The 57,671-nt window shown below is 57.8% G+C and carries 51 protein-coding genes, 1 tRNA gene and 1 riboswitch (1 of these 53 running past the window's edge); of the genes, 34 read left to right on the top strand and 18 right to left on the bottom strand.

All coding sequences use genetic code 11. The features are described from left to right. The 6 genes from GO988_RS06055 to GO988_RS06030 form a co-directional block, all read left to right on the top strand. Positions 1–325, top strand: the end of a protein-coding gene (locus GO988_RS06055) for a TolC family protein (RefSeq protein WP_198172542.1). Its footprint begins 1,043 nt before the window's first position; 325 of the gene's 1,368 nt are visible here — the last part of the coding sequence; its start codon lies beyond the left edge, outside the window; the stop codon is at positions 323–325. 83 nt (positions 326–408) lie between these two features. Beyond that, positions 409–798 (top strand): universal stress protein, encoded by a 390-nt coding sequence (locus GO988_RS06050; RefSeq protein ID WP_157563028.1) that lies wholly within the window; start codon positions 409–411, stop codon positions 796–798. Between the two features lie 85 nt (positions 799–883). Beyond that, positions 884–1,969 carry an HlyD family secretion protein gene (locus tag GO988_RS06045; protein WP_157563025.1) on the top strand — a complete coding sequence of 362 codons (1,086 nt, stop codon included), beginning with the start codon at positions 884–886 and terminating at the stop codon, positions 1,967–1,969. Between the two features lie 96 nt (positions 1,970–2,065). Next, positions 2,066–3,637 (top strand): DHA2 family efflux MFS transporter permease subunit, encoded by a 1,572-nt coding sequence (locus GO988_RS06040; protein ID WP_157563022.1) that lies wholly within the window; start codon positions 2,066–2,068, stop codon positions 3,635–3,637. A 373-nt stretch (positions 3,638–4,010) separates the two neighbouring features. Then, positions 4,011–5,339: an OmpA family protein gene (locus GO988_RS06035; RefSeq protein WP_198172540.1), complete on the top strand. Its 1,329-nt coding sequence runs from the start codon at positions 4,011–4,013 to the stop codon at positions 5,337–5,339. Between the two features lie 87 nt (positions 5,340–5,426). After that, positions 5,427–5,960: a hypothetical protein gene (locus GO988_RS06030; RefSeq protein WP_157563016.1), complete on the top strand. Its 534-nt coding sequence runs from the start codon at positions 5,427–5,429 to the stop codon at positions 5,958–5,960. Between the two features lie 105 nt (positions 5,961–6,065). Here GO988_RS06030 and GO988_RS06025 read toward each other — a convergent pair whose 3' ends face one another. Beyond that, on the bottom strand, positions 6,066–7,094 hold the full coding sequence (locus tag GO988_RS06025; protein ID WP_317164805.1) for a hypothetical protein: 1,029 nt from the start codon (positions 7,092–7,094) through the stop codon (positions 6,066–6,068). 237 nt (positions 7,095–7,331) lie between these two features. Here GO988_RS06025 and GO988_RS06020 point away from each other — a divergent pair, with 237 nt between their 5' ends. Beyond that, positions 7,332–8,168, top strand: a complete 837-nt coding sequence (locus GO988_RS06020) for a class I SAM-dependent methyltransferase (RefSeq protein ID WP_157563013.1) — start codon at positions 7,332–7,334, stop codon at positions 8,166–8,168. Here the strand turns inward: GO988_RS06020 and GO988_RS06015 are convergent. Beyond that, on the bottom strand, positions 8,165–8,887 hold the full coding sequence (locus GO988_RS06015) for a pyridoxine 5'-phosphate synthase (protein WP_317164804.1): 723 nt from the start codon (positions 8,885–8,887) through the stop codon (positions 8,165–8,167). The genes GO988_RS06020 and GO988_RS06015 overlap by 4 nt on opposite strands. A 161-nt stretch (positions 8,888–9,048) precedes the next feature. Here GO988_RS06015 and GO988_RS06010 point away from each other — a divergent pair, with 161 nt between their 5' ends. The 15 genes from GO988_RS06010 (at position 9,049) to GO988_RS05940 (ending at position 24,277) form a co-directional block, all read left to right on the top strand. Further along, positions 9,049–10,068: a hypothetical protein gene (locus GO988_RS06010; protein WP_157563010.1), complete on the top strand. Its 1,020-nt coding sequence runs from the start codon at positions 9,049–9,051 to the stop codon at positions 10,066–10,068. Positions 10,069–10,107: 39 nt separating this feature from the next. Beyond that, entirely contained in the window at positions 10,108–10,572 is a 465-nt protein-coding gene (locus GO988_RS06005; protein ID WP_157563007.1) for a GatB/YqeY domain-containing protein, read from the top strand. 102 nt (positions 10,573–10,674) lie between these two features. Further along, the gene (locus GO988_RS06000; RefSeq protein WP_157563004.1) at positions 10,675–11,196 is read left to right on the top strand and encodes a CvpA family protein; all 522 of its coding nucleotides are present in this window, start codon (positions 10,675–10,677) and stop codon (positions 11,194–11,196) included. A 73-nt stretch (positions 11,197–11,269) separates the two neighbouring features. Further along, on the top strand, positions 11,270–11,866 hold the full coding sequence (locus tag GO988_RS05995; protein ID WP_157563000.1) for an anthranilate synthase component II: 597 nt from the start codon (positions 11,270–11,272) through the stop codon (positions 11,864–11,866). Between the two features lie 99 nt (positions 11,867–11,965). Next, positions 11,966–12,748 (top strand): alpha/beta fold hydrolase, encoded by a 783-nt coding sequence (locus tag GO988_RS05990; protein ID WP_157562997.1) that lies wholly within the window; start codon positions 11,966–11,968, stop codon positions 12,746–12,748. 225 nt (positions 12,749–12,973) lie between these two features. After that, entirely contained in the window at positions 12,974–13,651 is a 678-nt protein-coding gene (locus GO988_RS05985; RefSeq protein WP_157562994.1) for a CBS domain-containing protein, read from the top strand. 9 nt (positions 13,652–13,660) lie between these two features. Continuing rightward, on the top strand, positions 13,661–15,232 hold the full coding sequence (locus tag GO988_RS05980) for a BamA/TamA family outer membrane protein (RefSeq protein ID WP_157562991.1): 1,572 nt from the start codon (positions 13,661–13,663) through the stop codon (positions 15,230–15,232). A 27-nt stretch (positions 15,233–15,259) separates the two neighbouring features. Continuing rightward, a complete protein-coding gene (locus tag GO988_RS05975; protein WP_157562988.1) occupies positions 15,260–16,159 on the top strand; it encodes an NAD kinase in 900 nt (299 codons plus the stop codon). 135 nt (positions 16,160–16,294) lie between these two features. Beyond that, positions 16,295–17,188, top strand: a complete 894-nt coding sequence (locus GO988_RS05970; RefSeq protein WP_157562986.1) for a DUF6089 family protein — start codon at positions 16,295–16,297, stop codon at positions 17,186–17,188. 43 nt (positions 17,189–17,231) lie between these two features. Next, positions 17,232–17,996, top strand: coding sequence for a type IX secretion system protein PorG (gene porG, locus GO988_RS05965; protein ID WP_157562981.1), 765 nt, complete (start codon positions 17,232–17,234; stop codon positions 17,994–17,996). A gap of 177 nt (positions 17,997–18,173) precedes the next feature. Next, positions 18,174–18,920, top strand: a complete 747-nt coding sequence (locus GO988_RS05960) for an isoprenyl transferase (protein WP_157562978.1) — start codon at positions 18,174–18,176, stop codon at positions 18,918–18,920. A gap of 18 nt (positions 18,921–18,938) precedes the next feature. Further along, a complete protein-coding gene (gene bamA / locus GO988_RS05955; protein ID WP_232341429.1) occupies positions 18,939–21,458 on the top strand; it encodes an outer membrane protein assembly factor BamA in 2,520 nt (839 codons plus the stop codon). 139 nt (positions 21,459–21,597) lie between these two features. After that, complete coding sequence (locus GO988_RS05950; RefSeq protein WP_157562972.1) at positions 21,598–22,299, top strand: OmpH family outer membrane protein; 702 nt, start codon at positions 21,598–21,600, stop codon at positions 22,297–22,299. Positions 22,300–22,358: 59 nt separating this feature from the next. Next, positions 22,359–22,988 (top strand): OmpH family outer membrane protein, encoded by a 630-nt coding sequence (locus tag GO988_RS05945; protein ID WP_317164803.1) that lies wholly within the window; start codon positions 22,359–22,361, stop codon positions 22,986–22,988. A 242-nt stretch (positions 22,989–23,230) separates the two neighbouring features. Next, the gene (locus GO988_RS05940; protein ID WP_157562969.1) at positions 23,231–24,277 is read left to right on the top strand and encodes an RluA family pseudouridine synthase; all 1,047 of its coding nucleotides are present in this window, start codon (positions 23,231–23,233) and stop codon (positions 24,275–24,277) included. An 83-nt stretch (positions 24,278–24,360) separates the two neighbouring features. Here GO988_RS05940 and GO988_RS05935 read toward each other — a convergent pair whose 3' ends face one another. From GO988_RS05935 to mazG, 9 genes are all read right to left on the bottom strand, one after another. Then, on the bottom strand, positions 24,361–25,980 hold the full coding sequence (locus tag GO988_RS05935) for a tetratricopeptide repeat protein (protein ID WP_157562966.1): 1,620 nt from the start codon (positions 25,978–25,980) through the stop codon (positions 24,361–24,363). A gap of 71 nt (positions 25,981–26,051) precedes the next feature. Continuing rightward, positions 26,052–27,077 carry a PstS family phosphate ABC transporter substrate-binding protein gene (locus GO988_RS05930; protein WP_157562963.1) on the bottom strand — a complete coding sequence of 342 codons (1,026 nt, stop codon included), beginning with the start codon at positions 27,075–27,077 and terminating at the stop codon, positions 26,052–26,054. Next, a complete protein-coding gene (locus tag GO988_RS05925) occupies positions 27,061–27,333 on the bottom strand; it encodes a hypothetical protein (protein ID WP_157562960.1) in 273 nt (90 codons plus the stop codon). Before GO988_RS05925 ends, GO988_RS05930 begins: the two co-directional genes overlap by 17 nt. 140 nt (positions 27,334–27,473) lie before the next feature. Further along, positions 27,474–28,283: an energy transducer TonB gene (locus tag GO988_RS05920; protein WP_157562958.1), complete on the bottom strand. Its 810-nt coding sequence runs from the start codon at positions 28,281–28,283 to the stop codon at positions 27,474–27,476. Positions 28,284–28,442: 159 nt separating this feature from the next. Continuing rightward, positions 28,443–29,267: an energy transducer TonB gene (locus GO988_RS05915; RefSeq protein ID WP_232341427.1), complete on the bottom strand. Its 825-nt coding sequence runs from the start codon at positions 29,265–29,267 to the stop codon at positions 28,443–28,445. Next, on the bottom strand, positions 29,264–29,758 hold the full coding sequence (locus GO988_RS05910) for an ExbD/TolR family protein (RefSeq protein WP_232341426.1): 495 nt from the start codon (positions 29,756–29,758) through the stop codon (positions 29,264–29,266). The genes GO988_RS05915 and GO988_RS05910 overlap by 4 nt, the downstream gene beginning before the upstream one ends. A gap of 75 nt (positions 29,759–29,833) precedes the next feature. After that, entirely contained in the window at positions 29,834–30,469 is a 636-nt protein-coding gene (locus GO988_RS05905) for an ExbD/TolR family protein (RefSeq protein WP_157562952.1), read from the bottom strand. 197 nt (positions 30,470–30,666) lie between these two features. Continuing rightward, positions 30,667–31,548: a MotA/TolQ/ExbB proton channel family protein gene (locus tag GO988_RS05900; protein WP_157562949.1), complete on the bottom strand. Its 882-nt coding sequence runs from the start codon at positions 31,546–31,548 to the stop codon at positions 30,667–30,669. A gap of 296 nt (positions 31,549–31,844) precedes the next feature. Next, positions 31,845–32,681: a nucleoside triphosphate pyrophosphohydrolase gene (gene mazG / locus GO988_RS05895; protein ID WP_157562946.1), complete on the bottom strand. Its 837-nt coding sequence runs from the start codon at positions 32,679–32,681 to the stop codon at positions 31,845–31,847. A 183-nt stretch (positions 32,682–32,864) separates the two neighbouring features. Here mazG and glmM point away from each other — a divergent pair, with 183 nt between their 5' ends. The 4 genes from glmM to GO988_RS05875 all read left to right on the top strand — a co-directional run bounded on the left by glmM (position 32,865) and on the right by GO988_RS05875 (position 38,058). Further along, positions 32,865–34,259 (top strand): phosphoglucosamine mutase, encoded by a 1,395-nt coding sequence (glmM, locus tag GO988_RS05890; protein ID WP_317164802.1) that lies wholly within the window; start codon positions 32,865–32,867, stop codon positions 34,257–34,259. A gap of 79 nt (positions 34,260–34,338) precedes the next feature. After that, entirely contained in the window at positions 34,339–35,487 is a 1,149-nt protein-coding gene (locus GO988_RS05885; protein WP_157562943.1) for a cysteine desulfurase family protein, read from the top strand. A 98-nt stretch (positions 35,488–35,585) separates the two neighbouring features. Further along, positions 35,586–36,632: a ComEA family DNA-binding protein gene (locus GO988_RS05880; protein ID WP_157562940.1), complete on the top strand. Its 1,047-nt coding sequence runs from the start codon at positions 35,586–35,588 to the stop codon at positions 36,630–36,632. 160 nt (positions 36,633–36,792) lie between these two features. After that, entirely contained in the window at positions 36,793–38,058 is a 1,266-nt protein-coding gene (locus GO988_RS05875; protein WP_157562939.1) for a PepSY-associated TM helix domain-containing protein, read from the top strand. Positions 38,059–38,159: 101 nt separating this feature from the next. Here GO988_RS05875 and GO988_RS05870 read toward each other — a convergent pair whose 3' ends face one another. After that, positions 38,160–38,732: a helix-turn-helix domain-containing protein gene (locus GO988_RS05870; RefSeq protein WP_157562936.1), complete on the bottom strand. Its 573-nt coding sequence runs from the start codon at positions 38,730–38,732 to the stop codon at positions 38,160–38,162. Positions 38,733–38,742: 10 nt separating this feature from the next. Beyond that, positions 38,743–39,108, bottom strand: coding sequence for a hypothetical protein (locus GO988_RS05865; RefSeq protein ID WP_157562933.1), 366 nt, complete (start codon positions 39,106–39,108; stop codon positions 38,743–38,745). Between the two features lie 187 nt (positions 39,109–39,295). On the opposite strand from GO988_RS05865, the gene GO988_RS05860 reads away from it, so the two are divergent. After that, the gene (locus tag GO988_RS05860; RefSeq protein ID WP_157562930.1) at positions 39,296–39,604 is read left to right on the top strand and encodes a hypothetical protein; all 309 of its coding nucleotides are present in this window, start codon (positions 39,296–39,298) and stop codon (positions 39,602–39,604) included. Between the two features lie 93 nt (positions 39,605–39,697). On the opposite strand, the gene GO988_RS05855 is transcribed toward GO988_RS05860, so the two are convergent. Together GO988_RS05855 and GO988_RS05850 are read right to left on the bottom strand one after the other, a co-directional pair. Further along, on the bottom strand, positions 39,698–40,768 hold the full coding sequence (locus GO988_RS05855) for a YncE family protein (RefSeq protein ID WP_157562927.1): 1,071 nt from the start codon (positions 40,766–40,768) through the stop codon (positions 39,698–39,700). 58 nt (positions 40,769–40,826) lie between these two features. After that, a complete protein-coding gene (locus GO988_RS05850; protein WP_198172536.1) occupies positions 40,827–42,770 on the bottom strand; it encodes a TonB-dependent receptor in 1,944 nt (647 codons plus the stop codon). A 263-nt stretch (positions 42,771–43,033) separates the two neighbouring features. Continuing rightward, positions 43,034–43,256: riboswitch (cobalamin riboswitch) on the bottom strand. 52 nt (positions 43,257–43,308) lie between these two features. Here GO988_RS05850 and GO988_RS05845 point away from each other — a divergent pair. Continuing rightward, entirely contained in the window at positions 43,309–43,911 is a 603-nt protein-coding gene (locus tag GO988_RS05845) for a DNA-3-methyladenine glycosylase (RefSeq protein WP_317164801.1), read from the top strand. 43 nt (positions 43,912–43,954) lie between these two features. Here GO988_RS05845 and GO988_RS05840 read toward each other — a convergent pair whose 3' ends face one another. Further along, positions 43,955–44,950 (bottom strand): cation diffusion facilitator family transporter, encoded by a 996-nt coding sequence (locus GO988_RS05840; RefSeq protein WP_157562918.1) that lies wholly within the window; start codon positions 44,948–44,950, stop codon positions 43,955–43,957. A gap of 294 nt (positions 44,951–45,244) precedes the next feature. Between GO988_RS05840 and GO988_RS05835 the strand changes: the two genes are divergently transcribed. The 5 genes from GO988_RS05835 to GO988_RS05815 all read left to right on the top strand — a co-directional run bounded on the left by GO988_RS05835 (position 45,245) and on the right by GO988_RS05815 (position 56,476). Further along, positions 45,245–46,573, top strand: coding sequence for an Nramp family divalent metal transporter (locus tag GO988_RS05835; protein ID WP_157562915.1), 1,329 nt, complete (start codon positions 45,245–45,247; stop codon positions 46,571–46,573). A gap of 211 nt (positions 46,574–46,784) precedes the next feature. After that, positions 46,785–49,235, top strand: coding sequence for a TonB-dependent receptor (locus GO988_RS05830; protein ID WP_157562912.1), 2,451 nt, complete (start codon positions 46,785–46,787; stop codon positions 49,233–49,235). Between the two features lie 221 nt (positions 49,236–49,456). Then, positions 49,457–52,651, top strand: coding sequence for a SusC/RagA family TonB-linked outer membrane protein (locus tag GO988_RS05825; RefSeq protein ID WP_157562910.1), 3,195 nt, complete (start codon positions 49,457–49,459; stop codon positions 52,649–52,651). Between the two features lie 20 nt (positions 52,652–52,671). Next, positions 52,672–53,970 (top strand): RagB/SusD family nutrient uptake outer membrane protein, encoded by a 1,299-nt coding sequence (locus GO988_RS05820; protein ID WP_157562907.1) that lies wholly within the window; start codon positions 52,672–52,674, stop codon positions 53,968–53,970. Positions 53,971–54,118: 148 nt separating this feature from the next. Further along, positions 54,119–56,476 (top strand): B12-binding domain-containing radical SAM protein, encoded by a 2,358-nt coding sequence (locus GO988_RS05815; protein ID WP_317164800.1) that lies wholly within the window; start codon positions 54,119–54,121, stop codon positions 56,474–56,476. A 23-nt stretch (positions 56,477–56,499) separates the two neighbouring features. Here GO988_RS05815 and GO988_RS05810 read toward each other — a convergent pair whose 3' ends face one another. Then, positions 56,500–57,045: a GNAT family N-acetyltransferase gene (locus GO988_RS05810; protein ID WP_157562905.1), complete on the bottom strand. Its 546-nt coding sequence runs from the start codon at positions 57,043–57,045 to the stop codon at positions 56,500–56,502. 48 nt (positions 57,046–57,093) lie between these two features. Then, positions 57,094–57,285, bottom strand: a complete 192-nt coding sequence (locus GO988_RS05805) for a hypothetical protein (protein WP_157562902.1) — start codon at positions 57,283–57,285, stop codon at positions 57,094–57,096. 148 nt (positions 57,286–57,433) lie between these two features. Between GO988_RS05805 and GO988_RS05800 the strand changes: the two genes are divergently transcribed. After that, positions 57,434–57,506 (top strand) — tRNA-Gly (locus GO988_RS05800). Positions 57,507–57,671: the final 165 nt, after the last annotated feature.

Below are 57,671 nucleotides of genomic sequence, written 5' to 3'. Positions count from 1 at the left end.
AGAAGCCGCCGCCAACTACCGCGCTACCCAGGCCCGTACTCAGGATACCCAGGAGCAGATTCGGGCCGATGTGCGCCAGGCGGCCAACAATATGGAGTTTAGCCAAGCGCGCTACAACAACGCAGTGCAGCAAGTAACGCAGGCTACCGACGCCCTCACCCGCGCCCAGGGCCGCTACCGCTACGGCGTAGGCCAAAACCTGGACGTGCTCGACGCCGAAACCCAGCTGGCCCAGGCTCGCTTGGCCCGCGCCCAAGCCATGTACAACTACACCCTTGGCCAGTATCAACTGCGCCGCGCCACCGGCGAGCAAATTTGGCAATAGCTAATGATAAGTGGTTAAGGAGGATAGGTTGAACAACCCTCCTATTAAATAACCAAGCATCATTAACCAGTAACCAGTAAGAAATGACTCTCACCACCATCCTCTGTCCGCTCGACTTCTCGGCTGCTTCGGTGGCGCTGGTGGCGTATGCCGCCGCGCTGGCCGTAGGCACCGGCGCCGAGCTGCGCCTGCTTTACGTGCAGGAGCCTGCCATGCCGCTCGCGGTGGGGGTAGAGGCCGAACTGAGCGTGCACCGCGCCGCGGCCCAGGCCGCCGGCGCCAATCGCGTGAGCACCAATATGCTGAAAGGCGAGGCTGCCCCCGAAATAGTGGCCGAAGCCCGCCGCCAGCACGCCGACCTCATCGTGATTGGGGCGCACGGCCAAACGGGCCTCAGCCGCTTTCTGATGGGCAATACGGCCGAAGTGGTAGTACGCACCGCACCTTGCCCTACCCTCCTCGTGAGAGAATAAATTTAAATTGATTGTTATGGGCTAGCTACCTCGGTGCTGCCCGCCCCTCCTCTAGCAAGTAAAACCAGCAATTTCCTGTTAACAAATGGCTACCACAACCCAAACCCACGAAGAGGTTCCTACCGCCGTTGCCGAGCCGCTCGAAGAACCCAAGAAGCGTAACCCGTTGGTATTTATCATTCTAGCCATCGTGTTGCTGGCTGGCGGTTACTACGGCTGGACGCGCCTCCAGTTTGCTAAAGCCCACGAAAGCACCGATGATGCTTCGGTAGAAGGCGACGTATACCCGATTTTGCCGCGCGTGTCGGGCCCAGTTCTGAAGGTATTTGTTAACGACAACCAAGTTGTTAAAAAAGGCGATACCCTCGTTACCATCGACAAGTCGGACTACCAGCAGCGCGTAAACGCTGCTGAAGCAGCCCTTGTAGCCGCCCAGGCGCAGGTAACGGCGGCCCGCGCCGGCGTCGGCACTGCCCAGGCCAATGTGCGCACCGCTCAAACTACCATCGGTGTGAGCTCGGCCAACCGTGCCCGCCTCCAGCAAGACTTGGCGCGTAGCACCAAGCTTCGCAAAGACGACATCATTCCGCAAAGCGACTACGACGCCGTGCAGGCCAACCTAAAGGCTACCACTGCGCAGCAAAGCACTGCCCAAGACCAAGTAACGGTAGCTCGCCAGCAAGTAGTGGCCGCTCAGCAGCAAATTGCCGTGGCCCAGGCCGTAGTAAAACAGCGCCAGTCGGACCTGGACAATGCCAAATTGCAGCTGAGCTATACCACGCTGCTGGCCCCCGCCAATGGCATCGTGAGCAAGAAAAGCGTGCAGCCTGGCCAGGTGGTATCGCCCGGCCAGCAGCTTATCGGGCTCGTAAGCAGCGGCAAAACTTGGGTTATCGCCAACTTCAAGGAAACCCAGCTCGAAGAAATGAAAGTGGGCCAGAAAGCCAAGCTGGAAGTAGACGCCTACCCCAGCGAAGATTTTGAAGGCCACATCGAATCGCTGTCGGCTGCTACGGGTGCTCGCTTTGCCCTGCTACCCCCCGACAACGCCAGCGGCAACTTTGTGAAAGTGACCCAGCGCGTGCCCGTTAAAATCGTGTTGGACAAGGAAGACCCCCAGCACCCCCTGCGGGCCGGCATGAGCGTGAACGCCATCGTGGCCGTAAAATAGAGTTATGCAGTATGCAGGAGGAGGTATAAATTGGTCGCCCACGTCGGCCTTTTATACCTCCTGCTTCATACCGCATAATTCATAACTCAAAAAGTTATGGAAACCGGATTTAGAAAGTGGATTATCGTTATAACGGTGGTTCTCTGCTGTTTGCTTGAGCTGATTGACACCAGCATCGTGAACGTGGCCCTGACCCAGATGATGGGTAACCTCTCGGCTACGCAGCAGGAAGTAAGCTGGGTAATTGCGAGCTACGGCATTGCCAACGTGATTGTGATTCCGATGACCGGCTTCTTGGCCGAGCAGTTTGGGCGCAAAAACTACTACCTGGTATCGGTGATACTTTTTACGCTGGCCTCCATGGCCTGCGGCCAGAGCACCAACCTGTGGGAGTTAGTGGCTTTCCGCTTTATCCAGGGCATTGGGGGCGGGGCGCTGATGGCTACCTCGCAAGCTATCCTCATTGATACGTTCCCGCCCAAGCAATTACCGCTGGGTCAGGCGCTGTTTGGCATGGGCGTGATTATCGGCCCCACCATCGGCCCAACCCTTGGTGGCTACATCGTGGAGAACTACGACTGGCCCTGGATTTTCTACGTGAACGTGCCAGTAGGCATCTTGGCTAGCATTTTTACCATCCTCTTTATTCGCGACCCCGAGCGCATCAAAAATGCCATTCCAAAGCCGTTGCGCGAAATCGACTGGGCTGGCGTTGGCCTGCTCATCTTGGGGGTAGGCTCGATGCAGCTGGTTCTGGAGCAGGGTGAAACGGAAGATTGGTTCGACAGCACCTACATTCTCAGCTTCACGGCGCTGGCTGTGATTGGCATCGTCGGCTTTATCTGGCGCGAACTCACGGCTAAAGCGCCAATTGTGGATTTGCGCATTCTCACGAAAAGCCGCAACTTGGCAGTGGGCGCCTTCCTATCGTTTGTGCTGGGCTTCGGGCTGTTTGCCTCGGTGTTCGTGTTCCCGATTTTCACGCAGCGCATCCTGGGCTTCACCGCCGAGCAAACGGGCTACTTGTTGCTACCAGGCGCCCTGGCCTCGGGCTTCATGATGCCTATTATTGGGCGGATGCTACAAGCCGGCGTTCCCCAGAAGCTGATGATTCCGATTGGTTTCACCATCTTCTTCTTCTTCACCTTCTGGATGGCGGCTAAGATTTCGCCTACCGCGGGCGAGAGTGACTTCTTCTGGCCGCTCATTGTGCGGGGGGTAGGGCTGGGCCTTATCTTCTTGCCCATCACTACCATGAGCCTCGCGGGCTTGCAGGGCAAAGATGCCGGCCAGGCCGCCGGCCTCACCGGCATGATTCGCCAGCTTGGGGGTTCGTTTGGAGTAGCCATTGTGGGCACGTACCTCGAGCGCACCATCCAGGCCAACCGCATAGCGTTGCTGCCGAACATTTCGCTCTACAACCCCGAGACGGCCCAGCGCATCCAGGCTTTCACGCAGGGCTTCATGGCCAAAGGCTTTCCTGCCAACCAAGCCTCGCAGCAAGCCTACGCTGCCCTCGAAGGTGTACTGATGAAGCAAGTTTCGCTCATTACTTACTCGCAGGTTTTCACCTCGTTGGGTTTGTTTTTCCTGGCTTGCCTACCCCTCATCTTGCTCGTGAAGCGTGCCAAGCGTGGCGAGGCCATCGACCTCAACGCCGCACACTAACTAGGGCTCGGCCGTTGCTGGTAGCTAGCGGCTAGCCAGCCTAAATCCCTGATTGCTTTTTTAGCAGTCAGGGATTTTTTTGTTCAATGACGACCAAGAATAATACCCTTGCTTCATTCAGCAACGAATTGCCATCATTCAACGCTACCCCTGCCAGTTTGACCTAAACGCAGCCAACGCTCGCTGGGCGGGCTGGTAATTTTGTGGGGTAAGAACAAGGGCATTGAACTCCTTGTGGCGCAATACCTACTGGGGCCTAGTTGATAGCCGCTTGCTTAAGGCAGTGGCTTTCCCAACTGCTGTCTTAGGCAGCGCAACGCCTGGCCCAGGTGGTCGGCACTCTATCTTCTGCCTAGCACAGATTATGCAATTTATGAGCTTGTTTGCTACCATCAACCAGCAATTATCGGACGCATTGCTGGCCCAATTGGCTAGCGTTTCGGGGGCAACGCCGCCACTAGTGCGTAGTTTTTGGGCGGCCGCGGTGCCTGTGTTAGTGTGGCGGCTCAGCGAGCCAACTACCGTTGACGAAGTGAATGCGCGCTGGGATATGTGCCGGCAACTGTTCGAAAGCCAAGTGCTTACTGACTCGGAAGAATTGCTGCGTACCGACTTAGGCTGGCCCGCTCGCCGACATTACCTAGCCGAAAAAATTCTCGGAGCGCCCCAAGTAGATGCTTTGGTTCGGGAAAGCAGCTCGCCCGCAGCGGCGGCGACGCTGCTGGGCTACCTAACTATTATTGCCCTAGCAGTGCTGGGTGAAAAAGCCTATACCGATGACTTAGAGCCAGTAGCCCTCGGCAACTGGCTACAGCAGCAGTCGGTGCCAGCTGCGTCCGCAACGCAGGACATAACCGCTGAGCCAGCTCTAGCGGCAGCTGGCCGCAGCAAGGCCACGGTGCTATCGGTGGTGGGAGCTGTGGGATTGGTAGGTGCCGCAGGCCTGTACTTCTTGCTAGGAACGCCCGCCAATGCTACCCAGCAACAACCAAGCGCACTGGCCGCTACAAAAACTGCCCGCGTTCCTCAACCTACCGAAATCGAAGCACCCCTTACCAAGGCGCCTGTAGCCGCCGCGCCGGCGCCAATGGTGGCGGCTGCCAAAGAGGCTAGCTCGGCTACAGTTGCCAAAGCCCTACCCCCTCACTCGGCGGCTATGGGGGCCTCACTGCCTGACACGGTAGGGAATAACCTGCTAGCCACCCAAATTGGGGGTAAATTCAGTGTGGAGCTAGGCAAATACCTGCGCGGTGAAGGCCAGCCACTTTTGCTGAAGCTTGCCGACCGTGCTACCCTTACGGTGGGCATCAACTCTACCGAAAGCCTGCTCTATAAACGGCTGGCTAACCCCCGGCTGCCCCGCCCGGCCGACATTGCCATCGACCGCCTAAGCTTCGACTCAGGCAAGGCCCGGCTTGGAGCAGAGGGCGCGCAGCAACTCGGTAATGTGGCCAGCTTGCTGAAAACCTTCCCCAAAGCTCGTTTGCTGGTGGTGGGCCACGCCACTAATATGGAGCCGCAAGCCATGGTGCTGGGGTTGCAGCGCGCCACGGCCGCTGTGGATGAGCTTGTAAAGCAGGGCGTCAGTGCCAGCCGGTTGCAGGCGCAGGGCGGGCTGGCTACCGGCCAGTCTAGCCCCCACGATTCGGCCGAGCGGCAAGCGCTGCTGCACGGCATTACCTTGAAGATAAGTACGCTGTAGGAAGGTAGGTAATGCCCCGTTGGAGAGCTTATTTTGTGGTTATTGCCGCATCCGGTTACGTAATCAGGTAGAAAAAATTAGTGTTTTATGGGACTCTTATCCTCTCTATTTCCGAAGCGCAACCGGCCCGAACCTAGCCCAGCGCCCGAGGCCCCAGCAGTGGCCGTTGCTCTTCAGGCCGATATACCGGAAGTAGCTGCTGAGGAAACAGCATCCCTGCCTACTTCCGCACCCGCAGAGCCAGACGTAACTGCGCAAACGCGCGCTCAAGCTGAAGAGCTGATTCGCAGCGTGGTGCAGGAATTGCCAGACTACCTCACGGTTGCTGTGGTAGAGCAAGTGTCGGGGCGCATTTTGGCTGGGCGCTGGGCGGGGCACAGTGGCGGAGCGGTGGAAGTGGCGCTCGCCAATGCCGAAATAGTGCGCCAAACCCAGCTAGGCATCGAGGCCCTGCAACTAGGCCTAACCGAGCAGCTGCAGGATATTCTTATCACGCTGCAACACCAGGTGCACCTGCTGCAAGTATTGCCGCAGCAGCAGTGGCTGCTGTACTTAGCTGTGCACACCCAGGATACCAATCTGGGGCTGGCGCGCGCCGTGCTGCGCAGCCACGCCGCGTAGGCACAGGTGCCCTACGGCAAGGTTTTATTGATACTAACCAGCCAAAAAAAGAAGTCTCCCCACGGTAGGGAGACTTCTTTGGGGGTTGTTAGCTAAGGAGTTCGGCTACTGGTACTGCACGTACAGCGGCTTGGGATTTAGCTCGGTTAGCACTTCTTGGGGCGTCATCAGGTGCGAACCCTTGGGCTTGATGTCGTACTCGTAAAACAGCTTGAACCCCGTGTACTGCACGGGCTGCTTCTCTACGTAGGCTTTGTACGAGTCCTTTTTGAGGGTCGGGTTGCCCCAGCCGTCCATGTCCATGATGACCTGCACGCGCGGGTCGAGCTTGATATTCTTATAATTGGTGAGCATGCCCTGCGTGAAGCGGTGCACCATCAAAATTTTGGGGGGTAGGTGGTTTTCACTCACGATGCGCGCCAAGAAATTGATGGCGTAGTTGACATCCTTGGCATCGTAGGTGCCAATTTTTTTGCCGGGCCGCACGCCCTTGGTTTGCATGGCAAACTCGGGGTCGATGCCTAGGTGAATGGTTGGGTCTTTTAAATACTCCGTCAGCTTGGGTAGCTCATGCTCTAGGTCGCTTAAGCCCACTTGCACATCCAAAAACAAGATGGCATTCTTCTGCTTAGCCCAAGCACGGGTTTCCTCAATTGTGCTTTTCGAGTTCATGAGGCGGTACTTGCCGTCGGCCCCGGCCGCGCCCTGCGCCGTAATAGTGACGCTGTGCAGCGCCGGCATCACGGGCAAGCTAGGGTCAGCGGCCTGCCACTCGGCCAGCACTTTATCAAACTTGCGCATCATCTGGTCTTTGGGCTCGCGGCCCAAAATACCCATGCCCTTCGAGCGGATATTGCCATAAAACGCCACAATGCGGTGGCCCGGCAACAGGGCGCCCGGCAGCTGACCATTTTTGCGCGCAATGCTATCGGCTTTCAGCGAATCGCGCTGCAAGGCCAGGCGCTTGATTTTTACGGTGTCGAGGGGCGCGGGCTTGGCCGCATTGCTGAGGGTGTCGCCCTGGCCAGCGCTGGTTTCGCCCTGCCCAGAACGGTTGCAGGCCATCAGGCCCAGGCCTGCTAGCAAGCTAAAGCCCAGCGCGCCGCGCCAAGCCGAAAAAATACGTGAACGCACTACGGTTGAGGTAAGTAAATGAGGGCGCAAGTTACGGCCAGGTAAGGGCCGAACAAGCTGCCTGGCTGAAGGCCACGTGAAGCTCGCTGCCGATTGGCCAACCAAGCCAGTAATTTGAAGTCAAGTACTCCCTACCCCCTGTTTCGGGAGCGGCGGCTGGCACGTAGAGCCCAATGTGGCCTTCCGTATGAGTGCGTTGTTACTTGGCTACTTTAACTTTTTTCTTTCCTACCCCTCTTGTCCTCTCGCCTCACCATTGCCCTGCGGGCTCTCGCTGCCCTGGCCCGTACGCCCGCCCTGCTTACTGAGGTGCTGGCTGCCGATGTGCCCGCATGGCGTGCCCGCGCCCTAGCCCACGCCGCCAACTGGCCGGGCCTGGGACCAAATGGGCTGCCGCTGGTGCCCTTTGCGCATTTTGTGCCGGCTACTGCGCCGGCTACAGCGCGCACGGTAGCGCCCTTTGCTTTTGGCGATGGCGGCTCGCTGCCCACCGACTTGCTGCTGCTGCGCGCCCTGGCCCGGCGGCAGCCCCATTGCCGCTACTTTGAGATTGGTACTTGGCGCGGCGAAAGCGCCGCCAACGTGGCTGCCGAAGCCGCCACCGTGCACACCCTCAACCTGAGCCCCGCCGAAATGCGCGCCCTGCATTTGCCCGAGCGCTACATTGAATTGCATGGTCATTTTTCGCGGCCACTGCCCAACGTGACGCACTTGCACGGCGATTCGGCCACGTTCGACCTAGCGGGCTTGCAAGCCAGCGCCGGGCCTTTCGACGTGGTGTTTATCGACGGTGACCACCGCTACGTGGCCGTGCGCCGCGACACGGCCCGCGTGTTTGAACACCTAGTGGGGCCCCGCACGGTAGTAGTGTGGCACGATGCTAACCGCCAGCCTGGCCACCCGCGCTGGGAAGTGCTGGCCGGGCTGCTCGACGGCCTGCCGCACGGCTTGCCCGGCCAGCTGGTGCAAGTCGGCAATACGCTGTGCGCGCTCTATGCACCCCAGCTCCTGCCGGCCCTACCCCCTAATCCGCTGGCCGACCCCGGCCACTTCGAAGTAGAAGTGCGGTTCTAGCTGTTTTTCAGCTGCCGCTTATACAGCTGCACCACGTTTTCGAGGCCCAGATACAAGGCATCGGCCACCAGCGCGTGGCCAATGCTTACTTCCTGCAAGCCCGGCAGCTCCTGCGCCAAGTAGGCGAGGTTTCCGAGGTCAAGGTCGTGGCCGGCATTAAGGCCGAGGCCTGCGGCTACGGCTGCCTTGGCAGTGTCGCGATAGGGCAGCACCGCCGCGGCCCGGTCGGTGGGGTAGTAGCGGGCGTAGGCTTCGGTGTATAGCTCGATGCGGTCGGTGCCGGTGTGGGCGGCGGCATCAATCAGGGTCGGGTTGGGGTCAAGAAAAATGCTGACGCGGGCGCCGTAGCTCTTCAATTCGGCCACCACATCGCGCAAGTAGCCTTGGTGCTTCACTACGTTCCAGCCGGCGTTGGAAGTGATGGCATTGGGCGCATCGGGCACCAGCGTTACCTGCTCGGGGCGCACCTCCCGGCACAAGGCCAGAAAATCGGGGGTAGGGTTGCCCTCCACGTTCAGCTCGGTGGTGACAATGCTCTTCAGATTGCGCACGTCGTCGTAGCGAATGTGGCGTTCGTCGGGGCGCGGGTGCACCGTAATGCCTTCAGCACCAAAGCGCTCGATGTCGCGGGCGGCTTGCAGCAGGTCGGGGCGGGCATGCAGGCCGCGCGCATTGCGCAGCGTGGCAATTTTGTTGATGTTAACGCTTAGCTTGACCACGGATTAACGGGGATTTTAACGGATTTCACGGATTTTGTAGGCGGCGCTGGCTGGTGCTAGTGCTACCGCAACGCGGCTCGACGGTGCAAGGTACCTTTGCCAGGCTGCCCCCTGTGGGCAGCCATTGCACGTGTATTTGCCCATTTATAACCACCTTCGCCATGACTAGTTCGCTGCGCTTGCCTGGGCGCCTAGGGCCGCTGTTGCTTTTTGGGTTGCTGGCTGCCTTGGTGGTAGGAGTAGAACACGTTATTGTGCACCGGGCCGAGTTTGGCCAATACCCAGCGCTGCCGCTGGGCGTGGCCGTGGACTTGCTGGTGGTCGTGCCCACGTTGTTTTATTTTTCGGTAGCACGGCCTTACCGCTTACCCCTCAGTAGTTTGGTGGGGGTAGGGGGCGCTTGTTTAGCGTTGGCTAGTTGGCTGATTCCAGCCCCGCAGCTGCAGTCGTTGCGCGTCTTGCACTTGCTGCCGCCGCTCCTCGAAGCCGTTACCCTGTGCCTGACGGCCGCCAAAGGCCGCCGGCTCGTGCGGGCCTACCGGGCGGCCTACGCCCACGAGCCACATTTCTGGCCCAGCGTGCGCGCCGCCGTGCAGTCGCTGGGAGCGGTAGGCCAACTTTTGCTCACCGAACTCAACCTACTGCGCTACGCCGGCCTGGGCTGGTGGGCCACGCCCGAAACGCCTACCCACGCCACGGCGTTCAGCGGCCACCGCGAGTCGGGCTTTGCGGCGCTGGTGGCCACGGCCACCCTTGTGCTAACGGTTGAAACGGCCTGCGTGCACCTGCTGGCCCAGCACTGGTGCCCCAGCTTGGCGCCCTGGCTGCTGTTTTTAGATATCTATGGGGTAGTGCTGCTCGTGGCGCACCTGCACGCCGTGCGGCTGCGGCCGGCGTTGCTCACGCCCACCGAGCTGCACCTCCGCATCGGGTTTGTGTGGGAGTTGGCCGTGCCCCGCACCGAGCTGGTGGCCGCCCGCATACTGCCCGAAGCGCCAGCCGCCGGCTCCGGCGTGCTCAACTTAGCGAAACTGCTGTTCGCTACCCCCAATTTACTGCTGACCTTTGCCGAGCCAGTTGTCGTAGCTGGCCCGTACGGTATGCGCCGCACGGCGCGGCACGTAGCCGTATACCTCGACCAGCCCCGGCAGTTTATTGCCGCCGTTGGGCTGTCTTCTTAACTTCTTTCACGCGCTAACCCGCCCATTTTTCCCTTCCCAATGCCGCTCAAAGAAACCATCGACGCCAATATCAAGCAGGCCATGCTGGCTAAAGACAAAGTGCGCCTCACGGCCTTGCGCTCGATTAAATCGCAAATCTTGCTGGCCGAAACCGCCGAAGGCGTCAGCGCCACTGGCCTCACCGCCGACCAGGAGCAGAAGCTCCTCATCAAGGCTGCTAAGCAGCGCCGCGACTCGGCCGCGACCTATAAAGAGCAGTTTCGCTCCGACCTCGAAGAAACCGAGTTGGCTGAGCTGGCCATCATCGAAGAGTTTTTGCCCCAGCAGTTGTCCGAAGCCGATTTGGTGGAGAAGCTTGTGGGCATCATTCAGCGCGTAGGCGCCACCGGCCCTTCCGACCTGGGCAAAGTGATGGGGGTAGCCGCCCGCGAGCTAGCCGGCCAAGCCGATGGCAAGCGTATTTCGGAGGTGGTAGGGCACTTGCTGAATAACACGAACTTCTAGTAGAATCCGTGTCAAAACGAACGTCAGGCTGAGCTGCTTCGACCAGCTCAGCCCGACGTTCTTTTATTAATCATGAATCACTAGCCAATTAACCCTTAGAGAATGACTGCCCTCGACCTGCTACTTCTGCTGCCGCTGGCCGTGGGCACCGTGAAGGGCTACCGACACGGGCTGGTGCTGGAAGTGGTGTCGCTGCTGGCCTTCGCCATCGGCGTGGTGGGTGGACTAAGCTTGCTAAGCGCCGCCATTCCGGTGGTGCGTTCTTACCTGGGCGAGTTGTTTGGGCTGCTGCCACTGGTGGCTTTTCTGCTGGTGCTGGTAGGTATTATGTGGGGCGTGCACCTGCTGGGCGGGCTGGTGAAAACGGCCGTGCACTTTACCCCCCTCGGCGTGCTCGACCACCTGCTTGGGGCTGCCGCGGGGGCCCTCAAATGGTTATTGGGCTTGAGCCTGCTGCTACACGGCACGGCCCTGGCGGGGTTGCCGCTGTTGGCGCCCAAGCTTACTGCCGGCTCGGTGGTGCTGCCCTGGGTAGTAAAAGCCACGCCTCTGGCGTTACAGCTGATGGGCTACGTGCTGCCCTTCGCCAAGCACTTGCTGGCCAGGCTAAAAGCAGCCATGTGAAGGAATAGGTAGTGCGCAATGGGTAATAGTTATTGCTCATTACCTGTTACGCACTGTTATCACTGACTGCCCCTTGAGACTTCTGCTGCTCGACAATTTCGATTCCTTCACCCACACGCTGGCTGACTACCTGCACCAACTGGGTGCCGAGGTACTGGTGCGCCGCAACGACGTGCCCTTGGCCGAACTGCGCGCCCTGGATGTGGCGGGCATCGTGCTCTCGCCGGGGCCAGGCTCGCCGGCTACTGCCGGCACACTGCTGGCCGTGATTGCCGAATATCACCAGCGCCTGCCCATGCTGGGCGTGTGCTTGGGCCAGCAGGCCCTAGGCGAGTTTTTTGGGGCGCGCCTGCGCCGCGCCGCGCGCCCCATGCACGGCAAAGTATCGGAGATAGAGTTGCTCGGCGACGACCCCTGGCTGGCCGGCCTACCTCGCCGCCAGCCCGTAACGCGCTACCACTCGTTGGCCTTGGAAACCAGCTCCCTACCCCCCACTTTGCGCCCACTGGCCCGCACCACCGACGCCGACCACGAACTAATGGCCCTGCGCCACGCCACGCTGCCGCTCTTTGGGGTGCAGTTTCACCCCGAGGCGCTCTGCACGCCGCACGGCCGGCAGTGGTTGGCAAATTGGTTGCGCTGTTGTAACATTGCGCACCCTCGTTTGTAAGTTTAATAGCAAGCTGCGGCTGGGTTTGCGGGCCACTTAATGGCCTCGCTACCCCGTCAGCCGCTAACAAACTAGTTACAAGCACTTAGTTCCCTCCTGATGATTCGCCAGCAGCAACACGGCTTTGACTACGTAGACGAAGGCCAGGGGCCCGTGCTGCTGTTGCTGCACGGCCTGTTTGGCGCCCTTAGCAATTGGGAAGAAGTCGTGGCCGAGTTCGCGCCGCATTACCGCGTCGTCATTCCGGTGCTGCCCGTCTACGACATGCCGCTGCTGCAAGCTACGGTGCCCGGCTTGGTCGCGTATGTGGAAAACTTTGTGGATAAGTTGCAGTTGCCCACCACGTTTACTTTATTAGGCAACTCGCTCGGCGGTCATATTGCCTTGGTGTACACCTTGCATAACCCCAGCCGGGTTACACAATTGATTCTCACGGGCAGCAGCGGCTTGTTTGAGGACGGCATGGGGGGCTCCTTCCCCAAGCGAGGCGATTATAATTTTGTGCGCGAGCGCGTGGGCTACACGTTTTACGACCCGGCCATTGCAACCAAGGAGCTGGTAGACGAAGTATTTGCCGTCACCAATTCCAACGCCAAGTGCCTGCGCATGATTAGCATTGCCCGCTCGGCGCAACACCACAACTTGGCCGGCGACCTGCACCGCATCAAGGTGCCGGTGCTGCTTGTCTGGGGCCTCAACGATACCATTACCCCCCCGCCAGTTGCGCACGATTTTGAGCGCCTGCTGCCCCAGGCCGAGCTGCGGTTTCTGGACCACTGCGGCCACGCGCCCATGATGGAGCGGCCAGCAGCTTTCAATTGTTGGCTGGGGCAATTTTTGCAGCGCACCGTTTCAGCGAACGCCGTAGCCACTCTAGCCTGACAGCGCGCTGGCTGGTCGAGTACCGGCTTAGTTTTTGCCTTACCTAGGCAACCTTCCTATCTTAATTCCGCTCCTACCCGTAAAGCACTAAAACGGGCATTGGGCCGGGTCGCTAATCAGTTCAGCAAAAAAACAGGTACCGTTCTTAGCTTCGCTATCAACTGGTTTTTTTGTTGTAAAATCGCTTGGTATCCTTTCATTATCTGTTAGTTAATCTGTGTCGCTATGCCAGCTCTACTTGCCGAAGATTTACTCAATCAGATGATTCCGTCCCTCAAGGGCAGCGACACCACGGCCAAAGCGGCCCGGTGGCTGGAGGAATTTCACGTCAGCCAGCTGCCCGTGCTGGCCGGCCGTCGCTACCGGGGCCTCATCACCGAAAACGACCTCGCCGACTACGAAAACCCCGATACCCAGCTCGCCGAGCTGCCGTTGCGCTATGCCGATGCGCACGTGCAGCACGACCAGCACTTCTACCGCATTATGGAGCTGGCTATCGAGAATAAAATTCAACTGGTACCCGTGCTTGATGAGCACCAGGACTATGCCGGGGTAGTAACGGTGAATGATGCCCTGGCCGCTTTTGGCCCGGTGCCCGGCCCCATCGGGCAGGGTAGCATCTTGGTATTGACGATGGAGGAGCGCGACTATTCGCTGTCGCAAATCAGCCGCTACGTGGAGGAGAACAATGCCAAAATTCTCTCGGCCCACGTTGTGGCCGACGAGCACGACCCGTATCGTATTCGCCTCACGCTGCGCCTCAACACTGACAATCTGGCTCGCATCACGGCCACGCTCGAGCGGTTTGGCTATATGGTGTCGGCGCAATTTAGCGGCACCGCCGCCGTGAGTGAGGATGAGCAAGAACGTTTCGACGGCTTACTGCGCTACCTGAGTGTCTAACTTTGCCCGGTGAAGCACCGTGTTTGGCCATCTTTCCTTCCGGCAATAAGTTGGCTGCTCTTTAGTGCGCTGCTTGGGCCGGTGGGGTTGGTGCGCGCCCAAACCACCCTACCCCCTCCTTCGGCCGATAGCCTGCGCGAGCTAAGCCAGGAGCGGCATCCACCACCGCTGGTACCCGTGGTGGCCCCCACCGATACATTGGTGCGCGTAGCTCCCTGCCCCGCCGCTGGGCCCAGGGTGCGGGTAAGTGCCGTGCTATTTGTGGGCAATAGCACCACCAAAGAACGGACCCTGCTGGCCGAGCTAGACTTTCGGGAGGGCGACTCGCTGGCCGTGGCCGAGTTGCCCGCGCGCCTCGAAGCCAACCGCCGCCGGGTCTATAATCTGCAACTGTTCCACACGGTGCTGGTGCAGGCCAGCTGCGGCGGCACGGGGCAGCTCATCGTGCTGTTTAGTTTGCAGGAGCGCTGGTATATCCTGCCTACGCCCATTTTTTCGCTCGCCGACCCTAATTTCAACCGCTGGTGGGCGCGCCCATCGTCCGAGCGCTGGCAGCGGATTGATTACGGCCTGCACCTCACCCATACCAACTTTCGGGGCCGCGCCGAGCAGGTAACGGCCAACGTCCAGCTGGGATTCAACCGTAAGTACGAGCTGTTCTATGAAGCGCCGGGCTTTGGTCGCCGGCGCCGGGTAGGGCTGGGTTTCGGCATATCGTACTACCAAAGCCGCAACCTCGACTACGTGACGTTGAGCGACCGCCCTACCCCCCTTGCCACTCCCGAGGAAGATGCTTTTCCGATTCAGCGCTTCTACGTATCGGGCGGCATCCGGCTGCGGCACACCGTACAGCTTGTGTCGGCCATCGATGTTTCATACCACCGCGAGCTTATCAGCGACCTTATCTACCAGCTAAACCCCAATTATTACCTGGGCTTGCAGCAACGCCAATACCTAGAGCTAAGCGGATTAATCACGAATAACAAGCGCAATACGTTTGCCTACCCCCTCACTGGGCAGTTTATGCAGGCCGCGCTTAGCTTCCGTCAGTTTGTGGGGGTAGGGGCACTGCCGGCCTATGCCACGGCGCGCTTGCGCTACGCCCGCTACCTCAGTCTGGGGCACAATTTTTACTACGCGCTTGGCCTGTGGGCGCAGGCCCGCCTGCTCACCGACCGCTTGGCCTACGCCGATGCCCGCTCGCTGGGCTACGAGGCTCTCGTGCGCGGCTACGATAATTACGTAGTGGAGGGGCGCCACTATGGCTTGGTGCAGCAAGGCCTCAGTTTTCGGGCGTGGGCGCCGCCACCGCTCCGCATCCCCTTCATCAACAACCCTAAAATCAACACGTTGCCGCTGGCCGTTTACCTCAATGCCTTCGCCGATGCCGGCGTGGCGAGCGGCCGCCTTGGCTACTTACCCTCCGATACCAACCAGCTGCCCGGCCAAGTGCTGGCTTCCGTGGGCCTTGGGCTGCACCTCGTCACGTACTACGACCGGGTATTCTGCTTCGAGCTAACGCGAACCACTACTGGCTATGCGCGCACTGGCTTTTTTCTGCGTTCGAGTTTCCCCATCTGATAAGCTGGAGTATATTATCTTTTTGTTATGAAATTCGCGATTTTAGGCAAGCCTTTCGACGAGGCAGTGGCGCCTTTTCTGCAAACGCTGCTCGACGAGCTGGCCGCCCGCCAGGCCGAAGTGATTATTGTCGAGTCCTTTCGGGCGTTTATGGACCAGCACCTGCGCCTACCCCCCAACACAGGCAGCTTCCAGCGCGGCGACTCACTGCGCGGTGTGCAGTATGTGCTCAGCATTGGCGGCGACGGCACCTTGCTCGATACCGTCACCTACGTAGGCGCACTGCAAATTCCAATTCTGGGCATCAATACCGGGCGGTTGGGGTTTTTGGCGCCCATCACGCCTGCCTATATCCCGCAGGCCATCGAGGCGCTTTTCAAAGGGCACTTCACTATTGAGGAGCGAAGTTTGCTACGTGTCGAAACCGACCCTGACGTTTTTGGAGAATTGAACTTTGGCCTGAATGAATTTAGTATTCTCAAGCGCGATACTTCTTCGATGATTGCGGTGCACACCTATATCGATGGCGAATATTTAAATTCTTATTGGGCCGATGGGCTAGTGGTTTCTACACCCACGGGCTCTACGGGCTACTCGCTCAGTTGCGGCGGCCCTGTAATGCTGCCGCAAACCAACAATTTCATCATTGCCCCCGTATGCCCCCACAATTTGAACGTACGCCCACTAGTTGTATCTGACCAAAGTGTAATATCCTTCGAAATTGAGGGCCGTGCTACCAGTTACCTGCTCGCGCTCGACTCACGCTCGACCCCCGTGGAGGCTACCGTCCAGATTGCCGTACGTCGCGAAACCTTCACCGCCCGCTTGGTTAAGCTCAACCATGTGAACTTTTTGAGCACCCTGCGTAATAAACTAAATTGGGGCCTTGACCGCCGCAATCCAGCAACTGTTTTAGCGTTGAAATAGGACTTAACAGGTGAAATAATTCGGCCTTAAATTTTTTTAGTTCCCTTTGCCTCTTACTTTTGTATTCGCTGAGAACCACGCTCATTAGCTTTGAGCTTCCTCCCTTTGACTTGTAAATACTCTATTCTGCACTTTATGACCAAGTTTTTCACGTATTCTACGGCCCTTCTAGCAGGGCTGGCGTTGCTGGGTTCTACCCAGCAGGCTGACGCCCAGCAGTTCAGCAAGCGCAAGCAGTATACCTCTATTGGAGTGAGCCTGAATGCCATGAATTACTTTGGCGACTTGAACCCTGCTACCAATTTTGCGTCGTTTCATGCTGGTGATACCCGCCCTAACATTGGGCTAAATATCACTCACCGCTTCTTCCCGCGCGTATCGGGGCGGTTTGCGTTAGCATATGGCCGCGTTACGGCCGACGACAATACTAATGCTAACAGCAACGATACCAACGCTCGCTATCGCTATACCCGGAATATGAATTTCCGGAATGATATTTATGAAGCATCGGCTGTAGTAGTAGTTGACCTTATCGAAAACCGCAACAACTACCTCAAGCGCCCCGACTTCGTGCCGTATCTGTTCGGTGGCGTAGCTGGTTTCCACCACAGCCCCGAAGGCAAGGACGCTAGCGGCAACTATGTTGACCTGCAAGCCCTCCGTACGGAAGGCGTTGACTACAGCAAGTTTCAGTTCTCGCTACCCTTCGGTGCCGGTGTTCGTTACCGCATCAACCGTAACTTGGACGCAGCTTTTGAAATCGGCTTCCGCAAAACCTTCACCGGCTACCTGGATGACGTGAGCAGCAACTATGCTAACCTATCCGGCTCTACTGCGGCTGCCCAATATTTTGGGGGCTACAGCGGCGGCTCGGGTGGCAAAGGCATCACCAACACCTCTACCGGCGTTGCCGCTGGTTTTGTGCCTGGTGAAAAGCGTGGCCAAGGCAAGAATGACTGGTACACCGTTACCGGCTTCTCGCTCAACTACATCCTGAACCCCAAAATCAAGAACCCCAAGTTCCGCTAACCGACTTTCGGCTGGCTGCGCTACTCACTTAACAGTCTGCCGAATGACCGTTTTCAGGTTTTCCTGCGCACTCCCTGCTGGCTTATTGCTGGTAGGGAGTGCGTTTTTTTTAGCTACCCCCGTCCTCGCTCAGCACACCAGTGAGGTGGGTATAGGGGTAGGAGCCACGAACTATAAAGGCGAAATAGCGCCTCAACTGCAGTGGAATAACAGCCGACCAGCGCTCAATATCTTTTACCGGCGCGATGTGTCAGTACCCGTTACCCTGCGGGGCGGCTTCACGGCGGGCGGCCTGCGGGCCAATGACAACAAGGTAGACGGCGTAAGCGGCGGCGTGCCTCCACTGCAGAGCTACCGGCAAACCAGTTTGCGCGGCAGCGTTTATGAGCTATCGGGGGTGGTTGAGTACAACTTCCTCGACTACCACCGCCGCCAAGACCAGCACCGCATTCACCTGACGCCCTATTTATTTGGGGGTTTGGCAGGCTATTATATCAATACCACAGTCGAAAGCCAGAATGTGCTGTTGCAGCCCGATTTCAACCGCAAGGGGGGTAAGGTTGGCATTGCGATTCCGGCCGGTGCGGGCCTGAAGCTGGCACTGAGCGAGCACATTAACCTTGGATTGGAGATGGGCGTGCGTAAAACCTTCACCGACCAGCTCGACCACCTCAGTGACCAAGACCCGCTGTATGTGAATGCGCACGACCAGGATTGGTATTATTACTCTGGCCTGAGTGTATCGTACACCTTCTACAAAATTCTTTGTCCGGCTCCTTACGACCACAATAAGCGCCTGTTGAAATAGCTTATCCTGGTGGGATAAAACAAATAATAAGCAGTAGATTGCTAAGGGGTTAAGCCAAGATACCCAGGCGCCTGGCACCTGGGCTTGGTCGAATAAGGAGGGGGTAGGGACGAGAGGGATGGGGCGCGTCTGCAACCATTTGCGTAACTTGCAGCCTCTTATACGCAAACCCCAACAATGGCCGAACGGTCCGAAATTGACCTCTCTAATATTCCTGCCCATGTCGCCGTTATTATGGATGGCAACGGGCGGTGGGCAAAGCAGCGAGGTGGCCTGCGCGTGTTCGGGCACCAAAGTGCTATCACTGCGGTGCGCGACACGGTGGAGGAGGCCGCTGAGCTAGGAGTACAATACCTGACACTGTACGCTTTCTCGACTGAAAACTGGAACCGCCCAGCGATGGAAGTGACGGCGCTGATGCAGTTGCTCGTGCATACTATTCGCAAGGAAACGCCTACCCTCCTTAAGAACAGTGTGCGGCTTCAATCCATCGGCGACGTGAACAGCTTACCCCAAAGCTGCCAGCGTGAGCTAGCCGAAGCAATTGAGCTAACTAAAGGCGGCAATCGCATGACGCTGGTGCTGGCCCTGAGCTACAGCGGCCGTTGGGACTTAACCCAAGCGGCCCAACGGTTGGCCATTGACGTGGCCGCCGGCCGGGTAGAGCCGGCCAGTGTTACCGAAGCTACCGTTAGTGGCTACCTGGCTACTGCTGGCATGCCCGACCCCGAGCTGCTTATCCGCACCAGCGGGGAGCAGCGTATTAGCAACTTTTTACTCTGGCAATTAGCTTATACTGAGCTATATATTATGCCGGTGCTGTGGCCCGATTTTCGGCGCAGCCACTTCCGCGAAGCGCTCAAAGCCTACCAGGGTAGGGAGCGCCGTTTCGGCAAAACCAGCGAGCAGCTGTCGATATCCTGATTCTTATTTATGTTGGTAATGCGCACCTACTTACGTAGCGGCTTATTCAGTTTGTTACTGCTCGCCGGAACCCTGGCAGCTACGCCGACTCATGCCCAAAATGCTCCGGGTGCTACACCTGCCGCCGATGAGCCTCGCAAATACGAGTTGGGCGGAATTACGGTAAGTGGCGCCCGCTACCTCGACCCTAATACGTTGATTGGATTGTCGGGTTTGCGCCTGGGCGATAATATCAATGTGCCGGGGGATGATATCGGCAAATCTATCCGTAAAATCTGGGCTCAGGGCATTTTGGCCGATATTTCGGTCACTATTGCGCGCACCGAAGGCAACAAGATATTCCTTGATTTTAACGTACGGGAGCGGCCACGCTTGTCTAAGTTCACCTTCGAAGGCATCAGCAAAGGTCAATCGGAAGAAATTGACAAAAAAATCAAGCTGATTCGGGGTAAGGTAGTGACCGACGCCCTATTGGCTAATACCCGCACGCAGGTACGTAAGTTCTACACCAACAAGGGCTTCCTGGATACCAAAGTGGTTATCCGGCAGGTGCCTGACTCCACGCTCTCCAACAGCGTCGCGCTAAAAATTGATGTGGACAAGGGTAGCAAAGTGCGTATCCACGATATTCAATTTGAGGGCAACAACGCGTTTAAGGACGCGAAGCTCGCCAAGCAGTTTAAGAAAACCAAAGCGCGCAAATCGTATAAATTCTTGACCCCGGGCAAGTTCCAGCGCAACGAGTTTGAGGACGATAAGAAGAAGCTAGTTGATTTCTACAACGACCAAGGCTATCGCGACGCTTCCATTATCTCCGATACTGTAGAGCGCGATGAGAAAGGCCTAATAGTGAAGTTGAAGGTAGACGAAGGCTTGAAGTACTACTTCCGGCACATTACCTGGAGCGGCAACTACCTATACGACAGCAAGACGCTGGCCTCGGTGCTTGGGATTCGGCCGGGCAGCCCATACAGCAAAGAAACGCTGGATAAACGCCTAAGCTACAACCCTACAGGTCAGGATATCACCTCGCTCTACATGAACGACGGTTACCTGTTCTTCACCATCGACCCGGTAGAAACCAAGGTGGAAGGTGATTCCATCGACATCGAAATGCGCATCACGGAAGGTGTGCAGGCGCGGGTGAAGGAGATTAATATTGCGGGCAATACTAAAACGTCGGACCACGTGCTGCGCCGCACGCTGCGCACGCTGCCGGGCGATAAATTCAACCGCGAACTGCTTATCCGTTCGCAGCGGGAAATAGCGACACTGGGTTATTTCGACCCAGAGAAAATAGGCATCAACCCCGTACCTAACCAGGCCGATGGCACTGTTGACATCAACTACACGGTGGTAGAAAAGCCTTCGGACCAGATTACGCTGTCGGGCGGTTGGGGTGGTTACGCCGGCTTTATTGGCACGGTGGGGTTAGTATTCAACAACTTCTCGCTACGCAAAGCCAAGGATTTTCACAATTGGACGCCCGTGCCAGCCGGCGACGGCCAGCGCGTAGCGCTGAACGTGCAGGCCAATGGCTTGCAGTATCAAGCTTACTCGTTCAGCTTTACGGAGCCGTGGCTGGGTGGCCGCAAGCCTAACTCTTTCTCGTTTAGCTTGAACCGAAGCGTTTCGCGCCTGGGCACCAACTTCGATGCGGCCACCGGGCAGTTCATCAAGGTGAACAGTGCTACCATTGGCCTCGGCCGCCAGCTGCGCGTGCCAGATGACTATTTCTCGCTCAGCAACTCAATTTCATACAGCCAGTATCAGCTGCAGAACTACCAGATTTTCTCGGACTTCAGCACGGGTAAGGCTAACAACTTCACGTTCAACACCACGCTCTCGCGTAATAGCATCGACAACCCGACTTACACTCGTCGCGGTTCGTCTATTAGCCTGAGCCTGAGCTTGACGCCGCCTTATTCGGCCTTCAAAGGTGCGCATCCTAACACGTACGAGTGGGTGGAGTTTCACAAATGGATGTTCGATGCGTCGTGGTTTACGCCCATCGTGGGCAAGCTGGTGCTGAACACGCGGGCGCACTTTGGCTTCATCGGCACTTACACTCCTGACCGCGTACCGGGTCCGTTTGAACGCTTTAAAATGGGTGGCGCAGGCTTGGGCTATGGTGGCGGCGGCTCGTTCTTGGTGGGCACCGATTACATCGGTCTGCGTGGCTACGACGACCCCAACGGCGCTTATGCAATACCAACGGCGCAAACTGGCGCAAGCGGCGGCGTGGCTTACAACAAGTACGTAGCCGAACTACGCTATCCCGTCAGCCTCAACCCTGCGGCTACCGTCTATATCTTGGGCTTCGCCGAAGCGGGCAATGCCTTCAACACCTCGGGCGAGTATAACCCTTATAAACTATACCGCTCGGCTGGTTTTGGCGCCCGCATTTTCATGTCGGCCTTTGGCTTGCTAGGCTTTGATTACGGCCGGGCTTTCGATACGGTGGTGCCGGCTGCAAACGTGACAACGGCGCAAGATTTCAATCACTTCCACTTCATTATCGGTCAGCAAATCCGTTAAGTGAACGTTTGGGGTAGCTCTGTGGGTTTGCAACCGGGGTAGGGAAGCTAGCTGGCTTTAGACTAAAAAAGACTGCCAATTCGTTTAGGCCAAACCCTTGCATTACGCCGTCCCTATCCCCTCTTTTTTACTTCATCGCATGGCCCACGTTGCACGTTTTCTGCTAGTACTGTTGTTTCTGGGAGCAGGAGCACTGGTGCCAGCTTGGGGGCAAAAGTTTGGGTATATAGATACCGAGTTTATCATGACTAAGCTGCCAGAGTACGCGCAGGCTCAGGTCGAGTTAAATAAGCTGTCGGACACATGGCAGAAGGAAATCGAGGCTCAGAAAAAGGACCTTGACAAACTCTACCGCACCTACCAAGCGGAGGAAGTAGTGCTGACGGAGGCCATGAAGAAGAAACGTCAGGACGAGATTCTAAAGAAAGAGCAAGAAATCAAAGCCTACGAAACCAAGCAGTTTGGTTACGAAGGCCAGTTGTTTAAGAAGCGCATCGAGCTAAACAAGCCGGTGCAGGACAAGATATTTGAGGCCGTGGAGAAAGTGGTGAAGGCCCGGAAGCTGGACTTTATGTTCGACCGCAACGGCGACCTGACCATGCTCTACGCTAATCCTACTCACGACTATACCGAGTTTGTGTTGGAAGAGCTAGGGCTGGGTACTCCCGACCGCAACCAGCCCGGCCCGAAGGGGCCCGTAAAAACCGTGCAACCCCCCAAAACGCCGACTGCCAGTGCCGACCCAGCTTTCGAGTCTGATTCGGGCACGCCCGATGATGCCGCTGCCACGCCGGGCAAAGCCAGCAAGACGCCAAAAGCGGCTAGTAAGCAAAAGCCGTAAAGAGTACCTAACTTTGCAATTGGAAACTTCCCAGAACCTTGATTTTCTTTAATAAACGCGTGAAAAAACTTCACCTGACCTTCGCCGCCGCGCTACTTGTAGCCAGTTCTTTCTTTGCTTCCAGCGCCCAGGCCCAGGCTCCCCTCAAAATTGGCTTCACCAGTGTAGAGTACGTGCTAGGCCAGATGCCCGAAAGCAAGCAGATTGAGTCTGATTTGAAAGCTTACAACACCCAGCTTGAAACGCAGCTGAAAAGCAAATATTCCGATTACCAGACCAAGCTGGATGCTTACCAAAAAGGTGCTTCCACGATGACCCCGGTTATCAAGGCTGATAAAGAAAAGGAATTGACCACGCTGCAGCAAAGCATCCAAGAGTTTCAGCAGAGTGCCCAGCAGGGCCTGCAGCAGAAGCAGCAAACGCTACTGAAGCCGGTGTTGGATAAAATTCAGAAGACCATCGACCAAGTAGCTGATGAGAATGGCTACACCTACGTGCTGAACTCGGACTCGGGTAGCAACCCTATTTTGCTGCACGGCCCGAAGGAAGGCGATATCTCGGATGTGATTCTGAAGAAAATGGGTATCACGCCGACCGCGCCTAACGCAGCGCCTACGTCGGTGCCAGCTAAAGCTCCGGCCTCTACCGTGCCGCCTGCACCCAGCAAGACCAAGACGAAAACTAAATAAGTATTGCCAGTTACTGGCCAAAAAGCCGGGGCCAATGGCCTCGGCTTTTTTCGTGCCGCTTGCGGAGTAGCGGGGCCATTAATCCGTGCTTTCAGCCAAGGGGGATAGGGCGCTGCTAACTGCTCGTTCGTTGTGAAGGGGGTAGGAAAGCTGCTGGCCTATCGCTACCCCCCGCTTATTCCCCAAAGATTTTATTACCTCACCTAAGCGGCGCCTACTCCGTTTATCCCTTATCGCATACCATGCTACTGCCTGCCGACCCTGATTTAGAACCCGACGAAGCTGGCGAAGGCGATGAGCTTTATGAGCACCATCGCATAGTGGCCGACCGCGGGCAGGAGTTGCTACGGCTCGATAAGTTTCTGCTGAACCGGTTAGCTAACGCGTCGCGCACTAAAATTCAGGACGCTATTCGGGCTGAGGCCGTGCAGGTGAATGGCCACATCACAAAGCCCAACTACCGCGTGCGGCCGGCTGATGTTATCACCATTACGCTGCCCGAGCCGCTGCGTACTGGTAAAGTAGAGCCTCAAGAAATGGCGCTGGATATCCGCTACGAAGATGCTGACCTGCTTATCGTGAATAAGCCGGCTGGTATGGTAGTGCATCCGGCCTACGGCAACTGGGAGGGAACACTGGTAAATGGCCTTGCTTACCACCTCCAAAACCTGCCTACGGGCCGCAATGGTGAGATTCGCCCGGGTCTAGTGCATCGCATCGACAAAGACACTTCGGGCCTGCTCGTTATTGGCAAAACGGAGTGGGCCATGACGCACCTCTCGCAGCAATTCTTTCATCATACCATCGAGCGCAGTTACCTGGCGCTGGCTTGGGGTGCCTTTCCCGACGATGCGGGTACCGTGCGGGGGCACATTGGCCGCAGTCTGCGCGACCGTAAAGTACAAGCTGTGTATCCTGAGGGCGAGCAAGGCAAGCACGCCGTGACGCACTACCGCGTGTTAGAGCGCTACGGCCCCGTTACGCTACTCGAATGCCGCCTCGAAACCGGCCGCACCCACCAGATTCGGGCGCATATGCAGTACCTGGGACACCCACTCTTTTCAGACGCCACGTATGGCGGCGACCGCATTCGGGCGGGCCAGGCTACGGGTACTTATAAGGCATTTGTTGAAAATTGCTTTGCGCTCATGCCTCGGCAGGCATTGCACGCCCGCTCGCTGGGCTTTGTGCACCCTACTACCGGCGAAAAACTATACTTTGAGGCTGAGTTACCAGCAGATTTTGCGGGCGTCTTGGCTAAGTGGGAAGGCTGGGCCGCCGCGCAATAGCCTACCCCTCACTTCATAAAAAAGGCCCCGTTGCATTGTTGCAACGGGGCCTTTTTTAGTAATAGGCTATATCCAGCGGTTCGCTATTTCTTAGCGGGCGTTGTAGCCTTTTTAGTTGGCGTGGTGCGCGCGCCGCCACCTTTGATGATTTGCATAGCACCGGTAGCATCCTTGTTGGTGGGGTCTAATTCCAGTACCTTCTGGTAGTAGGGGGTAGCAGCTGCTTTATCACCCTTCTGCAGGTTGTAGTAACCGAGGTAATTATTAGCCTCAATCAGGCCGCTCTTGTATCTGGTTGGGTCGGCACTAGTTACCTCAATGTACTTCTCGTAGTAAGGCTTAGCTAGGCCTTTCTTCGAGTCGGGGTCGAGGTTAAAGTTAGCCTGAGCACGGGCCTGGTAAGCAGGCGCGTAGGTTGGCTTGGCAGTCGTAATAATGTTATACACGCTATCAGCCTGCGTATATTGTTTGTTGCTGCTATAGGCGCTGCCCAAACGGAACTGGTCAGCTAGGTCCGGGTTGGTTTTGGCCCGGTAAATACCGATAGCAGACTTGTAATCCTTCTTAGCGGTGTAGGTAGTAGCCAAGTCGTTTTGCAGGTCGGCTTTCTTGGCTGGGTCAGTAGTCAGCGGAATGGCTTTCTGGAGCACCGAAAGCGCTTCATCGCTACGGCCGGCCTTAATCAGAATTTTGCTCTGGTACGAGTAATCTTCTGGGATAATCTTATCGGCCGGCGCAATTTTCATGTACTGGTCCATGGCCGTAGCCGCGCCAGCATAATCGCCGGTTTCGTACAGCAGGTACCCCTTGAGGCGGTTCATGGTCAAGTTACTAGGCTCTACAGCCAGTACCTTATTCACTTCAGCTAGCGCCTCGGGATACTTTTTGGTTAGGTACAAGAACGAAGCGTACTCAGCATCCGTGTTGGATGATTTTTCGGCTTTGGCTTGAAACTGTTGAAAAGTCTCGAGGGCTTTAGGATACTGCCCAGCCGAATAATACATCTCCGCTAGCTCCCGATAAGCTGGGGCATAGTTAGGGTCAATAGCAATGGCTTTGTTCAGGTTCTCTAAAGCAGAGGCACCATTGCGGCTACGCACGCTCAAGACCCCTTTTTTGTAGAATGCCTCGGTGTAGTTCGGGTTGGCTGCCGTAGCGCGGTCGTAGCTGGTCATGGCTTCGCCGCCACCGTTGTCGGTGTGCAAATAAATGTCGCCACGGGCAACCATCAGCGCCGGGTCATCTTTCTTATTCACTGCTTGCGCAGCATCGACGTAAGAAATAGCTTTAGTGATGTCTTTGACATCCGACTCGCCATATGCCTGGGCAATCATGGTGAGCACTTTAGCGTCTTTGTTCTTAGTTGCTTTAGCAGCAGCGTCAAATTTGGCTGTGGCTTCGGCATCCTTGCCTTTTGCCAGCAGTGCGCGGCCATCGGCTACCATCCCAAAGGGGGTAGGGCCCGCAGCACGGCCAAAATAGTAGGCAGCTGAGTCGTTCAAATCCCGCATCTGGTAGATGCGTCCCAGTTCAAAATTGGCTTCGGGGCTAGCGTTACCGCGAAGGGCGGCACGTGCTTCGTTATAGCGACCCAACTCAATGGCCTTTTGAGCGGCAGCTACAGTTTGGGCGGTGGCGGCCGTAGCGCCGGCCCCTACGGTGAGGGCGGTCAGCAGCAGCGGTTTCCAAGGCTTTAAAGACATAAGTCGAAGGAAAAAAGGGGAAAATCGGGTGAAGAACTAGTGTGATATTACGCTAGAAACGAGTTAGGAGTTCAAATGCGCTTCGGAGTGCTCACGATTCGGGCTTGTACGTTGGCTGGCATCAGGCCCGATTTCTGGAAGATAAGCTGGCCTTTTTGCCCGGCTATAAAGGAGACAAAACCCGTGCCTAAGCCCGTCCGCGCCTCGCGGCTGATGGCGTAGATAGTGCGGCGCAACGGATAGTTTTGCAGCGCCGGGTCGGCGGCAATCTGCTCAGCGGTTTTCTGCGCCAAATACACTTGGTAGGGCTGGATATAGTCGTCCTTAGTGGGGTTGGCCCGGGCCGTGATGCTTGCTACCCGCACTTTGCGCAGGAAGCCGCGCACGTTGGGGTCATCAAAGTCAGAAATCCAGTTGACGCCCACTACCCCAATGGCACTGGGGTGGGTAGCCACGTAGTCAAGCAGCTTAGGATTTGACTGAGCCGCAAAGGCCTTAGGCGTGAGGGCTGCCCCGCGCAGCAAGGTGTCGCGCAGAAACCGACTAGTACTGCTACGGTTGGCATCAAACACCACATTGATACCTCCTAAGGATTTGTGGCTGCTCACTTGGCTCCACTGAGTGGTTTTGCCCGCAAAGATGTCGCGCAGCTGCGCCACGGTCAGCAACGAGTCGGGGTTAGACGGGTGCACAATAATTGCCAAGCCATCAATGCCGATTCTAGTAGCGTGGGGCTGCATTTGCTGCTTATCCAGTACCTTCTTTTCTTCGACGTTCAGCTCGCGGGAAGCTACTATCACCTTTACCTTGTCGTTGAGCAGATTTAGAAAAACACTGTCCTCGGGTTGGTAGGCAGCCTTTACGTGTGCTTCCGTGTAGAGCTTCTGGAAGGTATCGACCTGCGACTCCAATACGGGAGCAAACGTTTCGTCAACGCTGATAGACACAGTGCCACTGGTGGGCGTATCGCTAAAGTCTTCGCCCCCAGCCGCGCCCTTACCCCCGCTGTTGCAGCTAGGCAGCGAGCAAGCCACCAGCAGCAAAGCTGCCAGGGTAGTGCGGCCAGACGTACTAAACAGCTTAATTAAATTCTTCATCTTGGGGAGTGGGTTTGCGAAACTGCGTGCGAAGCGTACGCACGAAGCGGATAAGACCATATAGAATGAACACGGTGCCCAGCAGCATGCGCGTTTTGGGCCCAAGGGGCAACAGCGTGCCAGCGGGGGTAGGTTCGTAGACGGTGAGCCAGAACCAAGTGCCGAGGGCCGCATAAACTAGCGACATAAACAGCGTAAAGAAACGCACTATTCGTTGGGGCGAGCCCAGGCGCTCTTCGGTGGTGGGGATAGGCATTGCGCGAAGCAGTAGGTGGATATCCATAACCCACACGGCAACCCAAAATGTTCGGGGCTAGTGTAGGCATAGGAATCAATCTGCAAAAAAGGGGACAAAACTTCGTTTCTCCCAATCATTCTGCTTAGGATGGCCCGTTATTACTGGACTTTAAAGGTAATGGGCAGCGTGAAACGCACGGGTACTGCGTGCTTACTTTGGTAGCCGGGCATCCAGGCGGGCATTTGGCGTACTACGCGCTGGGCCTCCTCATCAAGGCCGTAGCCCAAGCCTTTTAGAATAGTAACGTCGGCAATAGTCCCATCTGCTTGCACTACAAAGCTTAGAAAGACGCGCCCTTCAGCCTGGGCTGCCAGCGCAGTGGCAGGGTAGCGTAGGTTCTTCTGCAAGTAGCGTAGCAAGGCGGCTTGCCCACCCGCAAACTCTGGCATTTTCTCTACTACTATGTAAGGACCCGTTACTGCTGAAGTAGCATCGCCATCATTATCGCTGGTAGTAGGGCCAGTAGTAGGACCCACCTCAGCTAGCCCGTCAGCCGGATTGGTTACTGCTGGTCCGGCAGGGCCATCAATTTCTGGCGTAGTTAGCTGCGGTTTGGGAAGGGGGGTAGGCGTGTTATCCTTAGTAACTTCAGTAGGGATAGTAGCCGCCACATGTGTGGCCATTCGGCGGGCAGGAGGCGGCGTAATAACTGCCTGCTTGGGTGTCTCCACCGTAAATTTCTCAAGTGCTAGCTCAGCTGGATGAAGGGGAGCTATAACAGGCACTACAGTAGGCGCTAAACGCTGCCAAATACCCCAGGCTAGCAGTAAAGTAGCGCACAACGCAACCGTGATACCACCTGCCGAGGCTAAATGCTGGCGGTAGGCTTGGCGCAAGGCATACGCGCCATAAGCTTGGTTGCGGCCTTCAAATACAACATCATCAAGGGAAGCGGGAAACAGCGACATAAGTAAATGAGGAAAAAGGGTGAGTAAAAATCACCGGTGGCCACCAGTATCCTCCTGATGCTGGCAGCTACTATTTTCCACATGCCAGCGCCAAAATTAGCTGCACAAAAAAGAGCCTTAACTACGAGGTAGTTAAGGCTCTTTGAGTAAGCGCGAAGCTTATTGAATTTTCAGCGTAATCGGTACCGTAAACGACACTTTTACTGCCCGGCCATTCTGCTTACCAGGGATGAATTTTGGTAGTGCTTTAATCGAGCGCATAGTCTCGGCATCAACCGTCGAAGTAAGACCTTTTACAATCTTCACGTCCGAAATATCACCATTCTCGTCAACCGTAAAGCTGGCAAATACCCGGCCTTCGGTCTGGTTACGCAAGTCAGCAGCAGGGTAGCGGAAGTTTTTCTGAATAGCAGCTACGATGGCTCCCATGCCGCCTCCACCAGGGAGTGCGGGCATTTGCTCTACGTAAGTGTATACTTTGCTTTCTACTACCTCTTCTACTACTTTATTGCCTTCGCCACTCAGGTCGCTAAGGTCAGGAGCATCGGTGTTACCTTTTACAGACACAGTAGCTACTGTTTTATCCTTTAGCTCTTCCTGGTCAGGCACCTCTTCCTTTTTCACCTCTTCATCCTTTTTCACTACGGGTGGGGTAAACTTAACCGTAGTGAGCTTGGGGGGTGGGGGTGGGGGCGCCTCGGGGGGCGGAGGTGGAGGTGGGGGTTTGGTTTCGTCCAGAGGTGGTGCATCCATTAGCACGTTCTCCTTCAAGTTGAGCACCTCTTTGGGCTTGCGCTCTTCCAGCATTTTAGCAATGGCTGGAATGAACACCAGTAGCAAAAGCAACGCTGCCCCAATGATGAGAGCCCGCGTTACGTGCCGCCCGTAGATACGCCGCAACTGATAGGCCCCGTACTCTCGGTTACGCCCCTCAAATACGATGTCATTCAAGCTAGCAGTAGCTAGCTGCGCATTGTCCATCATAGCAGTTTCTGGGTTTTAATGAGGTCAACGTCTTTCTTAGAGATGTCAACCAACGCGTATTTCTTCTGGTTGGTGATGTTCATCTCGTCCAGGATATCTACCATGTTCTTATACTTTGCTTGTTTGCCATCAAAGACATAGGGCTCGATAAGAATAATAGGCTCTGGCTGCTGTTTCTGACGGTCGAGGAGCACCTTGCGGATACCATTGGCCGAGAAGTCAGTCACCTTTATCTCAGGTACTGGTACACTCTTGTCAGTAGGCTCATTCAGGCCAAAGTAGTAGAACACTTTGTTGTCGGGAGCCAAGATGATAGTCACGGCCTGTGAGGCCTTGATTTTCGTCTGCTCGTCGGGGTTCGGTTTCTTATCCTTCACCGGCATCGTGAGCTGCATCACGTTAGGCTTGGCGAAAGTAGTGGTGAGCATGAAGAAGGTTAGCAACAGGAAGGCAAGGTCCACCATAGGCGTCATGTCGATTTTAGTCGACATTTTTTTCGCCCGTTTCTTGCCTCCCTTTCCGGAGTCGCCGCCTTTTTGTTGGATTTCTGCCATGATAAATTAAATTTATTGGGCCGCACCAGCTACTGGCTTCATTTCGAGGCTCGTTACCAGGTTAAAGCGGTTAATGTCTTTTTCCTGCAATTCTTTGATAACTGTCTGCACAGTTTGCACATCCGCATCGCCATCGCCGCGGATAGCCAGAAAGGTAGGCTTTTTGAACAATGCTGCGTTCGCTTTACGGGCCTCCATTATCCAATCAATCATTTGATTGTTGAGCGAGTCGTATGGAACGCCGGGCAAGCTAGGATTCAAAGCCTTGCGCTGCTCAGTGTCTTTATCAAGGTATGAACCAAGCTGGGTAATCGGCACGCCAAAATTAGGCATGAGCGAAAACTGCTTGATTTGGCTTGGTGTGAAGGTGACGCCATATTTAGCGCCAACAGCCCTGATAGCTGCTTCCTTTACAGGTGCTTTATCGTAACCAAAAAAGACACGCTTCTTGCTGTCGATGGTCAGCGTCAAGATGTCGCTTTCGGGTGCCCGAAGGTCCGAGGTGGAGGACGGGGGGTCCACTACCACAGCTTCGTCGGGGCGAAACTGCGTGGTCAACATAAAGAATGTTACCAGCAGAAAGGCCAGGTCAACCATCGGGGTCATGTCCAGCGATGGTGAAGTGCGATGCGGTTTTACTTTAGGCATTGCCGGGATAAGTTAAGAATGGCAGGCGGCGGGCATGAAATGAGATAAGCTGACTAGAATACTACCATCAGCGGGTCGCTGGGCGAGAGCCGCTCATACAGGCTGATGCCAGTAGCACACTAATTGCACACGCAGCCGAAAAAAAAGTTGGGGCGGTGGCGCGGATAACGCTACCGCCCCTCTTTTTGTGCCAGTGCTTACGACTCTTGGCCTTTGTTGCCGTGCTGGGCAGCGAAGGTTTGGATGATGCTGAAGCCGGCTTCATCGATGCTGTAAGTCAACTCGTCAATTTTGCTGGTGAAGTAGTTATACCCCACGATAGCCAAGGCCGAGGTACCGATACCAAGTGCCGTGTTGATAAGTGCTTCCGAGATACCAGTTGCCAGAGCAGTAGCATCAGGGTTACCAGCTTGGGCAAGAGCCGAGAAGGCCTTAATCATGCCGAATACCGTGCCGAGCAGACCGGTCAGCGTAGCAACCGAGGCAATAGTCGAGATGATAACCAAGTTCTTCTCCAGCATTGGCAGTTCCAAGGCAGTGCTTTCCTCGATTTCTTTCTGGATGGCCAGAACGCGCTGGTCGGTATTCATCGTGGTTTCGCGGCCCATTTCCTGATATTTCTTCAGGCCAGCGCGTACTACGTTAGCTACCGAACCTTTTTGCTGGTCGCAAAGGGCAATAGCACCGCTGATGTCGTTCACATTCAGCTTCTGGCGTACCGAGCGCACGAAAGTTTCGATGCTCTTGCTGCCTTTAGCTTTCGAGATAGTGAGTGCCCGCTCAATGGCGAAGGTGATAACGCAGAGCAGCATGGTCATCAGCACCGGTACGATAGGGCCGCCGCTGTGCACAATGCCCAGGTAGTCACCAGGCTTTGGGTTGTTCTCGGGGTTGTTGCCCAAGAAGTGACTCGGGTCGCCCAGTACAAATTTAAAAATCAGTACACTGATAATAAAGCTGAGAACGATAACGATAACCGAAAACAGTGAGCCACCACCGCTGCTTTGAGCAGGTGCAGCCTTGGGGGCGGCCGGCGCAGCGGGCCGAGCGCTCGGGTTTACAGCATTTTTCTGTTCCATGTGTTCGGGAAATGTAGGAGGTGGGGGTTGGTTGGGTGAAGGTAAAGATGAAGCGGAAAATGAGCCAAAACGCCGGTGCCAGCCGATAAATAACTAGCCAGCTTGTGGGACTTTCGGGGCCGAATCTACGCCGAAGCCATGAAAATAGCTGCTAAGTTGAATTTTTTTTTGCTGGACCTGTCTTATTCTGCGTCGGAAAGTTATTGAAACAAGTCTAAGTTTTAACTAATTAGTGCGCTCATCCTAGCTATTTTTCTCATGAAGAGGCGAACGGCAACTCCTAGGCTAAGGTTGGGCTAGGGGGTAAGGTTGGCTTGGCGTTTGGCTTCTTCCCAGTAGACATCCATTTCAGCTAAAGTGAGCGAAGCCAGCGACTGGCCTGCGCGTGCCGCCGCCGCCTCTAGGTGCTGAAAGCGGCCAATAAATTTACGATTAGTGCGCTCTAAAGCCTCTTCAGGGTTGATACCGGCGAAACGCGCGAAATTGACCAGCGAAAAGAGTAGGTCGCCAAACTCCTGCGCGGCCCGTTCGGCGTGGGCCGCGTCGGTTGGGGGCTGGCCGTGGCCGTATTCTTGGCCAAACTCGGCCAGTTCCTCCTGCACTTTGCCCCATACCTGAGCTGGGTTTTCAAAATCGAAACCTGCCCCACGCGCTTTTTCCTGAATGCGCATTGCCTTAATCAGGGCGGGTAGGGAGGTTGGTACGCCGCCCAATACGCCGCCGGTATTGCCCTTTTCCTTCAGCTTCAGTTGCTCCCAATTGCGCTTAACGGCCGCTTCATCGTCGGCACGCACGTCGCCATAGATGTGCGGGTGGCGATAAATCAGCTTTTCGCACTGTGCATTTAGGGCATCGGCGATGTCGAAGGCGCCCTGCTCAGCGGCAATGCGGGCGTAAAAAAGCAGATGTAGCAGCACGTCGCCCAATTCCTTTTTGAGGTCGGGCAGGTCTTGGCGCAGAATGGCATCGCTTATCTCATACGTTTCTTCAATTGTGAGATGGCGCAGGCTTTCAAGCGTTTGCTTCTTATCCCAGGGGCATTCTAAGCGCAAGCGGTCGAGCACATCTAGCAGGCGGCCAAAGGCTTCGAGTTGCGCCGGGCGGCGGGTGGGGGCAAGCAGTGGGTTTTCCATAAAAAACTAAGCAGGAGAGTAGAGCACTGCTCGTCGGTGAAAAGGGCTGGGGCGTCGGTTGAGGTGGCCTAATGGCCGACCAAGGGGGTAGGCGAATCTAGGCGAACGGCCAAGCAAGCGCAGCAAAAACCGGCTAACAACCGCCTACCCTGCCTACTTTTGCAAAGCTAACAAAGACAACCTGTGACCCTCATAAAATCTATTTCCGGCATCCGCGGCACCATTGGTGGGCCGGCCGGCCAGGGCCTTACCCCCCTCGACGTGGTAAAGTATGCCGCCGCCTACGGCACCTGGGCCGCCGCCCAGCAATCGGGCAGCAAGCTTATCATTATTGGACGTGATGCCCGAATTTCGGGCGAAATGGTGAGCCGGCTGGTAGCCGCCACGTTGCAAGGGCTGGGCCTCGATGTGCTCGACTTGGGCCTGAGCACTACGCCTACTGTTGAGATGGCCGTGCCGGCTAAAAACGCAGCGGGTGGCATTATCCTCACAGCTTCGCACAACCCCAAGCAGTGGAATGCGCTAAAGCTGTTGAACGCGACCGGCGAGTTTATCTCGGCTGCCGACGGCGAACAGGTGCTAGCACTAGCTGATAGTGAGAGCTTTGACTTTGCTTCCGTCACCAAACTCGGCAGCTACACTACGGATACTGAATTTCTGGCTGAGCATATCGCCGCTATTCTCGCTTCGCCGCTGGTGGATGTGGCGGCCATTAAAGCCCACAATTTCCGGGTGGTGGTGGACGCTGTAAATAGCAGCGGCGGCTTCGCGGTGCCGCAATTGCTGACGGCCCTGGGGGTAGAAACCATCGAAAAGCTGCATTGTGAGCCCACCGGCGACTTTGCCCACAACCCCGAGCCGCTGCCTGAACACCTGCGCGACATTGCCAAGGTGCTCGAAAAGGGCGGCTTCGACCTCGGTATTGTGGTAGACCCCGACGTGGACCGCCTGGCGCTGGTGAGCGAGAACGGCGAGATGTTTGGCGAAGAGTACACGCTGGTGGCCGTGGCCGACTACGTGCTGGGCCAACGCGGCGGTGGCAACACCGTGAGCAACCTAAGCAGCACCCGCGCCCTGCACGACGTGACCGAAAAGCACGGTGGCACCTACACTGCCGCCGCCGTGGGCGAGGTGAACGTGGTAACTAAAATGAAGGAAACCAACGCTGTTATTGGGGGGGAGGGCAACGGGGGCATCATCTTCCCCGAACTGCACTACGGCCGCGATGCGTTGGTAGGTATTGCACTGTTTCTGACGCACTTGGCTAAGTCGGGTCTCACTATGAGCCGGCTGCGCAATTCCTACCCCAGCTATTTTATCTCGAAAAATAAAATCGAGCTTACCCCCGATATCGATACCGATTTAGTGCTGACGCAAATGGAGCAGCGCTACGCCAAGCAGCCCGTAAATACCATCGACGGCGTCAAAATTGAGTTTGGTAAGGAGTGGGTACACTTGCGTAAGTCAAACACCGAGCCTATTATCCGCATTTATGCCGAGTCGGACTCCAATGCCACGGCCGAGCATTTGGCTCAGAAAATCATTGCTGATATTAAAGAAATAATATTGGTGAAGTAGTTGATAAGGTGAGCGGTAGCTTGCCGACTAATAGCTATTCTGGATTCACTATAAAGGCAAGCTAGTGCCTGCTCTACCTATGCACGCTTACTTCGATAACGCCGCCACTACCCCCCTCGACCCCGAAGTGCTGGATGCCATGCTACCCTACCTGCGGGAGCACCACGGCAACCCCAGCTCGCTGCACGGGCCGGGCCGGCAGGTGCGCTCGGCTATTGAGGTAGCGCGTAAAACGGTGGCGCAATTGGTGAATGCTGCCCCCAGCGAAATCACGTTTACGTCGGGGGGCACGGAGGCTGATAACTACGCTATTTTCGGCAGCGTACGTTCGTTGGGATTGCGCCACGCCATTACGTCGCCGCTCGAACACCACGCGGTGCTGCATCCTATGCAAGTCTTGGCCAAAAACGGCGAAACCGAGCTGAGCTACCTGCGCCACGATGCCCAAGGCCGCCTCGACCTGGCCCATTTGGAAGAGCTACTGGCCACGCACCCGCGCACGCTGGTGAGCCTCATGCACGGCAATAATGAGTTGGGTAACCTCAACGACATCAAGGCTATCGGCGAAATATGCGCGCGCTATAATGCCATATTTCATACCGATACGGTGCAAACGATGGGCCACTACCCCCACGATGTGCAGCAGCTCACTAACCACTTCCTGGTAGGTTCGGCGCATAAGTTTCACGGGCCGAAAGGGGTAGGGTTTTTGTACCGGCGGGGCGGAGTCGATGTGGCCCCGCTCATTCACGGTGGCTCGCAAGAACGCAATGTGCGCTCGGGCACTGAGAACGTGTATGGCATCGTGGGCTTGGCAAAGGCCCTCGAAATTGCCTGCCGCGACATGGCTGCCCACCAGCAGTATATCCAAGGGCTGAAAGACCGGTTCATCAGGCAGCTGCAAGCTGGCATCGAAGACGTGCGCTTTAATGGCTTGTCGGCCGAGGCTGACCAAAGTCTCTACACGGTGTTGAGCGTAAGTCTACCCCCTTCTAGCATCAGCGAGATGCTGCTTTTTAGCCTGGATATTAACAAGGTAGCTGCCTCCGGTGGTTCGGCTTGCACGAGCGGCGCGCAGCTAGGCTCGCACGTGCTTGAAGCCCTGGGCGCCGACCCCGAGCGCCCCACCGTGCGCCTTTCGATGAGCCGGCTCAACACGATGGAGGAAGTAGATTTTGCCGCTGCTCAACTTATTAAGCTCTACCAGCCGGTAGCCGCCAAGGCTTAAGGCAACGTTAAAATAAGCGGACCGCGCCGGAATATTCTCAGGCCTCGCTATACTTGCAGGCTGCTGCATAGGAGTAGCAATATTCTAGCCTGCCCTTCATGCCTCTCGTTCAGCCGCCGCCCCGCCCACCGCGCACGCCTTGGGGTAGGGGGCCGGTCTGGCGCTGGCTGCGGCGCTACTTTGGCTTTTCGCGGGCCGAAAATCGAGGCTTTGTGGTGCTCGTGGTGCTGGCTTTGGTAGCGGCGGTAGTGCCCGTATTGTTGCGCCCAGCCGCGCCAGTGTATTTGCCCGAGGCCGACCAGCACCAACTCAACCAGTGGGCCGCCAGTCTGGCTACCCGCCTCGACTCTGGCCAAGCCGCCGAGCGCCGAGCTTATGCGGCGCGCTACCCCGCTCGGCGCACAGGAGGGGGTAGGGACCAGTACCCAAGGGTACCGCAGGTATCGCTAGCTTCTTTCGACCCCAACGCCTTGGTGGCTAGCGAGTGGGAGGTGCGGGGCGTGCCGCACTTCGTGGCGGGGCGCATTGTCAATTATGGCCAGAAGGCGGGTGGTTTTCGAGTTAAAAGCCAGATTCAGCGTATTTATGGGCTGCCCGATTCGGTGTACCAGCGCTTAGCGCCATTTATGCAGTTGCCCACCGAACTGCCAGCGCGGGGTGCCTACGCCAGCCGCCCGTATGCCGATAATGCTGCGGGAGCTTTCCCGACTCGGATGCCACGCAAGCCAGCGCATTTGCAGCCTTTCGACCTCAACCAAGCCGATACCACGCAGTTGATGCAGATAAAAGGTATCGGCCGGGGCCGCGCCAAAGGCCTGGTGAAGCACCGTGCCGAACTCGGCGGTTTTGTGAGCGAAAGCCAGCTAAGCGATTATTTCATGCTGCGCGATGCGCCTGACCTCGTGGATAGCCTGCGCAAATACACCTTTGTAGCGCCTGGTTTCGCGCCCCGGCCGGTGCACCTCAACTCGGCCACTTTCGACGAATTGTGGCCGCATCCTTACGTAGGCAAGCCTTTGGCGCGCCTTATTGTGGCCTTTCGTACGCAGCACGGCCCCTACAAAACGCCAGAAGATTTGCGGCAGATTAAAATTCTCAAGCCTGAATCCTTTCTGCGCTTGCAGCCCTACCTGCGCTGCGATTGAGGGGGTAGGCCTACCAGCCAAGCTACGTGGGGTGTGCATAGGCAGCGGTCGGTCGTTATTACCAGCTTGATAGAGGAATTTGCGGATTTTGCCGAGTAGAACGCTGATGTTTATTTGAATTCATTCTAAATTGCGGTTCAATTTGTTTGCCTTCACCGTAATGACAGTATTTTTTCGCCGTATTCACCTCTACTTGGCCTTTGCTGCTGGCTTGGTTTTCTTTGTGCAATGTCTCACGGGTACCATTCTGGTTTTTGAAGAAGAAATAACCCACCTACTGCATGCCGAGCGCTACGAGGTGGCGGTGCCCGCGGCGGCTACCCCCCTCTCGCTGGCACAGCTTACGGCGGCTTTTCAGCAAACTCACCCCAAGGATAAAGTGCTTGGCTTCAAGGTGTACGCCGAACCAACGCGTACGGTAGAGCTGAGCTTTAAAGACCCCAAAGCCAAAGCGGCCGGCCGCTTTGGCCCTGATGGCCCCAACGCCATGCGCCGCGAAGGCCCCGATGCTATCGAGCGCGGGCGTGGGCAAAAGCCCGGTGGCCGCGGCCCCGGCGAAAGAGGAAAGGGCCGCCCCGAACGCAGCAGCACGGCCTTCCTCAACCCCTATACGGGCCAAGTTGTAGGCACCTTAGATGCTCAGGAACGCACGCTATTCTCGGTGGCTGAGGATGCCCACCGCCGCTTGCTGGCTGGCGAGGTGGGTAAGATGCTAACGGGCATCTCAGCCATTTTTATCCTCTTCATCACGGCCACGGGTATTGTGTTGTGGTGGCCTAAAACGCGTCAAATGCTGACGGGGCGCCTGCGCATTAAGTGGGATGGTAATTGGAAGCGCATCAACCACGACCTGCACATTGTGCTGGGCTTTTACTGCTCGCTGTTCTTACTTGGATTGGCGCTTACGGGTGTTATCATGTCGTACCGTTGGGCTACCGAAAGCCTGTTTTGGGTGACGAGTTCTAAGCCCACGGTGGGCATTGCGGCGCCAGTTTCGGCCTACGTGCCCGGCGCCAAACGCATTGCCTACGATGCAGCGCTGCAAACTGGCCGGCGCACTTACCCGCAGGCCGAGTTTTGGCGCGTGGGGCAGCCCAAGGACTCAATAGCCGCCGTGCCAGTGAGCGCGCCTAGCGCGCTGCCGCTGCGCCATAATGGCTTGGATACCTTATTTGTAGACCGTAATACGGGGGCTGTATTGGGCCAGCATTTGTACAGCCGGCAGTCGGCCGGCAACCAGCTGCGCCGCCTAACAAAACCGCTGCATACTGGCGAAATTGGCGGTATTTGGACCAAAATACTGGTGTTTGTTATCGCCCTCATCAGCCTCACATTTCCGGTTACGGGCGTGCTGCTGTGGCTAAACCGCACGCGCAAGAAAAAGCCAAAAAGCCGCTTGGCCCCTACCCAGTCGGTAGTGGGGTAGGGCAACCTAGAATAACTGCCAACAAGTGCGTCCCGCTTGCCATCGCCTAGGTGATAGCAAGCGGGCCGCACTTGTTGCTGGTACTGATGCTTTAGAACAGGCTAGCCGAGCGAATCTAGCGAGAGGCGGTCGGGCTGCATAAGGCGGCGAAACTCGCTCACCGAGCGGCCCGTCACTTGCCGAAACTGGTTGCTCAGGTGCTGGCCCGAGCTGTAGCGCAGCTGGTCGGCAATCTGCACTAGCGTCATTTCGCCGTAGCTGAGCAGCTCTTTCACGCGTTCTATTTTCATGCGAATGAGGTACTTCTCAATAGTGAGATTGGCCGTGCGCGAAAACACTTTACTCAAGTGCGAATAGGTAGTGGCAAAGCGGTCGGCCAGAAAAGCCGAAGTAGTGAGCGGCGCCGGCGCGGTACGCAAATGCTCTAAGTACTCCTGTAGTACCCCTTTGATTTGTTCAGTCAGCTGCTCGGCCCGGTCCAGTAGCACATCAAAGCCCGCTTCGCGCAGCAATGGCGCTACGGCGCGGGGGTCAACGGGTGAGCTGGGCGCCAGGCGAGCTTGGCCCAGGGTAACAGCCATTGGCTCGTAGCCAGCCTTTACCAATAAATTCTGAACCGCCTCCACGCAACGGGGGCAAACCATATTTTTGATGTGCAGCAAATTGGTTTTCAACGGAGTAGAATTAAGTAGATGAAGTGGAGGACCGGCGCGCCGCCGCTGGGCGCGCGGTTGAAGCAGGGGGGGTAGGCGCCCGCCGTTTGGCCGGCGGAGTGGCCTTACCCGACCAGCCCGACCCGAACCAATGGGTGGTTGCCCACCCAATAAACGGGATTACGGCCAGAAAAGTAACAGCCAGTAGCCAGAACCATACGAAAAACGCCGAAAAGAGGCGACCAAAAAAGTGGTCTTCGGCGCCAAATAAATACAGAACCAGCGCTAAGCTGATACTTAGGCTGACGCCTGCTAGCCAGCCTACGCGCTGCCAGCGGTAGGCCGCCAGGCGCTGGCGCAGGCGTTGGGAGCGGGATAACGTAGCAGAACGGGCCATTGACGGGCAAATTTACCGCCGGGCGCGCAAGTAGCACGCCGCTGCCGCTTGGAGCACCACAACCCGCACTGGCATTTTGCGGTATGGGCAGGCAGCGGCGAGGCAGTAGCTTCGCCGTTACGTTGCGCGTTCCATTTTTTCTCACGCTGAGCTACCCATTGGGGTAGCATTTCTTTTTCTTTCCTTTATGAAGACCCATACCTTCCGCCTGCTCGGGCTGGCCGTGGCCCTACCCCTCGCCCTGAGCGCCTGCAACTCAGGTACTAAAGCTGGCGATACCAACGTCGAGCGGGGCTCGGCTAAGAAGATGGAATCGAACACCGAGCCTTCCCGAACCGGTGACAACAGTGGCGATGCCAACGGTAGCAAAACCAGCAACGGCGACTCGCTGGCCGCCGGCATTAGCCGCGACACGGTTCACCGGCCTACCGGTAAGCAAATTTTTAACTCGACCGACCGGGCCATCGACCGCAACCACGATGGCATAGCCGACTAGGCACGTGGCCAACCGGCCCACCAAAAAGGGCTGCCCCAACGCTGGGGCAGCCCTTTTTGGTGGAGCTATATACAGCGGCTGGGCCGCGCCAGGCTAATAAAATACGAAGCCATTGGGGCCTACTTTTACTGTAACCGAATCGATAACCTTGCCGCCGGCGGCTGGGTAGTGCAGGAAGTAGCCATTGGTAGTGTAACCCGTAGAAACAGCCCCATAAAGGGTGTTGTCGCGCGGGTCGATGCCAAAGCCGTTGAAATCGCGGCGCATAAAGGGCGTGGTGGGCAGCGCTGTCGCCGTCGTACTCATCTTGTACTCGGCCCCGTTAAAACCGTAATACAGCTGCGTTTTGTCGGGGCTAATGCGCAGTTGGTGGGGGCTACTTCCGCTAAAAGCCAGCTTCAGCTGCGTGGCCGGGCTGGCCGCCGCGAAGCGTACCAAGGCGGCCGGCGTGCTGCTGATGACGTTGTACGGCGCCGACGTATTGTAGACCGTGAAGCCCGAGCACAGCGCCCAGAGGTTGTTGGCTTGGTCGGCCACCACGTTGCGTGGGCCATCGCTGACAGTGATAGTAGAGGTTACTTTATTGGTAGCCGCATCAATAATCGATACCGTATTATCGTAGCTATTAGGAACATACAATAGGCCATTGAGCGCAATGAGCTGCTCAGGGCAGCGGCCTACCGTGATGCTGTCGATAACCGTGTTGGTGGTTAGGTTCAGCACCATCACCTTGCCGGGCTGGTAGTTGGTATAGGGCCCGCGCCACGACGTAACGTAGCCCCGCGTGGCCGACGTAGCGGCAAAATAGCGCGGCTGCCGGATGTTGCGGATAGTTGCAAGAGACTTAAAATCGGGGACGCTCACAACTTCTACTTTATTGGAAGCATTGACGCAGATGTAGCCCTGCGTGCCCGCAATGCCCATGTCCTGTATCACGTCGCCGAGCGCTGCGCCGTTGTTAATTGTGCTAAAGGCATCCGTCAGCAAGGCTTTGCTGGTGGTACCAAAGGCGCTAATGGTGCCGTCGCCCTTGCCAAACTGGCCTTCGCTGAGAATATAAACGCCCGGCGAAGAAGGCACCGAAGGGCCGGTGTCCTCGTTTTTGGGGTCGCAGCCCACCAGCACGGTGGCTCCTAGCAATAAGGCAAGCAGAGATTTTTTCATAGGGAAAGAAAAGTGCCGAGTTCAATCAGCTAAAAAGGAAATTGTAAAAGGGTCAAAATCAATGATAATCGAAGCGCAGGCTGACGCTGAACGCGCGCGGCGGCGCGGGCCGGGCCGGGTAGCTGTCGTAAGTGCGGTTGAGCAGGTTAGTGCTTTGCACAAACAGCGTGAGGCCGGTGCGATGGGGTAGGGGCACGGTGCGGCCCAGCGTGGCCCCCAGCAACCCCACAGCCGGCAAAAAGCTGCTGGCCGATGCATCGGTGTAAGCGAAGCTGCTGAAGGTGAACGCCGCGCTGGCCAGCCAGCCGCGCCACGCGTGGTCGGTGCTGAGGCTGGCGCGGTGTAGCGGCACGTAGGCCAGCTGCACGCCCACGGGGTCGGTATCGGCGGCTACGCCCTGCGTTTTTTCGGTTTGGGTGAGGCTGTAGCTGGCCCGCACTGCCGCGCGGTAGCGGCCCTGGCGCAGGCGCAGGACCGAGCTGGCTTCGAGGCCCTGGCTACACACCTGGCGCAAATTGCGCGGTGTGTAGGTGCCGCCCGCGCCTAGAGGCAACCACTGTACCCAGTTGTCTACCAACTGGTAAAAGGTAGTTAGCTCCGTTTCGAGGGCCAGGTGCGCGGCCGTGCCCAAGCGGTGGCGCACGCCTACCTCGTAGCCGCCGCCCGCTTCGGCCAGCAAGTCGGGGTTGCCGCCGGGGCGCCAGTAGCGCTCGTTTAGGGTAGGGGCGCGGTAGGTGCGCGCCGCGCTGGCCTTAAGTGTGAGGCCCGGCCGCGCGGCGGGGGGTAGGGAGTCGGCAGCCGTTGCAATAGGCTGGTAAAAATCCCACTCCAGGCCCACCGTGGGCGTAAGGGGCGCTAGGCCGGCCGGCAGCGCCGCCTGGCGCAGGTTGGCCGATAGGCGAAGGGTAGGGCGCGGGTCGTAGCGCAGCAGGGCGAAGGCAGCGGCCCGGTTTTCGGTGATTGGCTCGTCGCCGTAACCATCGACCACAGCACCAAAGTGCTGGGCTTCTACGCCCAAGCGCAGGCTGGCGCGTTGGCCCAGTGGGGCCGTGTAGTCGGCTTGGCTTTGGGTGGTGCGCACCCGCGAGTTGCTGATGGCACCCTGGTCGGAGTAATTGATAATGTCTTCAAACCATGCGCCGCGCACCGACCACTGCCCGCCGTGGCTGGTGGCGCGCCGGTAGCCCAGCACCAAGCGGCGGCTCTGGTCGACCTCGCGGGCGTTAGAGCCGGCCACGCTGGTGCCCTGCTGAATTTCGCGGTCGGTATCGGTCAGCCACACCGAGGCCGTAAGTTCGCCGGCCGTGCCTACGCGCCACGCCAGGTCGGGGCTGAAGCTCCACTGGTGGCGCAGGGCCGCATTTTGCATGGTGTAGCGCGCCAGGCCAGTGGGCTCGCGCACCAGGTACGGATAATTATTTTGGGCTTCGCGGTAGCTAGCGGCCACGCGCACGGCCAGCGTGGGGGTAGCCGCACGAGCTTCTACATTGCCGCCGCGCAAGCCGAAGCTGCCAGCATCGGCTTGCACGCTGCCGCGCAGGCCGGGCCGCCAATCGGGCTCGGTGCGCAGCACAATGGCCCCGCCCACGGCGCCGCTGCCATAGAGCGCCGCGGCCGGGCCGGGCTGTACTGAAAGCTGTGTGTTCCCGCTGATAGGTAGGAGCGATAAGTCGTTTTGGCCCAGCGTGGGCAGCATGATATTTAGCCCATTCCAGAGCACAGCCGTGTGCTGCGACGACGTACCGCGCAACGAAATAGTGGCCAACTGCCCCGGCCCGTAGTTCTTGATGTATAGCCCCAGCCGGCTCCCGAGGACATCGGTGGCGGTGCCGCCGCGGTACTGCGCCAGCACGGCCGAGTCTACTTCTAGGCGGCGGCTGCCCACGGCAAAGCGCTCGGGCCGCACGGCGCGCACCTGCGCCTCGGGTAGCCGGTGGGCGCGGGTAGTTAGGGTGTCGCGGCCGGGCAGGGGGGTAGGGCTGGTTTGCCCCTGCGTAGGCAAAGCGCTGGCTACCAAGAGGCCACTCGCCAGGGCACAGCTTGCCCACCAGCGGGTGAGGCTACCAAAACTTGTTTGTAAATAATTAAAAATCAACACGAACTAAATTTTCAAGCGAAAATTCAGTCCAAAACCCGGCAATAGATTAGTCGCCGAAGCTGCTAACCACCGCGAGGCTGAGGCCGAGAGCAATTACCCTCCGTTGGCCTTAAGCGGGCCGTAGGGGGTAGGCGCTTTCATTCTCCGCTCGTCCTCCGCGAGCGCTGAACCTAGTAAGTGCCCTGGCAGGTCTCCTGGCTTGCGCTGCCGGGTGGGCGGCCTTCCCGCTGCATTGGCTATCAAGCTGATAGCCGCCGCTGGCAGTGGCGTGGGGTGCCCACCCCGATGTAGCGCGTACAGTTGCGGGGACAGCTCCGGCTTTGAACCGGATTCCCTTTTCAACCGCGCTCCGTGGGTAGGAGGTTGGTCACCGTGGCGGGGGCAAAGGTAACTATTAACCAGCATCTGCCGTTGCGCCCGCATTCACAGTTGCGTATTGCCCGTGCTCCTACCCCTCGAATTCTACCAGCGCCCCGATGTGCTTGCCATCGCCCGCGAGCTGCTTGGCAAGCACGTCTGCACCCGCATTGAAGGCGAGCTAACGACCGGCCGCATCGTCGAAACCGAGGCTTATCGGCACGAGGGCGACCCTTCTATTACGCTGCACTTGCAGCGCAAAAAGCGCCAGGCGCAGGCCCTGTACCAGCCCGGCGGCCACGCCTACCTCTACACCGTGTACCGGGTGCACACGCTTTTCAACCTCACCGTGAACGATGCTGAGCACCCCGACGCGGTGCTTATCCGGGCCATTGAGCCGCTCGAAGGAGTAGAAATAATGCTGCGCCGCCGTGGGTTAACCAAGCTAGCCCGTAACCTCACCGCCGGCCCCGGCGTGCTGAGCCAAGCGCTGGGCCTAGCGCCGACCTTCAATGGCGAGCTGCTCACGGGCCCTCGCATTTGGCTAGAAGATGCTGGGGAGGTTGTTGAAAATGAAAATATTACGGCCAGCTCGCGCGTGGGCCTTGAGTACGCCGGTACCGAAGCCGTGGCCCTACCCTGGCGTTTCCGCGTGACAGATAGCAAATGGACCAGCCCGGCGAAATAATAGAACAGGGAACGGTCCTTTACTCACTGCTCACTGCTCCTTGCTATTTGGCTAGGTGGTGGCGCTCGTCGCGCATGGCGTTGTGCAAATCCCACACTACTTCGTGCTGGAAAGCATGGTGGCGCACTGGGCAGTCGGGCATGTGGCACAGCGAGCAAGCCGCAAACGAACACGGGTCGGCGTGCACAAACATCTCGACTTCCACTGCCGCAAAGCGGGCCCGAATCAACTCCTCAATCTCGTGCAACTCGGTGTGGATGCGCTCGAGCGAGAAGTAATAGGGCATCTGCATGTGGCAGTCGATGTGCAGGTTGGCCCCGTAGCGCTGCACGCGTAGGTTGTGCACATCTATCCAGGCTGGGCGGCGCAGGCGCTGCAATTCGGCAATAATTTCGGCTACGGTGGAGGAATCTGTTTCGTCCATTAGGCCGCCCACGGCGCTGCGCAGCATGCGGTAGCCGTTGTATAAAATGAAGCCGCCCAGCAGCAGTGCCGCGCCCGCATCGAAGCGCAGCACGTCGGTGAAATACACCAGCAGCAGCGCGCCCGACGATACAATACTCGTGAGCGCATCAATGTAGAGGTGCTGCCCATCGCCGACCAACGCCACCGACTGCACGCGCCGCCCAGCCCGCACCAGCCACAACCCGAGGCCGAAGTTGACCAGCGCCGTGCTCGCCAGCAGCGCCACGCCCCAGTCGGGCTGCGCCACGGGATGCGGGTGCAAGAAGCTCAGCGAAGCGCTGTAGAGAATAAAGGCGCCCGCAATAAAAATAAGCGCGCCCTCAAACCCCACCGAGAGGTACTCAATTTTGCCGTGGCCGTAGGGATGGTTTTCGTCCTTGGGTAGGTCGGCTAGGTAGAGGCTATACAGTGCAAATCCGCTGGTAAACACGTTGATAATGCTTTCCAAGGCATCCGTCAGCACCACTTGCGAATGGGTGAGGCGGTAGGCGTAAAACTTGGTAAGCACCAAGGCTACACTCACAACGAGTGAGAGCAGACCCAGGCGGCGCTTGAGGCCGGGGGAGGCAGACATAGAAAAAAGCCGGGGATGAAGGCGAGGGCAAAGGTCGGCACGAAACACCCAGCCTGCCCTGCTACTGGCTCAACACCGTTGCGCCCGGCAGGGTTGCGCCTACCCAAATAGGGGAGGGGTAGGAGTATTTTACCGTTGAGCCCGCGCAACTTTTTTCTTGCTAAAACAGTATTTAGGGTAGTTTAAAAAAATATTTAGGTTAGCCTAAAAATTAGCTTAACTTTGTTTCAATCAACTGCTAGTTACGTGTTAGTAAAGTCTACCGCTCCTATCGAATCAATTACTGCGCCCGACATGGCTGAGCCGGGTTGGCGCCACGCGCGCAGCGGCACTTCGCTGAGCGAGGTGCACGCCAGTATTCCGGTGCCGGGGCCGGGCGCCACGTTTTGGCAGCGGTTTCGGGCATACTGGGGGCCGGGCCTGCTGGTAGCCGTGGGCTACATGGACCCCGGCAACTGGGCCACCGACCTAGCCGGTGGCGCGCGCTTCGGCTATACGCTGCTGAGCGTGGTATTACTGTCCAACTTGTTTGCCATGCTCTTGCAGCACTTGGCCGCCAAGCTGGGTATCGTCACAGGCCGCGACCTGGCCCAGGCCTGTCGCGATAACTATTCTAAACCCGTGGCCATCAGCCTCTGGGTGCTCTGCGAAGTCGCCATCGCCGCCTGCGACTTGGCCGAAGTCATTGGCTCGGCCATTGCCCTGAATCTGCTCTTCGGCCTACCCCTGCCTTGGGGCGTAGCCTTCACCACGCTCGACGTGCTGCTCGTACTTTTATTGCAAAATAAAGGTTTTAAGATGATTGAGAGCCTAATAGCCGGGCTTATATTCCTCATCTTTGTCTGCTTTCTGTACGAGATTATCGCCTCGCATCCCAATTGGCTGGGCATTGCCGCCGGCCTGGTGCCGCGCCTCGAAGTAGTGACTAACCCTGGCATGCTCTACGTAGCCATTGGCATCCTGGGCGCCACCGTGATGCCCCACAACTTGTACTTGCACAGCAGCATCGTGCAGGTGCGCCAGATTGAGCCCACCGAAGCCGGTCGGCGCTCGGCCATCAAGTTTGCGACCATCGACTCTACGGTGGCGCTGTTTTTGGCGTTTTTTGTGAACGCAGCCATCCTCGTCACGGCGGCGGCGGCTTTCCACGGCAAGGGCCACGAAGACGTGGCCGATATTTCGGACGCCCATAGCCTGCTGACGCCGGTACTCGGGGCCAGCGCGGCCAGCGTTCTATTTGCCATTGCGCTACTGGCCTCGGGCCAAAGCTCGACGCTAACGGGCACCCTAGCCGGCCAAATTGTGATGGAGGGCTTCCTGAACCTGCACCTGAAGCCCTGGGTGCGGCGGCTTATCACGCGGCTTGTGGCTGTGGTGCCAGCGCTGGTAGTAGCTATTCTTTACGGTGAAGAAGGCACGGGTAAGCTGCTGGTTTTTAGTCAAGTAGTTTTGTCCTTGCAATTATCGTTTGCGGTAGTGCCGCTGGTGCTGTTCACCAACGATAAGCAAAAAATGGGCGTGTTCGTCAATAAACCTTGGCTGCGCATCACGGCCTGGGCGGTGGCCGGGCTCATTATGGCGCTGAACATCTTCCTGCTCTGGCAAACGCTAACGGGCGCCTGAGGCTAACGCGGGCGCTGCAAATCTGCGTGTATGAACGACCCCCGCACGGACCCGCAGCGGCCGTGCTACGCTTGGGCAACCGCCCGAAAACTGCGCTAGCTAGTTAGCCCAATCTAAACGAGTTTACTTTTTTAAGCGGCTGAAAAGCTAGCTCTTGGCCACGCCTTGGCCTGTAGAAACTTGCTGGATTATCCCATTTTCCCTCGGTTATATGAAGCAATTTCTCCTCTGCCTACTGCTCGCCCCATTTCTGGCCGGTGCCCAAGTGCTGCAAGGCCAGGTGCAAGACCTAACGGGCCGGCCCGTACCCTACGCCAGCGTGGCCGTGCCCGCCTTGCGCCAAGGCACTACTGCCGACAAGGCGGGCCTGTTCACCTTGCCTACCCTGCCGGCCGGGTTGCATCGCTTGGAAATCAGTGCGGTAGGCTATGTCACTGCCAGCCAGGGAGTATCCCTACCCACCGATAAACTGCTCACGGTAAAGCTGGCTGCCGCCGACAAAACCATCGGCGAAGTCGTGGTCACGGGCGTGTCGCGCAGCACCGAAATTCGCCGCTCGCCGGTGCCCATTGCGGCGCTGGGGCAGCGCGAAATCCGCCTTAGCGCTAGCACCAACGTGATTGACGCGGCCGTGCGCGGTATTCCGGGCCTGAGCGCCGTCACGACGGGCCCCAACATCAGCAAGCCTTTTATTCGGGGCCTCGGGTATAACCGAGTATTAACGCTCTACAACGGCCTGCGCCAGGAAGGCCAGCAGTGGGGCGATGAACACGGCATTGAGGTCGATAACTACGGCGTGGAGCGTATAGAAGTGGTGAAGGGCCCCGCCAGCCTGCTCTACGGCTCCGACGCCGTGGCCGGGGTAGTCAACTTGATTCCGGCCTTGCCCAGCGGTCCGGCCGGCGAACTGCACGGCGAGGTGCTGGCCGAATACCAGTCGGTTAATGGCTTGCTGGGCAGTTCGGTAGGGTTGAACTACCAGAAAAACGGCTTTCAAACCAGCTTTCGCGCTAGCCACCGGCTTGCCCACGACTACCGCAACGCCGTGGATGGGTTGGTGTATAACACCGGTTTTCGCGAGTTGACGCTGACGGGCATGGTAGGCGTGCAGCGAGCCTGGGGCAGCGTGCACTTCTGGCTCACGGCCTACGACAACCACCAGGAAATCCCCGACGGTAGCCGCGATTCGCTGAGCCGGGCTTTTACGTGCCAGGTGCTGGAGGCTGATAACGACGATATTAAAAACCGCCCGGTGGTGCCGGCAAGTGAGCTGCGGAGCTACGGCATGAGCGATTTGCGCCAGCACATTCAGCACTACCGCGCTTTTGCCAACGGCAGCGTAAAGCTGGGCCAGGGCGAGCTGCGCCTGCTGCTGGGCGTGCAGCAAAACTACCGCCAGGAGTTCAACCACCCCACCGCGCCTACCCAGCCCGGCCTCGACCTGCGCCTGACCACCGCCACCTACGACGCGCGCTACCTCCTACCCCCCTGGCACGGCCTGGAGCTGACCACCGGCGTTAATGGCATGAACCAGGTAAACAAACACGTAAATGCCACCGATTTCCCCATTCCGAGCTACCAACTGTTCGATATTGGCGGCTTTGGGGTGGCCAAAAAAACCTTCGGCAAGCTGGAGCTGACGGCCGGCCTGCGCTACGATACCCGCGTGGTGCGCTGGAACGATTTTTACGTAGCGCCCAACCTGGCCACGGGCTTCGACGGCGCGGGGGGGGTAGGGGCTGTGGGCGCACGCCTGCCGTTTCCGAGCTTCCGCACCACATACCAAGGGCTGTCGGCGAGCCTGGGCGGCAGCTATGCGCTGGGCGCGCACCTGGTGCTGCGGGCCAATGTGGCGCGGGGCTACCGCACGCCCAATATCCCCGAAATCGGCTCGAATGGCCTCGACCCCGGCGCGCACATCGTGTACTTGGGCAACCGCGCGTTTCAGCCCGAGTTTTCGCTGCAAGAAGATGTGGGCGTGCTTTGGCAAAGTGCTAGTTGGGAGGCCAGCGCCGAGGTTTTTCACAACTACGTCGATAATTTCATTTACCAGGCGCGGGTTTTCGATGCGCAAGGCCAGCCCGTAGAGGTGGTGCCTGGCAACGCTACCTACCAGTACCAGCAGGCCGCCGCCCGCCTCTACGGCGGCGAACTCAGCCTAAACGTGCACCCTGCCGCCCTGCCCTGGCTGAGTTGGCGCAGCAGCGTCGCGCTGGTTATCGGCCTCAACGATAACCCCGCCTTGCGCGAGCGGGTAGGGGAGGCCGCCCGCTACCTGCCGCTGATGCCGCCCGCCCAGGCCCGCACCGAGCTGCGCCTTACCGTACCCGCCCGCCCTGCTAGCCGCCTCACCGCCAGCTACCTACGCCTTACCCTCGATGGCACAGCTCGCCAAAACCGCTTCTACGCCGTGGATGGCGCCGAAACGGCCACTGCTGGCTACTTGCTGCTCGGGGTGGGGGTAGGGAGCACGCTGCGCACGAAAGCCGGCCGCGAGGCTGTGCAGCTATTCGTGCAAGTTGATAACGTGCTGAATACCTCCTACCAGGCGCACCTCAACCGCCTAAAGTATTTTGAGTACTATGCTGCCTCGCCCAACGGCCGCTTGGGCATCTACAATCCTGGTCGCAACGTGGGACTAAAAATGGTAGTGCCGTTTTAAGTATCGGCCCAAACGCAGTCTTCCCCCTGGCACCTGCTTTTTGAAGCGGGCACCAGGGGGAAGACTGCGTTTAGGCCTGTTGGCCGCCTACTCCCTGCTTGGCGGCGCGGCCAGCGTTCCTACCTAATGGAGGAGCTAAATAGCGGGTTATTAAGAAATTATGAAAATTGCGCTTATTATTGAGGCCGTAGAGTGCTTTTTTCTCCTTAATTCTTCCTGTTATGCCCAACTCATACGTAGCAAGAACTTATTTAAAAAAGGGCGTTTTGTGGCTTTGGCTGGTGTTGCTATGCCCGGCCGCGTGGGCGCAAGGAGGTGCCGGCCAGCGCTTTACCCTAGCGGGCCGCGTCACGGATGCTAGCGGCCAGGGCGTGCCCGGCGCTACGGTGCTGCTCAAGGGCACCGGGCTGGGTGCCTCTTCCGGCGCCGACGGCGCTTATTCCTTCACCGCCAACAAGCCGGCGGGCGCCTACACGCTCACCGTGTCGCTGGTGGGCTACAAAACCGAGGCGCGGCCCCTCACACTGGGCCCGGCCGAAACCGTGACCACCGACGTGACCCTGGCCGAGAGCCGCCAGAACCTCGACGAAATAGTAGTAGTCGGCTCCACTGTGACCACCAACCGGCGCGAGCTAGGCAACGCCATCAGCACCATCAACGCCAACGACCTCACGCAGAGTGGCTCGGGCGGCGTGCTCAACTCGTTGCAGGGCAAGGTGCCGGGTGCGCAAATCGTGCAAAACTCTGGCGACCCGGCTGGCTCTATCTCGGTGCGGCTGCGCGGGGTGCACTCACTATCGGGTTCTTCCGACCCGCTCTACGTCATCGACGGCGTTATTATCAGCAATGCTAGCACCAACGTGTCGCAGCTGGCCCTCACCAACGACATCGGCCAGGCCAACGCCGGCCAGAACCGCCTGGCCGACCTCAACCCCAACGACATTGCCAGCATCAACGTCATCAACGGCGCGGCGGCGGCGGCACAGTACGGCTCACGGGCTTCCAATGGGGTAGTGCTTATTACCACCAAGCGCGGGCAGGCGGGTGCGCCGCGGGTGTCATTTTCAGGTAGTTTTCAGATAAACGAATTGCGCCACATGGTGCCAGTGAATACCTATGGCAAGCAGTTTGGTTACGCCGGCCTGCGGCTCTATCCCATTGGGGTGCCGGCCGCCAACCCAGGCGTGACGACCGTGGGCATCACCCGCGCCAACGTCACTACCCCCCTTGCTACCAACGAGGTAGACGTGACGCGCTACAACTACTTCGACCAGATTTTTCGGACGGGCTACGGCACCGATAATTCCGTGTCGGTGGCCGGCGGCTCCGACCGCACGCAGTACTATTTCTCGCTGGCTTACCTCAAAAACCAGGGCATCATTAAGGGTACCGATTTTACGCGCTACAACCTGCGGGCGCGGGTAGACCAGCGCCTCACCGATTGGGCCAAGGTGTCGGCAGGTCTGAGCTATATCAACAGCTTCTCGAATGAGAAGGCCAACGGCAACGTCTTCTACAGCCCCATCAACTCGGTGAACATCACCAACAACATCTACGACATCACGCAGCGCGACGCGGCCGGCAACCTGCTGGCTGTGGAGCCCACCCGCGTAAACCCGCTCTCGACCATTGAGGATATGAAATTCACACAGGGCATCAACCGCACTATTAGCGATGTGCAGGTGAATTTGACGCCTATCAAGGGCCTGAGCATCGACTACGTGCTGGGCGTAGACGCCTACTCGCAGGCGGGTCAGAGTTACATCCGGCCCTACCCCTACCAGGCCACGGCGGGCTTGCCGGCCGCGCGCTACCCCCTCGGCTACGCCGCCAACGGCAACAACGTAGTGCTTCAGCTCAACTCCGATGTGAACGTGGGCTACGAACACAATTTCACCGAAAACCTGAAGCTAAATTTGCTGGCGGGGTATAGCTACCAGTTTAGCCAGCAGGAATATACCACTACCCAGGGCCAAAATCTGGCGCCATTTATCACCACCGTTAGCGGGGCTTCCAACACCACTGTTACGTCGGCGTATTTGCTCGACCGCTACGATTTGAGCGGCTACTACGGCCAGGCTACGGTAGGTTTTCGCAACTTGGCTTTCCTTACCGGCTCGCTACGGCGCGACCGCTCTTCCAAGTTTTCGGAGTCGGAAACCAACCAGCTTTATCCCAAAATCAGCGGTTCGCTGGTGATTTCCGACTTAAGTTTCTGGCAGCAGGCAGGCTTTGCAAAAGGCTTCAATAGCTTGAAGCTGCGCGCCAGCTACGGCGAGGCGGGCAACCTGACGGGCATCAACTCCTACGACCGCTTCTACCAATTTACGCCGGTGGGCTTCTTGGGTAAAAACACCATCGTGCCTGGTACTACCCTGGCCAACCCTGCCGTGCGCCCCGAGCGCATGGGCGAGCTGGAAGGCGGCGCCGACCTCGGCTTTTTGGGCGACCGCGTAGGGCTGGGCATCACCCTCTACCGCCAGAAAATCACCGACCTCGTGGTGCGCCGCAACCTGGCCGCCAGCACCGGCGGCTCGGCCATCGTGAATAACGTGGGCTCGATGGAAAACCGTGGCCTCGAAGTGGTGCTGAGCGCTACCCCCATCAAAACCAGCGATTTCACTTGGGACGTGACGCTCATCTACAACCGCAACCGCAACAAGGTGCTCGACCTGCCCGGCTCGAACGACGCCACCCAGGCCATCTCGATTGACAATGCGGCTGGGGCGCCGGTGTACTTGCTCAGCGGCCAGCCGGCGGGCGTGTTCTACGGCTCGGCCTACGCCCGCAACTCCGATGGCTCGCTGCTGCTCACGCCCCAGGGCTTCCCGCAGGATGAGCGCACCACCAACCAGGTCGTGGGGTCGACCACCTTCGTGCCCGCTCGCGAGGCCAATGGCCAGCCCAGCTACGCCACCGGCACCGCTGTGGCCAACGTGGTGATTGGCAACCCCAACCCCAACTGGACGGGTTCTTTTAATACCAGTTTTGCTTACAAAAAACTGGCCCTGCATGTGTTGCTCGATGCCGTGCGCGGCGTGAGTGTCTTCAACGCCGACAAGCGCACGCGGCAGGGGGTAGGGCTGGGCGGCGACTACGCCGAGCAGGAGCTGCGCGGCAACCTGCCCCGCGGCTACATCTTTGCCGTGTACAACACCCAGGAGTTTCGCGTGGATGATGGCTCGTACGTGAAGCTGCGCGAACTGGCGCTGAGCTACGCGCTGCCGACGTTCAGCAAGTACATCAACGCGTTGAATATCGCCGTGGTGGGCCGCAACCTGTACTCGTGGGACCACTACAATGGCTTCGACCCCGAAACCAGCGCCGGCGGCGCTTCCGATTTGCTGCGGGCCATCGACTTTGGCAACGTGCCGATTCCGCGCACCTACCAGCTCAAGCTTTCGGCCACTTTCTAGCTAATTTCTTGCTTTAGATTATGAAAAAGCTATTTTTCCTGGCCACCCTGCTGTCGCTGACGCTCGGCGCCTGCCAGAAGGAGTACCTCAACCCTAGCACCGCCAGCCAAACGCAGGTGGTGAGCTCGTCCGACGGCCTGCTTACGCTCTGCAACGGCTTGCAGTACCGCTACACTACCAACGGCCTGCTGAGCGTGCTTTACAACGCTACCGCGCTCGGTGGGCTCAGCACGCGCGAGCTGAACATTCTCAACGTAGGCAACATCGAGGAGTACAACGTGAGCCTAGGCGCTGGCAACGTGAGCAATAGCAACGTGGTGGTGCGCAACCTCTGGACGCAGTGCCAGCTGGTGCGGGCCAACGCCGACCTCGTGCTAGCCAACGTGAACAATGCGCCCGAGGCCGGCACGCGCAGTGGCATTGTAGCCTACGCCAGCATTTTCCGCGCCCTGGCGCTGGGCACGCTGGCCGAATTTTTTGAGCAAGCGCCCCTTGTAACGGGCGATAATGCGCCCTTCGTGCCCCGCGCCCAGCTGCTCACCGATGCCGTAGCCCAGCTCGAAGCCGCCGCTACGCAGCTCGCTGCTACCCCGGTTTCGGCCGATTTTACGAGTAAGATCGTGCCCGGCCTCGACTTGGCTAATACCATTCAGGCCCTCATTGCGCGCTATAGCCTCGAAGCTGGCAACTACGACAAGGCTATCGCGGCCGCCGCCAAGGTAGATTTGACCAAAAAATCGGTATTCAACTTCGATGACAACACCCGCAACCCGATTTTTGAGGTAGCCTTTGGCAACCGCAACGTGTTTGAGCCCACCGATGCCAACCTTGGCTTGACCGGCGTGCTCGCCCCTAGCGCCGCCGACCAGCGCCTACCCTTTCTGGTGCGGGCAAACCCTACTGCCACCCAAAACCGCGGCCTAGCCTTTTACACGGCCAACAGTGCGCCTATTCCGGTGTACCTGCCCGGCGAAATTCTGCTCATCCAAGCCGAGGCCTACGCCCGCAAAAACGACTTGCCGAATGCTGTCATTGCCCTCAACCGAGTGCTGACTAAAACGCCGGCTGCCGACATCTACGGCCTCGGCGCAGCCCTACCCCCCTACGCCGGTGCCAGCACCCAGGCCGCCGTGCTGCTCGAAATCTTACGTAACCGCAACATTGAGCTGGCTTTCCAGGGCTTCCGGCTGCCCGATAGCCGCCGCTTTGGCCGGCCTGGCCCCGGCACCGCGGGCGCCGAGCGCAACCGTACTTTTTACCCTTACCCCCGCACCGAGCGCGAGAACAACTCCTCGACGCCTACCGACCCAGCTATTTAAGGACTTGGCAGGGTGAGGCGATAGCTAGCACTGCCATCGCCACTTACAAGTTACTGAGTCAGCAAAGCGCCGGCCGTGGCTCCTGCCAAGGCCGGCGCTTTTGCGTGCCCGCCCGAACCACTATGCCCCGCCGTAGGTTTGTACTCTCGTGCCTACTGCCTCGCCTCGTCTACTGCTCCTTACCCCGCCGCTCACGCAGCTCAACACGCCCTACCCGGCTACTGCCTACATCAAAGGCTTTTTGAGGGGTAGGGGCTTCGACGTGCGCCAGGCCGACCTGAGCATTGACCTGGTGCTGAAACTGTTTTCGAAGGAAGGCCTGACGCGGGTATTTGACGAAATTGAAGCTGGCAGCTTCGACTTAAGCGACAATGCCCAGCGGATGCTGCGCCTACGCCGCCGCTACGAGGCCACTATCGGCCCGGCTATCCGGTTTTTGCAAAACCGCGACCTTACGCTGGCGCCACGCATTTGCCACGGCCGCTTTTTGCCCGAGGCCAGCCGCTTCGACAACGTAGCCGACCTCGAAACGGCGTTCGGCACGATGGGCCTCACCGACCAGGCCCGTCACCTGGCCACGCTCTACCTCGAAGACCTCGCCGACCTGGTGAAGGAAACCGTGGGTCCGCAGTTTGGCCTCTCGCGCTATGCCGAAAGCTTAGCCATGTCGGCCACCCACTTCGACCCGTTGCACGCCGCCCTGCAAGCTGCCCCCAACCTCGTGGACCGCATGTTGCTGGAACTGCTCGATGAACTGCTGCTCGAAGCCCAGCCCGACATTGTGGGCTTCACCGTGCCCTTCCCTGGCAACCTCTATGCTGCCCTGCGCCTGGCCCAGCGCCTCAAGCAAGTGCGCCCCGAAGCCGTGACCGTGATGGGCGGCGGCTACCCCAACACCGAGTTGCGCGGCTTGAAAGAGCCACGCTTTTTTGATTACATCGACTACCTGACGCTTGATGATGGCGAAGGTCCGTGGCTGCGGCTGTTCGAGTATCTGCAAAATAAGGAGAATAAAAACGGTCGTCCTGCTGAGCTTGTCGAAGCATCTCTACCGCTTTACCTGCCATCGTTCAACGGTGCGGCAGAGATGCTTCGACAAGCTCAGCAGGACGAACCCGCTAACAGTGCTATAGTTGAAAGCCTCGCCGACGGCCGCCATCTGCTCCAGCGCACTTTCCTGCGCAACGAGGCCGGGGAGGTAGAGTACATCAACCACCCGCACCCCGACGTGCCCCATCCCGAAGTGGGCACGCCCGACTACTCAGATTTGCAGCTTGGCAATTACCTCTCAGTTATTGAGGTGCTCAACCCCATGCACCGCCTCTGGAGCGACGGTCGCTGGAACAAGCTCACCATAGCCCACGGCTGCTATTGGAAGCGCTGCTCGTTCTGCGACGTTACCCTCGACTACATCGGCCGCTACGAAACCGCGCCCGCTACGCTGCTCGTCGATAGGATTGAACAGATAGTGGCTCAAACCGGCCAAACCGGCTTTCACTTCGTGGACGAAGCCGCGCCGCCGCTGGCCCTACGCGACCTTGCCATCGAATTGCTGCGCCGCCGCGTTAGCATCAGCTGGTGGGGTAATATCCGGTTCGAAAAAACCTTCACGCCCGACCTCTGTCGGCTGCTGGCGGCCTCGGGTTGCATCGCCATCAGCGGCGGGCTCGAAGTGGCTTCGGATAGGTTGCTGGCCCTCATGGAGAAGGGTGTGACCATCGCGCAGGTGGCGCGGGTCACGCAGGGCTTTACCCAAGCCGGTGTGCTGGTGCATGCTTACCTCATGTATGGTTTCCCCACCCAAACGGCGCAAGAAACCATCGATGCGCTAGAAGTGGTACGCCAACTTTTCGAAACCGGCATCGTGCAAAGCGGCTATTGGCATCGCTTCTCCATGACGGCCCACTCGCCGGTTGGGAAAAATCCGGCCAAGTACCAAGTCGCTGCCGTGGGCCCCGAACCTGGCAATTTTGCTTGGAACGACCTCTGGCATGATGACCCCCAAGGTGCCGACCATGGCCAGTTTGGCCCCGGCCTTGCCAAAAGCCTCTACAACTATATGCATGGCGTGGCCCTGCGTGAACCACTTAGCTTTTGGTTTGATTTCAAAACCCCGCGCGCTACGTTGCCGCGCCAACTCATTCAGCAAGCCCTACAAGAGCCCGAGAAGTCTGACTTAGCCCAACCTAACCGTCGCTTGTTCTGGCTCGGCAACGCGCCCGAATTGCAATTCAAAACGGCCGGTGGTAACAGCCCTAAAGACAAAAAAATTACTCGCGCCATTATTACCTGCTACGAGCAAGCCGAGGACTTTGAAGTAAAAACCACCGAACTAATTGGCCCTTGGCTGCACCAGCTACTGCTTAGCCTAAGTGCTGATTATGAAACCAAGGTTTTGCTAAAAGACGCAGCTACCAGTTTCCCCAGCGGTGCGGGTTCATGGGAGGGATTTTTGCAAAGTGCCGCTTGGCAACTGTTGCGCGAGAAGGGCCTGCTGCTAATATAGGAGGGTAGGGGAGGAGGTAGTGATTAGCGACCCGCTAAACCTTTGCGGTAAATCAAATCGCGTTGCACATCTTCCCCAAGCTTAAAAGCTGTTTCGCCGACTTCCCGAAAGCCAAAGCGCTGGTAAAAGGCCTTAGCTCGGTGATTATTTTCCCAGACCCCCAACACAACGGCGCTCACACCGCTAGCTTGGGCAATTTCAAGCGCGCGCCGCATAAGAGCCGCACCCAGGCCCGTCCCAACCCAATCTTCAACAATGTAAAGCTGCTTTATCTCCAACTGCTTGGTAATAGTATCGTCAGGGGAGAGGCCCAGCCTGGAGTCTTTCCACAACTGAAGATAGCCCACTAATTGGCCTTGCATTTCAGTTAGCAAGTAGGTGCACTGCGGGTTTTGAAGTTGCGCTAGTTGCAGTTCTGGCTGGTAAGTCTCGTGTAGATAAGCTGCTAAATCCGACGGCTTATTATCAGCGGCAAAGGTTTCGGTGAACGTTTGACGGCCCAGATTAGCTAAGCGCGTAGCGGTGGCTGCATTAGCCTTGGCTATCGAAATACGTAGGGGAGAAGACATAATACCCGCAAAGGTGCAGCTATCTGATTGAATTAGGTAAGTAGGAGCTTAACCAGCCATGCCCACACGCCAGCCAGCATAGCTTGTAAGTGCGCCAGCCGCAATTCCCAATAGTACCCCAACTAATGGACCAGTGGCTAACACGCCTTGTGTATGCCAGTCGTACAGCAATACATAAAGCCGCAGTAATTCCCCAATCATCAGCAAAATACCAGCAGCAATAAGCAAACCAGCTACCATGCGGCGGGAAGCAGGCGAAAGGAATGTGCGGGACGATGGACGACGGGGCATACGTACCAAGTAAACGCTAAGGCCTAGCTTGATGTTCCGATATAGGTTCCGAGCTTGTTATTTCTTATACCCGCTGTACCTTTGTGTCTACCATTCCGCGAGAGTAGCTCAGTTGGTAGAGCATCAGCTTCCCAAGCTGAGGGTCGCGAGTTCGAACCTCGTTTCTCGCTCATTGTAAAACAGCCACTTAGAAGTTTTTCTAAGTGGCTGTTTTATTATACGAATAAACGCTTTAGTAAATAAATAAGGCATGGGGTAGAAACTTACCCTAGCTGGTAGGGTGGTAGGAGCAGGGCTATTAAGGGCTTAATTCGTAGGGATTAACGGGGGCAGTG

The sequence above is a fragment of the Hymenobacter ginkgonis genome (assembly GCF_009755225.1).
GTDB classification, from domain to species: Bacteria; Bacteroidota; Bacteroidia; order Cytophagales; family Hymenobacteraceae; genus Hymenobacter; species Hymenobacter ginkgonis.
The sequence above is the reverse complement of the archived record's forward strand: the minus strand, read 5'-3'. Positions and strand labels throughout refer to the sequence as shown.

Coding starts and splice junctions, on each gene's coding strand:
- GO988_RS05840 (WP_157562918.1), bottom strand. CDS start 44,950: ATGTCTGCCTCCCCCGGCCTCAAGCGCCGCCTGGGTCTGCTCTCACTC.
- GO988_RS05930 (WP_157562963.1), bottom strand. CDS start 27,077: ATGAAGAATTTAATTAAGCTGTTTAGTACGTCTGGCCGCACTACCCTG.
- GO988_RS05830 (WP_157562912.1), top strand. CDS start 46,785: ATGAAGCAATTTCTCCTCTGCCTACTGCTCGCCCCATTTCTGGCCGGT.
- GO988_RS05875 (WP_157562939.1), top strand. CDS start 36,793: ATGACAGTATTTTTTCGCCGTATTCACCTCTACTTGGCCTTTGCTGCT.
- GO988_RS05960 (WP_157562978.1), top strand. CDS start 18,174: ATGGCCGAACGGTCCGAAATTGACCTCTCTAATATTCCTGCCCATGTC.
- porG (WP_157562981.1), top strand. CDS start 17,232: ATGACCGTTTTCAGGTTTTCCTGCGCACTCCCTGCTGGCTTATTGCTG.
- GO988_RS05910 (WP_232341426.1), bottom strand. CDS start 29,758: ATGTCGACTAAAATCGACATGACGCCTATGGTGGACCTTGCCTTCCTG.
- GO988_RS05860 (WP_157562930.1), top strand. CDS start 39,296: ATGAAGACCCATACCTTCCGCCTGCTCGGGCTGGCCGTGGCCCTACCC.
- GO988_RS06045 (WP_157563025.1), top strand. CDS start 884: ATGGCTACCACAACCCAAACCCACGAAGAGGTTCCTACCGCCGTTGCC.
- GO988_RS05880 (WP_157562940.1), top strand. CDS start 35,586: ATGCCTCTCGTTCAGCCGCCGCCCCGCCCACCGCGCACGCCTTGGGGT.
- GO988_RS05970 (WP_157562986.1), top strand. CDS start 16,295: ATGACCAAGTTTTTCACGTATTCTACGGCCCTTCTAGCAGGGCTGGCG.
- GO988_RS05975 (WP_157562988.1), top strand. CDS start 15,260: ATGAAATTCGCGATTTTAGGCAAGCCTTTCGACGAGGCAGTGGCGCCT.
- GO988_RS06040 (WP_157563022.1), top strand. CDS start 2,066: ATGGAAACCGGATTTAGAAAGTGGATTATCGTTATAACGGTGGTTCTC.
- GO988_RS06000 (WP_157563004.1), top strand. CDS start 10,675: ATGACTGCCCTCGACCTGCTACTTCTGCTGCCGCTGGCCGTGGGCACC.
- GO988_RS05855 (WP_157562927.1), bottom strand. CDS start 40,768: ATGAAAAAATCTCTGCTTGCCTTATTGCTAGGAGCCACCGTGCTGGTG.
- GO988_RS05905 (WP_157562952.1), bottom strand. CDS start 30,469: ATGCCTAAAGTAAAACCGCATCGCACTTCACCATCGCTGGACATGACC.
- GO988_RS05885 (WP_157562943.1), top strand. CDS start 34,339: ATGCACGCTTACTTCGATAACGCCGCCACTACCCCCCTCGACCCCGAA.
- GO988_RS05990 (WP_157562997.1), top strand. CDS start 11,966: ATGATTCGCCAGCAGCAACACGGCTTTGACTACGTAGACGAAGGCCAG.
- GO988_RS05935 (WP_157562966.1), bottom strand. CDS start 25,980: ATGTCTTTAAAGCCTTGGAAACCGCTGCTGCTGACCGCCCTCACCGTA.
- GO988_RS06030 (WP_157563016.1), top strand. CDS start 5,427: ATGGGACTCTTATCCTCTCTATTTCCGAAGCGCAACCGGCCCGAACCT.
- GO988_RS05940 (WP_157562969.1), top strand. CDS start 23,231: ATGCTACTGCCTGCCGACCCTGATTTAGAACCCGACGAAGCTGGCGAA.
- GO988_RS05950 (WP_157562972.1), top strand. CDS start 21,598: ATGGCCCACGTTGCACGTTTTCTGCTAGTACTGTTGTTTCTGGGAGCA.
- GO988_RS06005 (WP_157563007.1), top strand. CDS start 10,108: ATGCCGCTCAAAGAAACCATCGACGCCAATATCAAGCAGGCCATGCTG.
- GO988_RS06050 (WP_157563028.1), top strand. CDS start 409: ATGACTCTCACCACCATCCTCTGTCCGCTCGACTTCTCGGCTGCTTCG.
- GO988_RS05810 (WP_157562905.1), bottom strand. CDS start 57,045: ATGTCTTCTCCCCTACGTATTTCGATAGCCAAGGCTAATGCAGCCACC.
- GO988_RS05820 (WP_157562907.1), top strand. CDS start 52,672: ATGAAAAAGCTATTTTTCCTGGCCACCCTGCTGTCGCTGACGCTCGGC.
- mazG (WP_157562946.1), bottom strand. CDS start 32,681: ATGGAAAACCCACTGCTTGCCCCCACCCGCCGCCCGGCGCAACTCGAA.
- GO988_RS05925 (WP_157562960.1), bottom strand. CDS start 27,333: ATGCCTATCCCCACCACCGAAGAGCGCCTGGGCTCGCCCCAACGAATA.
- GO988_RS05865 (WP_157562933.1), bottom strand. CDS start 39,108: ATGGCCCGTTCTGCTACGTTATCCCGCTCCCAACGCCTGCGCCAGCGC.
- GO988_RS05985 (WP_157562994.1), top strand. CDS start 12,974: ATGCCAGCTCTACTTGCCGAAGATTTACTCAATCAGATGATTCCGTCC.
- GO988_RS05835 (WP_157562915.1), top strand. CDS start 45,245: ATGGCTGAGCCGGGTTGGCGCCACGCGCGCAGCGGCACTTCGCTGAGC.
- bamA (WP_232341429.1), top strand. CDS start 18,939: ATGCGCACCTACTTACGTAGCGGCTTATTCAGTTTGTTACTGCTCGCC.
- GO988_RS05900 (WP_157562949.1), bottom strand. CDS start 31,548: ATGGAACAGAAAAATGCTGTAAACCCGAGCGCTCGGCCCGCTGCGCCG.
- GO988_RS06010 (WP_157563010.1), top strand. CDS start 9,049: ATGACTAGTTCGCTGCGCTTGCCTGGGCGCCTAGGGCCGCTGTTGCTT.
- GO988_RS05825 (WP_157562910.1), top strand. CDS start 49,457: ATGCCCAACTCATACGTAGCAAGAACTTATTTAAAAAAGGGCGTTTTG.
- GO988_RS05920 (WP_157562958.1), bottom strand. CDS start 28,283: ATGTCGCTGTTTCCCGCTTCCCTTGATGATGTTGTATTTGAAGGCCGC.
- GO988_RS05805 (WP_157562902.1), bottom strand. CDS start 57,285: ATGGTAGCTGGTTTGCTTATTGCTGCTGGTATTTTGCTGATGATTGGG.
- GO988_RS06035 (WP_198172540.1), top strand. CDS start 4,011: ATGAGCTTGTTTGCTACCATCAACCAGCAATTATCGGACGCATTGCTG.
- GO988_RS05915 (WP_232341427.1), bottom strand. CDS start 29,267: ATGATGGACAATGCGCAGCTAGCTACTGCTAGCTTGAATGACATCGTA.